General features: G+C 72.0%; 46 protein-coding genes and 3 pseudogenes (2 of these 49 only partly in view). 38 read left to right on the forward strand and 11 right to left on the reverse strand.

All coding sequences use genetic code 11. The annotated features are described in order from the left end of the window. The 28 genes from ACIG3E_RS16140 to ACIG3E_RS16275 form a co-directional block, all read left to right on the forward strand. Positions 1 to 452 carry the 3' end of a hypothetical protein gene (locus ACIG3E_RS16140; RefSeq protein WP_399616122.1) on the forward strand. Its footprint begins 673 nt before the window's first position, so only the last 452 of its 1,125 coding nucleotides appear in the window; the start codon falls outside the window, past its left edge; the stop codon is at positions 450 to 452. 110 nt (positions 453 to 562) lie between these two features. Then, the gene (locus tag ACIG3E_RS16145) at positions 563 to 1,180 is read left to right on the forward strand and encodes a TOPRIM nucleotidyl transferase/hydrolase domain-containing protein (RefSeq protein ID WP_399616124.1); all 618 of its coding nucleotides are present in this window, start codon (positions 563 to 565) and stop codon (positions 1,178 to 1,180) included. Positions 1,181 to 1,378: 198 nt separating this feature from the next. Continuing rightward, positions 1,379 to 2,599: a hypothetical protein gene (locus tag ACIG3E_RS16150; protein ID WP_399616126.1), complete on the forward strand. Its 1,221-nt coding sequence runs from the start codon at positions 1,379 to 1,381 to the stop codon at positions 2,597 to 2,599. 432 nt (positions 2,600 to 3,031) lie between these two features. Further along, complete coding sequence (locus tag ACIG3E_RS16155) at positions 3,032 to 4,363, forward strand: TrpB-like pyridoxal phosphate-dependent enzyme (RefSeq protein WP_399616128.1); 1,332 nt, start codon at positions 3,032 to 3,034, stop codon at positions 4,361 to 4,363. A 75-nt stretch (positions 4,364 to 4,438) separates the two neighbouring features. Continuing rightward, entirely contained in the window at positions 4,439 to 5,476 is a 1,038-nt protein-coding gene (locus ACIG3E_RS16160; protein ID WP_399616130.1) for a BtrH N-terminal domain-containing protein, read from the forward strand. Next, positions 5,473 to 7,593 (forward strand): molybdopterin-dependent oxidoreductase, encoded by a 2,121-nt coding sequence (locus ACIG3E_RS16165; RefSeq protein WP_399616132.1) that lies wholly within the window; start codon positions 5,473 to 5,475, stop codon positions 7,591 to 7,593. Before ACIG3E_RS16160 ends, ACIG3E_RS16165 begins: the two co-directional genes overlap by 4 nt. Continuing rightward, positions 7,586 to 8,272: a class I SAM-dependent methyltransferase gene (locus tag ACIG3E_RS16170; RefSeq protein WP_399616134.1), complete on the forward strand. Its 687-nt coding sequence runs from the start codon at positions 7,586 to 7,588 to the stop codon at positions 8,270 to 8,272. Before ACIG3E_RS16165 ends, ACIG3E_RS16170 begins: the two co-directional genes overlap by 8 nt. Continuing rightward, positions 8,272 to 8,949, forward strand: coding sequence for a hypothetical protein (locus tag ACIG3E_RS16175; RefSeq protein WP_399616136.1), 678 nt, complete (start codon positions 8,272 to 8,274; stop codon positions 8,947 to 8,949). The genes ACIG3E_RS16170 and ACIG3E_RS16175 overlap by 1 nt, the downstream gene beginning before the upstream one ends. Continuing rightward, on the forward strand, positions 8,936 to 9,922 hold the full coding sequence (locus tag ACIG3E_RS16180; protein WP_399616138.1) for a BtrH N-terminal domain-containing protein: 987 nt from the start codon (positions 8,936 to 8,938) through the stop codon (positions 9,920 to 9,922). The genes ACIG3E_RS16175 and ACIG3E_RS16180 overlap by 14 nt, the downstream gene beginning before the upstream one ends. Beyond that, positions 9,919 to 11,286, forward strand: a complete 1,368-nt coding sequence (locus tag ACIG3E_RS16185; protein ID WP_399616140.1) for a phenylacetate--CoA ligase family protein — start codon at positions 9,919 to 9,921, stop codon at positions 11,284 to 11,286. The genes ACIG3E_RS16180 and ACIG3E_RS16185 overlap by 4 nt, the downstream gene beginning before the upstream one ends. 3 nt (positions 11,287 to 11,289) lie before the next feature. Next, on the forward strand, positions 11,290 to 11,538 hold the full coding sequence (locus ACIG3E_RS16190) for a ferredoxin (RefSeq protein ID WP_366789478.1): 249 nt from the start codon (positions 11,290 to 11,292) through the stop codon (positions 11,536 to 11,538). A 7-nt stretch (positions 11,539 to 11,545) separates the two neighbouring features. Beyond that, positions 11,546 to 13,027, forward strand: coding sequence for a hypothetical protein (locus ACIG3E_RS16195; RefSeq protein WP_399616142.1), 1,482 nt, complete (start codon positions 11,546 to 11,548; stop codon positions 13,025 to 13,027). A gap of 11 nt (positions 13,028 to 13,038) precedes the next feature. Further along, complete coding sequence (locus tag ACIG3E_RS16200; protein WP_399616144.1) at positions 13,039 to 14,547, forward strand: 4-hydroxyphenylacetate 3-hydroxylase N-terminal domain-containing protein; 1,509 nt, start codon at positions 13,039 to 13,041, stop codon at positions 14,545 to 14,547. Positions 14,548 to 14,566: 19 nt separating this feature from the next. Continuing rightward, on the forward strand, positions 14,567 to 17,590 hold the full coding sequence (locus tag ACIG3E_RS16205) for a flavin reductase (RefSeq protein ID WP_399616146.1): 3,024 nt from the start codon (positions 14,567 to 14,569) through the stop codon (positions 17,588 to 17,590). 2 nt (positions 17,591 to 17,592) lie between these two features. Beyond that, the gene (locus tag ACIG3E_RS16210; protein ID WP_399616148.1) at positions 17,593 to 18,693 is read left to right on the forward strand and encodes a phenylacetate--CoA ligase family protein; all 1,101 of its coding nucleotides are present in this window, start codon (positions 17,593 to 17,595) and stop codon (positions 18,691 to 18,693) included. Positions 18,694 to 18,763: 70 nt separating this feature from the next. After that, entirely contained in the window at positions 18,764 to 19,726 is a 963-nt protein-coding gene (locus ACIG3E_RS16215; protein WP_399616150.1) for a carbon-nitrogen hydrolase family protein, read from the forward strand. After that, entirely contained in the window at positions 19,723 to 20,544 is an 822-nt protein-coding gene (locus ACIG3E_RS16220) for a carbon-nitrogen hydrolase family protein (RefSeq protein WP_399616152.1), read from the forward strand. Before ACIG3E_RS16215 ends, ACIG3E_RS16220 begins: the two co-directional genes overlap by 4 nt. Position 20,545: 1 nt before the next feature. Then, positions 20,546 to 21,727: a tyrosine decarboxylase MfnA gene (gene mfnA, locus ACIG3E_RS16225; RefSeq protein WP_399616154.1), complete on the forward strand. Its 1,182-nt coding sequence runs from the start codon at positions 20,546 to 20,548 to the stop codon at positions 21,725 to 21,727. A gap of 43 nt (positions 21,728 to 21,770) precedes the next feature. Continuing rightward, positions 21,771 to 22,619 carry a carbon-nitrogen hydrolase family protein gene (locus ACIG3E_RS16230; RefSeq protein WP_399616156.1) on the forward strand — a complete coding sequence of 283 codons (849 nt, stop codon included), beginning with the start codon at positions 21,771 to 21,773 and terminating at the stop codon, positions 22,617 to 22,619. Positions 22,620 to 22,637: 18 nt separating this feature from the next. Further along, positions 22,638 to 23,420, forward strand: coding sequence for an ABC transporter permease (locus ACIG3E_RS16235; protein ID WP_399616158.1), 783 nt, complete (start codon positions 22,638 to 22,640; stop codon positions 23,418 to 23,420). After that, complete coding sequence (locus ACIG3E_RS16240) at positions 23,413 to 24,390, forward strand: ABC transporter ATP-binding protein (protein WP_399616160.1); 978 nt, start codon at positions 23,413 to 23,415, stop codon at positions 24,388 to 24,390. The genes ACIG3E_RS16235 and ACIG3E_RS16240 overlap by 8 nt, the downstream gene beginning before the upstream one ends. Continuing rightward, on the forward strand, positions 24,387 to 25,760 hold the full coding sequence (locus tag ACIG3E_RS16245; protein WP_399616162.1) for a coproporphyrinogen-III oxidase family protein: 1,374 nt from the start codon (positions 24,387 to 24,389) through the stop codon (positions 25,758 to 25,760). Before ACIG3E_RS16240 ends, ACIG3E_RS16245 begins: the two co-directional genes overlap by 4 nt. Beyond that, positions 25,750 to 26,454, forward strand: coding sequence for a class I SAM-dependent methyltransferase (locus ACIG3E_RS16250; protein WP_399616164.1), 705 nt, complete (start codon positions 25,750 to 25,752; stop codon positions 26,452 to 26,454). The genes ACIG3E_RS16245 and ACIG3E_RS16250 overlap by 11 nt, the downstream gene beginning before the upstream one ends. Then, complete coding sequence (locus tag ACIG3E_RS16255; RefSeq protein WP_399616166.1) at positions 26,454 to 27,326, forward strand: carbon-nitrogen hydrolase family protein; 873 nt, start codon at positions 26,454 to 26,456, stop codon at positions 27,324 to 27,326. Before ACIG3E_RS16250 ends, ACIG3E_RS16255 begins: the two co-directional genes overlap by 1 nt. 7 nt (positions 27,327 to 27,333) lie before the next feature. After that, entirely contained in the window at positions 27,334 to 28,833 is a 1,500-nt protein-coding gene (locus tag ACIG3E_RS16260) for a B12-binding domain-containing radical SAM protein (RefSeq protein WP_399616168.1), read from the forward strand. 91 nt (positions 28,834 to 28,924) lie between these two features. Further along, complete coding sequence (locus ACIG3E_RS16265) at positions 28,925 to 29,962, forward strand: DUF4872 domain-containing protein (RefSeq protein ID WP_399616170.1); 1,038 nt, start codon at positions 28,925 to 28,927, stop codon at positions 29,960 to 29,962. A gap of 15 nt (positions 29,963 to 29,977) precedes the next feature. Next, positions 29,978 to 30,373, forward strand: a complete 396-nt coding sequence (locus ACIG3E_RS16270; protein WP_366789494.1) for a pentapeptide repeat-containing protein — start codon at positions 29,978 to 29,980, stop codon at positions 30,371 to 30,373. Between the two features lie 48 nt (positions 30,374 to 30,421). Next, positions 30,422 to 31,315: an arylamine N-acetyltransferase gene (locus ACIG3E_RS16275; RefSeq protein ID WP_399616172.1), complete on the forward strand. Its 894-nt coding sequence runs from the start codon at positions 30,422 to 30,424 to the stop codon at positions 31,313 to 31,315. A gap of 23 nt (positions 31,316 to 31,338) precedes the next feature. Here the strand turns inward: ACIG3E_RS16275 and ACIG3E_RS16280 are convergent, their stop codons facing one another. The 6 genes from ACIG3E_RS16280 to ACIG3E_RS16305 all read right to left on the reverse strand — a co-directional run bounded on the left by ACIG3E_RS16280 (position 31,339) and on the right by ACIG3E_RS16305 (position 39,110). Further along, positions 31,339 to 33,012: an alpha/beta hydrolase gene (locus ACIG3E_RS16280; protein WP_399616174.1), complete on the reverse strand. Its 1,674-nt coding sequence runs from the start codon at positions 33,010 to 33,012 to the stop codon at positions 31,339 to 31,341. 1 nt (position 33,013) lies between these two features. After that, positions 33,014 to 33,628: a phosphatase PAP2 family protein gene (locus tag ACIG3E_RS16285; RefSeq protein WP_399616176.1), complete on the reverse strand. Its 615-nt coding sequence runs from the start codon at positions 33,626 to 33,628 to the stop codon at positions 33,014 to 33,016. Further along, positions 33,621 to 34,964 (reverse strand): diacylglycerol/lipid kinase family protein, encoded by a 1,344-nt coding sequence (locus tag ACIG3E_RS16290; protein ID WP_399616178.1) that lies wholly within the window; start codon positions 34,962 to 34,964, stop codon positions 33,621 to 33,623. Before ACIG3E_RS16290 ends, ACIG3E_RS16285 begins: the two co-directional genes overlap by 8 nt. 164 nt (positions 34,965 to 35,128) lie before the next feature. Then, positions 35,129 to 35,689, reverse strand: coding sequence for a CGNR zinc finger domain-containing protein (locus ACIG3E_RS16295; protein ID WP_399616180.1), 561 nt, complete (start codon positions 35,687 to 35,689; stop codon positions 35,129 to 35,131). 63 nt (positions 35,690 to 35,752) lie between these two features. After that, positions 35,753 to 37,399 (reverse strand): ABC-F family ATP-binding cassette domain-containing protein, encoded by a 1,647-nt coding sequence (locus ACIG3E_RS16300; protein ID WP_399616769.1) that lies wholly within the window; start codon positions 37,397 to 37,399, stop codon positions 35,753 to 35,755. A 76-nt stretch (positions 37,400 to 37,475) separates the two neighbouring features. Then, entirely contained in the window at positions 37,476 to 39,110 is a 1,635-nt protein-coding gene (locus ACIG3E_RS16305) for an ABC-F family ATP-binding cassette domain-containing protein (RefSeq protein WP_399616182.1), read from the reverse strand. Positions 39,111 to 39,698: 588 nt separating this feature from the next. Here ACIG3E_RS16305 and ACIG3E_RS16310 point away from each other — a divergent pair. Both ACIG3E_RS16310 and ACIG3E_RS16315 read left to right on the forward strand, forming a co-directional pair. Continuing rightward, positions 39,699 to 40,076, forward strand: a pseudogene (locus ACIG3E_RS16310) (tannase/feruloyl esterase family alpha/beta hydrolase); the annotation flags it as partial. A gap of 62 nt (positions 40,077 to 40,138) precedes the next feature. Then, complete coding sequence (locus ACIG3E_RS16315) at positions 40,139 to 40,600, forward strand: cupin domain-containing protein (RefSeq protein WP_399616184.1); 462 nt, start codon at positions 40,139 to 40,141, stop codon at positions 40,598 to 40,600. 49 nt (positions 40,601 to 40,649) lie between these two features. Here ACIG3E_RS16315 and ACIG3E_RS16320 read toward each other — a convergent pair. Together ACIG3E_RS16320 and ACIG3E_RS16325 are read right to left on the reverse strand one after the other, a co-directional pair. After that, a pseudogene (locus ACIG3E_RS16320) lies at positions 40,650 to 40,874 on the reverse strand (TetR family transcriptional regulator); the annotation flags it as partial. A gap of 98 nt (positions 40,875 to 40,972) precedes the next feature. Further along, positions 40,973 to 42,049 carry an alpha/beta fold hydrolase gene (locus ACIG3E_RS16325; RefSeq protein ID WP_399616186.1) on the reverse strand — a complete coding sequence of 359 codons (1,077 nt, stop codon included), beginning with the start codon at positions 42,047 to 42,049 and terminating at the stop codon, positions 40,973 to 40,975. A gap of 447 nt (positions 42,050 to 42,496) precedes the next feature. Here ACIG3E_RS16325 and ACIG3E_RS16330 point away from each other — a divergent pair, with 447 nt between their 5' ends. The 3 genes from ACIG3E_RS16330 to ACIG3E_RS16340 all read left to right on the forward strand — a co-directional run bounded on the left by ACIG3E_RS16330 (position 42,497) and on the right by ACIG3E_RS16340 (position 50,130). Continuing rightward, positions 42,497 to 43,564 (forward strand): hypothetical protein, encoded by a 1,068-nt coding sequence (locus tag ACIG3E_RS16330; protein ID WP_399616188.1) that lies wholly within the window; start codon positions 42,497 to 42,499, stop codon positions 43,562 to 43,564. A gap of 283 nt (positions 43,565 to 43,847) precedes the next feature. Further along, positions 43,848 to 46,967 carry an AfsR/SARP family transcriptional regulator gene (locus ACIG3E_RS16335; protein WP_399616189.1) on the forward strand — a complete coding sequence of 1,040 codons (3,120 nt, stop codon included), beginning with the start codon at positions 43,848 to 43,850 and terminating at the stop codon, positions 46,965 to 46,967. A gap of 208 nt (positions 46,968 to 47,175) precedes the next feature. Beyond that, positions 47,176 to 50,130, forward strand: a complete 2,955-nt coding sequence (locus tag ACIG3E_RS16340) for a BTAD domain-containing putative transcriptional regulator (protein ID WP_399616191.1) — start codon at positions 47,176 to 47,178, stop codon at positions 50,128 to 50,130. Between the two features lie 284 nt (positions 50,131 to 50,414). On the opposite strand, the gene ACIG3E_RS16345 is transcribed toward ACIG3E_RS16340, so the two are convergent. Further along, positions 50,415 to 50,984: a hypothetical protein gene (locus tag ACIG3E_RS16345; RefSeq protein WP_399616193.1), complete on the reverse strand. Its 570-nt coding sequence runs from the start codon at positions 50,982 to 50,984 to the stop codon at positions 50,415 to 50,417. A gap of 109 nt (positions 50,985 to 51,093) precedes the next feature. Here ACIG3E_RS16345 and ACIG3E_RS16350 point away from each other — a divergent pair, with 109 nt between their 5' ends. The 4 genes from ACIG3E_RS16350 to ACIG3E_RS16365 all read left to right on the forward strand — a co-directional run bounded on the left by ACIG3E_RS16350 (position 51,094) and on the right by ACIG3E_RS16365 (position 55,629). Continuing rightward, a complete protein-coding gene (locus ACIG3E_RS16350) occupies positions 51,094 to 53,067 on the forward strand; it encodes a trypsin-like serine peptidase (protein WP_399616196.1) in 1,974 nt (657 codons plus the stop codon). A gap of 99 nt (positions 53,068 to 53,166) precedes the next feature. After that, entirely contained in the window at positions 53,167 to 53,505 is a 339-nt protein-coding gene (locus tag ACIG3E_RS16355) for a PadR family transcriptional regulator (RefSeq protein WP_399616198.1), read from the forward strand. Further along, positions 53,502 to 54,377, forward strand: coding sequence for a hypothetical protein (locus ACIG3E_RS16360; RefSeq protein WP_399616200.1), 876 nt, complete (start codon positions 53,502 to 53,504; stop codon positions 54,375 to 54,377). The genes ACIG3E_RS16355 and ACIG3E_RS16360 overlap by 4 nt, the downstream gene beginning before the upstream one ends. A gap of 307 nt (positions 54,378 to 54,684) precedes the next feature. Next, positions 54,685 to 55,629, forward strand: coding sequence for a DUF4184 family protein (locus ACIG3E_RS16365; protein ID WP_399616202.1), 945 nt, complete (start codon positions 54,685 to 54,687; stop codon positions 55,627 to 55,629). Positions 55,630 to 55,675: 46 nt separating this feature from the next. Here the strand turns inward: ACIG3E_RS16365 and ACIG3E_RS16370 are convergent, their stop codons facing one another. Then, positions 55,676 to 55,969, reverse strand: coding sequence for a DUF1330 domain-containing protein (locus tag ACIG3E_RS16370; RefSeq protein ID WP_399616204.1), 294 nt, complete (start codon positions 55,967 to 55,969; stop codon positions 55,676 to 55,678). A 138-nt stretch (positions 55,970 to 56,107) separates the two neighbouring features. On the opposite strand from ACIG3E_RS16370, the pseudogene ACIG3E_RS16375 reads away from it, so the two are divergent. After that, positions 56,108 to 56,271: pseudogene (locus ACIG3E_RS16375) on the forward strand (IS5/IS1182 family transposase); the annotation flags it as partial. A gap of 166 nt (positions 56,272 to 56,437) precedes the next feature. Here the strand turns inward: ACIG3E_RS16375 and ACIG3E_RS16380 are convergent. Further along, positions 56,438 to 57,671: the 3' portion of an aldehyde dehydrogenase family protein gene (locus ACIG3E_RS16380; protein ID WP_399616206.1), read on the reverse strand. Its footprint extends 290 nt past the window's final position; only the last 1,234 of its 1,524 coding nucleotides appear in the window; the start codon falls outside the window, past its right edge; it ends in the stop codon at positions 56,438 to 56,440.

Consider the following 57,671-nt stretch of genomic DNA (forward strand, 5'->3'; position numbering starts at 1 on the left):
GCCACCCGAACTATGTCACCGGTCAGCTCCCGGTCGCGGCGGACGACATCTGGGTGTGCGGCTACAACTGGACCCTCACCGGAGGCCGCCCTCCCGGCGCGCGGCTGCGCCACTACGACGGCTCGGCGTGGCACCACGTCGAGCTGCCCTTCGTCGCCGGGGAACTCGTCGGGATCGTCGGGGACGGCCGGGACCGACCGGACCGCATCGCGGGCTGGGAGTACCCGAACTGGAACCAGGCGCACTACCTCCGCTGGGAGAACGGCGGCTGGGTGAGCGAGCGGGGGCCGCAGTCCACGTCTCCGGTGCTGATGAACGGGATCGCGCGGGTGCCCGGGACGCGCGCGTACTGGGCGGTGGGATCGACCTCCTTCTTCCCGTACCCGCCCGGGCAGGTGCGGATCGAGCGGCTGCGCGTGCCCGGCCCGACCCGGCCGTCCGCGCGAGGCTGAGCGGTGCGGAGCGGTGCCCGAGTGGCGCCGAGCGGTGCCCGAGTGGCGCCGAGCGGTGCGGCGGCGGAAATTCACTGTCCCGGTGGCCGGAAACAGCGGAGACTCGCCTCATGTCTGACATGGGGGCGTTCCGTGAAGCGGTCATCGCGTGGGCGGCGGGAGGCCCCGGCGACCTCGCGCGCGAGCTGGCCGAGCACCTGCCCGTACGGGCGGTCGTCCTGCTCGAAGGGCCGAGCGACGTCGCCGCGGTCGACGCGCTCGCCGCGAGGCGCGGCCGGGACCTGGCGGCGGAAGGCGTCTGCGTCCTGGCCATCGGCGGCGCGATGAGCGTGGGGCGCTTCGCCCGGCTCCTCGGCCCCTCCGGACTCGGCCTCCGGCTCACCGGGCTGTGCGACGAGGCGGAGCGGGGCTACTACGCCCGCGGCTGGGAGCGGGCCAGCGCGGCCCCGCGGGACTTCTTCGTCTGCGCGGCGGACCTGGAGGACGAGCTCATCCGCGCCCTGGGCGTGGGGCGCGTCGAGGAGCTGGTCCGGGCGGAGGGCGACCTGCGCGCCCTGGAGACCTTCCTGCGCCAGCCCGCGCAGCGGGACCGCACCGCACACCAGCAGCTGCGGCGCTTCTTCGGCACGAAGAAGGGCCGCAAGATCCGCTACGGCCGCGTCCTCGTCGAGGGACTCGCGCCCGACCGCGTGCCCGCCCCGCTCGACGGGCTGCTCACCAGCCTCTGACCGGCCGGGGCGGCCGCGCCGGAAGCACCCCGCCGAGCGGCCCGAGGCGGCCGTGCCGGAAACACCCGGCATACCGGAGGTGGCCGAAACCTCGCCCGTCGTGCGGCAGGAGTGTCGAAGTTGTGGACGGGGTAGCGCTTCCTTCGACGGAATCACCGACCATACTGGTCATGCCCTGATCACCCACAGAACGAGTCCATGGCCGAGAACAGCACCTCCGCGACCACCGCCCCCGACACCGCGTGGCTGGGGCGCGGGCGCCATCTCGGGCCCGAACCCGAGCAGGACGTCCGGCGCAACCTGATCGCCCTCAAGGCGGCCGGGGTGCTCGACGACTTCCTGGAACTCGACCCCGCCGACGCCGCCCGCTCCAGCGTCCTGCACCCGCGGGACGAGGCCGCCGACCCCGGCCCTTCGGCCCGCCGCCTCTTCGAGGCCCGCTGGCGCGTGGCCGAGGACGTCACGGTGCGCGCGCAGCTGACGACGTACGACCCCGAAGGCCGCCGCAAGGACGGCGAGGGCGTCGTCTGGGTCCTCGCCGCCGAGGCGGACCGGGTGTGGGACGCGCGCTGGCCCTCGCCCGCCACCATGTTCTGGCCCGACAGCGACCGCGTCGCCTGGGACCACGACACGGTGGGGCAGCTGCGCCTGCGGACCACCAACCACCTGCCGAAGGACGACGACGAGCTGCGCCGCAGGCTGCGGGACAGCATCCGGCAGAGCTGGTTCATCCACGTCGTCGTGCACGAGGCGATGACACCCGACGCGGCGGGGCAGCGGCCCGTCTCGGCGTTCCTGCCGCCGGGCCTGCGGCACCGGGTGGTCGAGCACCGGGGCACGCCGGAGCAGGCACAGATCGCCGACTTCGCGATGAAGCGCGAGCTGAGCGTCCGGATGCCGCGCGGCGGCGCCGTCATCCTGCCCGTGGAGCCGCGGAGCCCGGACTACGACCCGGAGCGCTTCACCGTGCGCAGCGTCTTCCTCGACGGCTCGGAGCCCACGGAACTCCTCGACAAGATCGCGGAGTTCGCCGCGCTGCCGCGGCCGCTGCCCGACGAGGCCGAGCGGGCCCTGACCCGGCTGCGCCAGGGCTGGCACCTGCTCACCCCGGACGAGGAGCTGGCCCACGCCCAGCACATGGTCACCAAGTACGCCGAGGCGCTCGACGCCATGACGAAGTCGCGCGACCTGTACCGGGAGGCGGCCGAGGCGGCTCAGGCCGCGCTGGCCGACGCGTCCGGCGGCGGTGGCGCGCCCCTGCTGCCCGGGTCGGGCCCCGCCAAGGCGGAAGGCTCACCGCTGAGCGCCCTCACGCGGGCGTTCGGCCGCTTCCGCAGGGATCCCGGCAAGGGCCGGGGCAAGGACGGGTCCGAGGAGCGGGGCACGGACCCGGCCCCCGACGAGGACCCCGGCACGTAGCCACGAGCGAACCGGCCGGGGCCCCACACGGGCCCCAGCCGCCGCCAGCCCCCCTTGCGGCAGTCGCCCGCCGACACATGTGCTCAGTTTTGATCGCACCCGATCGCACTCGATCGCGCGGGACCAACAAGCGGGCGGCCCACTAGCCCCGATGGAATGCGATCATTTGGCTAATGGCGATCAATTCGCTATCGGTCGCATCTGAGATCAATAGCAAATTGCGCCCGGACGGTATTTACTGTTGCGCCATCGCCGAACGTCCGAGTAGGCTGGCGCACCATCGCGGGATTTGAACGGCTCTTGGGCGCGACGCCCCAGCAATCGCCAGCCGATTCAAGATCGTCTGAATGATCAACTGGCGTGGGCAAAAGATCGCGTGCAATGAGATTCAGGCGGGGGAATGAATTGACATCGCATCCTGCACATGATGCTGTGCGCATCCCATCGGCATTACCCGAGGACCCGACTCCGAGCGACTGTTCGGGGTCGTCCGTACCCAAGTACTGGTACAACTTCTTGGGCGACTTACCTGCCCCTTTACCTCGAATACGGGACTCCGGTAGCCCCTCGGCGGCAGAAGTGGCCGCACAGGTCCGACCGCGGGCTCTCGTGGCACAGAACAACCCGTCCGACCGCTGGGTGCCCGTACCCGAGCAGGTCGGCGAGCGGCTGCGGCAGTGCGGGCGCCCGACCCCGCTGCACCGCGCCCACCAGCTGGAGAAACACCTCGGCACGGCCGCGCGCATCTATCTGAAGCGCGAGGACGTACTGCCCACGGGCAGCTTCAAGCTGAACACCGCGATAGCGCAGGCGTTCTATGCGGCGAACGAGGGGCGTACCACTCTCGTTACCGAGACGGGCGCCGGGCAATGGGGCATGAGCGTGGCCCTCGCGGCAGAGATGTTCGGCCTCGAAGCCGAGATTTTCATGGTCAGGTGCTCGCTGGAGCAAAAGCCCTACCGGCGCCACTACATGGAGCTTCTCGGGGCCCAAGTGCGCCCATCCCCATCGCCGCACACCGAGCTGGGACGCAGGATCCTGGAACGCACCCCGGATCACCCGGGGAGCCTTGGAACCGCGATCAGCGACGCGATTCAACACGCACTCGACACGCCTTCCGCGGCCTATCTATCCGGAAGCGGAATGACGCACGTCTATCTCCATCAAACGCTCCTCGGACTCGAAGTCGAGGCGCAGCTAAGAGAAATGCACGGAGAGACTCTCGGAGTTACCGGACGCGGTGACCACCTCATCGCGTGTTCCGGCGGCGGCAGCAATCTCTGCGGTCTGATCGGCCCTTATCTGCGCGCCCGCGCCGACGGCGCCGATCTCCGCCTCCTCGCCGCGGAATCCACCGCCGCTCCCCGTCTCACCGCGGGCACCTACACCTACGGCCGCGCCGACCTCGGCGGCTTCACACCGGAGGTCCTCGGCTACTCGATGGGGGAGGACTTCATCCCGCCCCCCGTCCACGTCGGCGGCCTGCGCAACCACCACAGCTCCGCCATCGTCAGCCTGCTGCGCCGCGAAGGCGTCCTGGACGCCGTCGCGTTCGAGCAGAGAACAGCGCTCGAAGCGGGCCGACTGCTGCTGCGGACCGAGGGACTGCTGCTCGCCCCCGAGGCGAGCCACGCGGTCGCCGCCGCCCTCGAAGTCGTCGCCAAAGCCGACGCGCAGCACCTCGAACCGGTCATCGTCGTGCTCGCCAGCGGCTCCGGGCACCTCGATCTGCAGGGCTACCACGAAGTCCTGCGCGACACGTGAACCGACCACCCCCACCGCACGACGTGTGAACCGACCCCCCTAACGCACCCTGACACCTCGCGCCCAGGAGGTTCCATGCGCTTGGAGGCCTTTCAACCGCAGGTCGGCGTGCACTGTGAAACCACGACGCTGCGCAACATGCTCCACCACGCCGGTGCGCGCCTTTCGGAACCCCTCCTCTTCGGACTCGGCCAGGGAATCGACTTCCAGTACTGGGACGCGCCGGATCCCGGGCGCGGCGCGCCGATGCTCACCGGCCGCGTCGGCCCCGGCGAGATAGCGCACCGGGCCTGCGCGGCACTCGGCGTGGAACTGTGCCAGTCGCGGCCGCCCGACCCCGACTCCGCGCGCACGCGCACCGCCGAACTCCTCGCCGCGGGCCACGTGGTGGGCGTGACCGTCGACATCTACCACCTCGACTACTTCTCGTCGCGGAGCCACTTCGCCTCGCACTACATCGCGCTGTACGGCCTCGACGACGACCTCGCGCACGTCGTCGACACCGCACAGCAAGGCGGGGCGCGGACGCTCCCGGTCGAGTCGCTGCGCCGGGCGCGGAACTCCCGCGAGGGATTCCTGCCGTCGCCGAACCTCCAGATGCACATCGGCGGCCTGCCGCAACGACTCACCACCGAAGGCCCGGCCGTACCGCACGAGCAGATCTGGCACGCCGTCCGCGCCACCGCGCGGCGGATGCTGACCGACCGCGGCCCTCGGCGCGGCCTCAACGGGCTGCGGAGGGCCGCGGCGGAGGTCTCCAGGTGGCACGAGACCCTGACGCCCAGCGAGGAACTGGTGCCCGCCACCGGGCGCTTCTGGCGGTACGCGGGCACGGGCGGAGCGAACTTCCGGGCGCTGTACCGCGACTTCCTCCGCGAGGCGCGCCACCGGACCGGCGACCAAGCTCTGGACCGCGCGGCCGACGCTGTCGAGGGCGTGCGGCAGCAGTGGGACGAGGCGATCGACCTCCTGCTCGGCTACGGCGAAGCGACCGACCCCGGCGGGCGGCTCAAAGCCGTCGAGGCCCTCCTGCACGCGATCGCGGACGCCGAACAGTCGGCCTTCGAGCACCTGCACCGCCTCGCCGGGGAACGGGCGGGTGACGCGTCATGACCACGCAGGGGATCGACCGGCTCCGCACGACCCGGGTGAAGACCGTCTGCCGCATGTGCCACGGCGGCTGCGGCGCGATCGTCGACCTGGTCGAGGGCGTTCCGACCGCCATCCACGGCGACCCCGACAACCCCACCAGCGAGGGGTACTTCTGCGTCAAGGGCAAGGCGGCACTCGACCTCGTGCACAGCCCCGACCGCCTCACCACCCCGCTGATGCGCACGGGACCGCGCGGCTCCGGGACGTTCCACCCCGTCAGCTGGGACACCGCCCTGGAGCGCGTCGTCGGCGAACTCACCGCGAACATCGAGCAGTACGGACCCGAATCGATCGTCCTGGGCCAGGGAACCGACCGGAACTACCAGGAGTGGGTGTTCCGGCTCGCGAACGCGATCGGGACGCCCAACGTGGTCGGCCCGGCCCACGTGTGCTTCTACCCCCGCGTCATGGCCTCCGTCCTGACGTACGGCGGATTCACCTTCTGCGACTACGACGGCGACCCCCACGTCATCCTGCTCTGGGGGAGCAACAAGCCGAACACCCACTCCGACGGTGTCATCGGCATCAAGCTCCTGCGCGCCGTCGAGCGCGGCAGCCGCGTCATCACCATCGACCCGCGCCGCACCCGGACGGCGGCCCGGTCGAGCCTCCACCTCGCCGTCCGGCCGGGCACCGACGGCGCCCTCGCGCTCGGCATGATCAAGATCGTCATCGACGAGGGCTGGTACGACCACGACTTCGTGGCCGCGCACACCACCGGCTTCGCCGAACTCGCCGACCACGTCCGCGCCTACGACCTCGACACGGTGGCCCGCGTCACCGGCCTCGCCCCGGAGCGGATCCTGGAGGCGACGCGCGCCTACGCCCTCGCACCACGGGCCTGCGTCGAAGCGGGAACCGGCGTCTCCCAGAACGAGAACTGCTTCGACACCTACCGGTCCATCGCCATCCTCTCCGCGATCTGCGGAAACCTCGACGCCCCCGGCGGCGACCTCATCTGGGACCCGATGCCGATCGAGGGCCGCCGCGCCTTCCCGCGCACCGACCTCCTCGGCGACGACCAGGCGAGGAAACGCATCGGCGGGGACAAGCACAAGGTCCTCTCGATGTCCGGCTGGGTCGCCCCCGGCGACCTGCACGAGGCCGTCCTCAGCGGATCCCCGTACCGGATCAGCTCGCTGGTGCTCTTCGGCAGCAACGTCCTGACCTCGTACGAGAACACCCAGGCGGTCCTGAAGGCCCTGGCGAAGCTCGATCTGATCGTCGTCTGCGACCTGTTCATGACGCCGACGGCCAGGTTCGCCGACGTCGTGCTGCCCGCGTCGAGCTGGCTGGAGCGGGACCAGATCGTCGAGTTCAACTCCTACCTCGCGGCCAGGAGGAAGGTGACGCACGTCGACGGCTGCCGGTCGGACGAGGACATCATCCTGGAACTCGCCGCCCGGCTCGGCCTCGGCCACCACTTCTTCCCCTCCGTGGAAGCGGCCCTCGACGCCAAGCTGGCCGGGATCGGACTGACCTGGGAGCAGTTCAAAGAAGTCGGCTACATCCGGAACGAAAAGCGCTATTTCAAATATCGGACCGACGGCTTCCGCACCCGGTCGAAGCGGGTCGATCTCGTCAACAACGCATTGCGCGCCATGGGTTACCGGGAACTGCCGGGATTCAGAACCCCACCGGCCCCGAGCCCCGGACTTCCCTACCTCATGACGAGCGCCCACCCGCGCCAGTTCTACAACAGCGAATACCACCAGCTGCCGACCACGGCACGCGGCCGGGCCGCGCCGCGGCTGACCGTGCATCCGCTGGCGGCGGAGCGAGAGGGCCTCAAGGACGGCGACGAGGCCGAACTGTTCGCACGGCCCGGCGGGCGCGGGGTGCGCATGGAGGTCAAGGTCTCCGAGGACGTCGAACCGCACGTCGTAGTGGCGGACGCCTGTTGGTGGTATCCCGAAGAATCCTCGGTCGCCGCCTCCCTGACGTCCTCCGTCAATCAGGTGACAAGCAACGATCGGACCGATGAGCATATGGGGAGCGCGACGATGAGAGGCGTACCCGTAGGAATTCGGCGAGCCGGCGCACCGTCCGGCCGGGCGACACGAGCCGACCATGAATAGCGCGCGCGGCAGCGTCGCCGCCCGGATCCCGGAGACCGACGAAGGCCTGCAAGGCGACGACCTTGCGCTCAAGTACGACCAGATGCAGCGCCACATCCGCGATCAGGGCTGGCTGCGGGAGAAGGTCGACGACATCTTGGCGGCGGACATCACCTCCGGCGCCGTCCTGGAGGTCGGCTGCGGACCGGGCTATCTCGGCCTGGAGTGGATCAAGCAGGTCACCGGTCCCGTGAGCCTCACGGGCGTCGACATCTCCGAGGCCATGGTCCGCCGCGCGCGCGGGAACGCGGTCGAGTACGGCGTGGCCGAGCAGTGCGCCTACGCGTGCGGTGACGTCCTGGCGCTGCCGTACGAGGACGGCAGGTTCGCGCACGCGTTCAGCGCCAGCTCCCTGCACGAATGGGCGGACCCGGTGCGGGCCCTCGCCGAGATCCACCGCGTCCTGCGCCCCGGGGGCCGGTACTGCGTCATGGATCTGCGCCGAGACATCGACCGCACGACCTTTCAATTCATGAAGGCGAATATCGCGGCCGACATGCGGCCGGGTTTTCGCTCCTCGATCCGCTCCTCCTACATCAGGAGCGAGGTCGAAGCGGTACTGCGCGACGCGGCGCTCACGACGGCCGCCGTGACGGAAGTCCAGATGGGCATCGTCATCGCCGGAAGGAAGGAAGCGTGATGGGCTCGATCACGGAGGGCTGGCCGACGATTTCCGCCAGCCGCGACGGACGCTTCCCCAAGCGTCAGAACTTCGACACGGCCTGGAAGCAGATCCTCGAAACCTCCGACGCCTGGCGGTACGCGGACTGCGCGGAATACATCCGCGGCTGGTGCGGGCACGCCCCCGACCACATCGTCGACCAGGTCGCGGGCGTCAACCACGTCGGCATCTACATGGGCGACTACGAACGCGACGAGGACATCCTCTCCTGGAACGCCTATCTGCGGGACCTGCAGAAGTCCGCGCACATCGCGACCGTCGAGATGGGACCGTCGTACATCTCCCCCCGGCAGTACGGCACTCCGGGCTGGTGGAACGCGCTCGTCCTCCCGGACGGCCGCGCCATCGAAACGTTCGCCTGCATGGAATTCGGCCCGTGGGCGGAGCGCGCCGTGGACGAACGCCGACGCCTCATGTCCCACGTCGCCATCGACACCCGGACCGAGGACGGCGTCCGCTCCGTCCTGGACGCCCTCGAACGGGACGTCGACAGCCTCGAAGTCATCGCGTTCACCGAAGCGGACGAACTCGGCCACACCTACGGCCACGTGCGGAACAACGCCGACATGTCCGTGCTCGAAATCGTGTACCAGGCGCCGCGGGACGAGAGTGAACAGCCCCATGGGAGTCATTGACATCACGCCGTTCTCCGGCGACCACTGCGAATCCACCGCCCTGGTGAACATGCTGCGCAACCGCGGCATCGACCTCAGCGAACCCATGGTCTTCGGACTGGGGCAGGGCCTGTCCTTCCTCTACTGGCACGCGAAGCAGATGCCCGCCCCGTTCCTCGCCGGGCGCGTCAAGCCGGACCAGCTCATGCGCAACGCGGCCCGGGCCCTCCGCCTCGACCTGCGGGAGCGGCGGACCGCGTCCCGGGCGAAGGCCGAGTCGAGCCTCGTCGAGGCCCTCGACAACGGCGACGTGGTGGGCCTGAAACTGGACCGCTACCACCTCGACTACGCCCAAGAGGACCACCACTTCGCCGCGCACTACGTCGCCTGCGTCGGCTACGAGGACGACCGGTTCGTGGTGGTCGAGACCTCCTCGCTCGGGGTCCGGTCGACGTCCCGGCAGAGCATGGCCGAGGCCCGCGCCGCCAAGGGGCCCATGAGCTCGCGCAACCTCTCGTTCGTGATCGGGTCCGACGGATACGACCCGACGGCGCTGGCAGAGGCCTGCCGGGCCTCGATCCGGGCCACCGCGCGGGACTTCCTGCGCCCGCCCATCGCGAACCTGGGCTTCAAGGGCATCGCGAAGACCAGCGCGGTGATGCGCAAGGGGTGGGACCGCCTGGAAGACCCCGGCCGCGTCCTCGGGCTCGTCGGCACCAGCATGGAGGAGGGCGGCACCGGCGGCGGGCTCTTCCGGACGCTGTGGGCCCGCTTCCTCGAAGAGGCCCACGGCCTCACCGGCATCGCGGCGTACGAGCGCGGCGCGACCGAGTACCACCGCGTCTCCGAGCGGTGGACGGCGGTGGCGAACCTCCTGCGCGAGGCCGACGACTCCACCGCGCACGCGGCCCTCGACGAGGCCGCGGCGATCGTCGCCGAGCTCGCGACCGAGGAGCAGAAGGCGATGGCCGAGCTGGAGGAGGCATCCCGATGACCACGCTCGCCCGGCCCGCGGAGCGCGACGCGCGCGACAGGCTCCGCGACGTGCTGCTCGCCCGCGTCGACGTCGCCCGCCACGTGGCGGAGGTGACCTCCCTCGACCGGCGGGCCCTCGACTCCTGGGTGCGCCAGGCGCTCGCGGCGACGGTGGCGCACGCCTGCGGCAACTCCCCGTTCTACGCCGACTTCGTCCCGGCCCACCTCGCCCGGGCCGCCGCGGACGGCGACCCCGGAGCGTTCCGCGCGCTGCCCTTCACCACGCGTGAGCACCTCTGCGCCGCCTACCCTCTCGGCATGCTGGCCGTCCCGCGCAGGGACGTCATCCGGTTCGACGAGAGCTCGGGCACGGGCAACGGACGGCCCGTCGCGGCGTTCTTCACGAGGGGGGACTGGCTGGAGAACAACCTGACGGTCGCCACCCTGCTCTCCTGCGTGCTGGACGAGCGGGACGTCGCGGCCATCGCCGTCCCCTACGAACTCGCCGGGGTGGGGCAGGACCTCGACCGCGCCATCGAGGTCCTGGGGTGCACCATCGTCCCGCTGGGCGCGGCCTCGCCCTCCTGCACGCCCGAGCGCATGGTCGACGCGCTGCACCGCTCGGGCGCCACCACGCTCGTGTGCTCGGGAACGCGCGCGCTGTACCTCGGCGAGATCGCCCGGCGCCGGGGCCTCGACCCGCGCACCGACCTCAAGGTCTCCAAGATCCTCATGGCCGGTGAAGGGGCGTCCCCGGCCAAGAAGCGGCGCCTGGCCGACCAGTGGGGCGCCACCGCGTACTCGATGTTCGGGATGACCGAGACCAACACGCTCGCCATGTTCTGCGCGCACCGGGAACTGCACCTCGTCGAGACGCGCACGTACTTCGAGGTCGTGGACCCGGCGTCCGGCGAGCCCCTGCCCGACGGCAGCGTCGGCGAGCTCGCCCTGACGACGCTCGCGAGCCGGGCGATGCCCCTGCTGCGCTACCGGACCGGGGACGTCTGCCAGATCGAGGCCGCGCCCTGCGCGTGCGGCTCGCCGCTGCGCAGGCTGCGCCACCGCGGCCGCATCGGCGACCGGATCCGGATCGGCGAGCGGGGGACGTCGCAGCTGGAGATCGAGGACATCGTCCTCGGGGCCATGACCCGGCCGCCGTACTACTTCGCCTTCCACGTCGACGGCGGCGTGCTTGAGGTCGCCCTGCCTCCGGCGAGCGCCGCCGACGACGCGACCAGGACGGCGGTCGCCGACGGCGTCCAAGGCCGCCTCGGGGCGCCGACCCGGCTGCGCCGACTCGACGTCACCCGGTTCGAGACCGCGCTGCGCACCTCGGCCAAGCCGACCATGCGCACCTTCAGCGCGCACCAGGAAGGGGGCTGAGGCGTGCCGACCGAACTGCCGCTTCCCACCCGCCTCCCGCTCGCGGGGCGGTTCGCGATCGACCAGACCTGCATCGACTGCCGCCTCTGCCAGGACCTCGCACCACAGAACTTCGAGTGCGACGTCGACAACGACGTCCACTACGTCTGCAAACAGCCCGAAACGATGGATGAGCTCGAATGTGTCATCGACGCGCTGGACTCCTGCCCGACCGAATCGATCCGGTATCTGGCTGCGTCTACGGAGGAGTGATGGCGGAATGTCAAGCCTAGAACATCCGGGGCGAGCCGAAGCGGGTGCTGAACGCGCCGCCGACGGGCGGCGGACGACCGAACTCGGGCCGGTGGCCGAGAGCTACGACCAACTGCACCGCATCGACCTCCTCGCCCTGGCGCGGGAGTCGCGGGGGGTGCCCCCGGCGTCCTACGACTCGTTGGTGTGCGCCGTCTTCCAGGCCGCGGAAGTGTGTCTGCTCAACCTGGTGCGGATGGCGGCCCGGACGCAGGCGTGCGTCGAGGCGGAGGACATCGCGGGCGCGTCCCGCTCCATCCAGTGGAGCAACGGATTCCATCGGCTGCTGCGCAAGCTCGGCTCGGTGATGTTCGACTTCCGCAGCATCTTCGGAGCCAGCAGCACCGCCGGACCCACGAGCATCAGCATCGCCGACTCCGCCGGATACGCGGCGTACGCCGACGCCCTGCGCGGCCTCGAAGAGACCGTGAAGGAGTCGCTGCTGCTCGGCGCGCCGGAGGTGGCCCGCGCGACGATCGCGTCGAAGAGCATCGACGACGCGCTGTACCGCGTGCTGCACGGCATCAGGATCGGCTGTCACGACGCGACGAAGTGGGAGGGCGACCTCACCGGGATCCCCGTGGAGACCCACCGCAGCGTGGACGAACTCCTCTCCACCGAGATCCTCGCCCGGGCGGTCGCCGCCACCGAGCTGAACGCGTCGACGATGCACGGCGAGTTCGTCGCCCTGCACCAGATCCCGGAGATCCTGTGCGCCGAGGCCAATGACCACCTCGAAGTCGCCATCCGGCACCTCCGCTCGTCGTCCCTGAGCGAGGCGGCACAGCACCTCGCGGCCTGCCGCACGATGCTGGAGCCGATCGTCGAGGCGCAGCGGGTCATGGCCGAACACCTGGCGACCGGCGAGTACCACGCGTTCCGTACGAACCTCGGCCCGGCGAGCGGTACGCACTCGCTGGCGATCAAACAGCACATGTTCAAGGACCTGTTCAAACACCTGTGGAACGACATGGAGGCGTGGTTGGGCTCGCTGGGGGAGCCGTCCCTCGACGACGCCGTGCGGCACATCGACGAGCGCCGCCACCAGGACGCGGCGGCATGGCTGCGGCACAGCGTGGTCGACCAGGCCTTCCAGCTCCACTTCGCCCACCAGGAGTGGCGGCACGAGCATCTGCACATGCCCCGGAACTGCCTGGGCAGCGGCGGGACGAAGTCGATGATCGGCATCCCCGACGGGCCCCAGGCGGTCTACAAGATGCGCGAGGCGGCCAACTGCCAGAGCGCGCTCGCCGCGGTGCACCGGGCCCGGCGCGTGAGCCTCGCGAACTCCGCGCCGGACTCGCCGCTCGCCAAGCTCATCGCGGACCCGGCGTCGGTGGACTCCGAGCTGATGCGCGTGGTGGGCGAGGCGACGCGCGAGTACTTCCCGCAGGTGCAGGAGCAGAGCTACCAGCCGTTCCGCTCGGGTGCGGCCGAGCGAAACCCCTAGGAGTGCTGACGGTGACGACAGCAGAACCGAGGGCCTCCGACACCGCGGGGCCGAGCAACGACATCGAGATCCTGCCGGGCTCCCCCGGAGGCGCGTGGCACGGCCAGGAGTACACGGCCAGCCTCCGCGACAAGCGCGAGGTCTGGTCCGACGGACGCCGGATCGACGTGACCGCCGAACCGAGGTTCCAGCCGATGCTGACCACCCTGGCCGGGCTCTACGACGACCAGCACGCACCGGACCGCGCGGACGAGATGCTCTACCGCTCCGCCACCACGGGCAGGCTCGTCAGCCGCTCCTACCTCGCGCCGTCCAGCAGGGAGGAGCTCAGCCTGAAGTGGCGCAACTCCCGCCGCTGGGCGCAGAGTTCGGGCGGCCAGATCTCCCGGGTGCCCGACTTCATGGCGAACGTCGTCGTGGGCCTCTACGACTACCGCTTCGAGCTGGCGAAGGTGGATCCGGAGTTCGGCCGCAACGCGGAGAACTACTACCACTACTGCCGCGAGAACGACCTCTCCCTCACGCACGGCCTGGGCGACCCCCAGATCGACCGGTCGTCGAGCCCCGTCGAACGCCCCGAACTCGGGCTGCGCGTGGTGCGCCGTGGCGCGGACGGCATCGTCGTACGGGGCGCCAAGCAGATCGCGACCCTGGCCCCCTACGCCCATGAGGTGCTCATCTACCTCTCCCCGGCGAACTACCTCCGCGAGGACCCGAGTTACGTCTGCTGGTTCGGCGTTCCCATCGGCACCCCGGGCCTGCGCGTCCTGTGCCGGAAGTCGTACGTCGACGAGTCCGGCGGCCTGGCCTCACGGTTCGACGAGCAGGACGCCATGCTCGTGTTCGACGACGTGTTCGTGCCGATGTCGCGGGTGTTCCTGCTCGACGACTCCGGCGTGGCCGCCCGGGGATTCCGCGAGCTCAACAAGTGGTCGCTGTACACCGGCCAGCTCCGCTTCTACTACCGGCTGCGGACCATGCTCGGCGTGGCGTCGCTCCTCGCCCAGTCGATCGGCGTCGACAAGTTCCGCGAAGTCGCCGCCCTGCTCGGCGAGTTGACCTCGTACGTCGAGGTCGTGCGCCTCGGGCTCGCCGCGGTGGACACCGAGTGCGCGCCGACCGCCTCCGGACTGCTCGCCCCGGGCTCCACGGCCGCGCTCGACGCCGTCGCCGGGGGCTTCTCGGCCCGGGCGTCGGCGATCATCCGGCAGATCGGCGCCTCGGGCCTGATCATGCAGCCCACGCACGGCGACCTGGGCGCGGCCGAGCTGCGCGAGGTCCTGGACACCTATATGTGCGGGCGGGACGTCGGCGTGGACGAGAAGGCCCGGATCTTCGGCCTCGCCGCGGACCTCGTCGTCGACCGCTTCGGGATGCGCCAGGAGCTCTACGAGTCCTGGAACCGCGGGGACCCGGCCCGGGTCCGCTCGATGCTGTACGCCACGTATCCGGACCTGGAACGGTGCGAGAGCCAGGCCCGCGAGCTGCTCGCAGGACGGAACGGCAGCCATGAGTCGTGACCGCATTGTTCTCGAGGGAGTGGCCACCCACAATTTGAAGTCCGTCGACGTCTCGTTTCCCAAGGGAAAGCTGGTCGTCGCCGTCGGGGTCTCGGGTTCGGGCAAGTCGTCCCTCGTCATCGACACCCTGTTCGAGCATTCGAAGTCGCTGTACTTGGGTGCCCTGTCGAGCAAGTCCCTCGACATGGGGGACGGCGACTACCAATTCGACCGCATCGCGGGCACACAGCCGCCCGTGGCGCTGCGTCAGCGCGACGGCGGCCTGTCGAATCCACGCTCGACCGTCGGCACGCTCACCGGCCTCGACGGGCTCTACCGCCTGCTGTTCGGCGCGGGCTCCCGGCCCGTCTGCCCCGCCTGCCTGGGGCCGACGAAGCCGGATCTGTTCTGCGACGACTGCGGCTGCTTCGCCGAACCGCACACGGCCCGGCACTTCAGTCCGAACCGGAAGGAGGGCAAGTGCCTGCACTGCGACGGCGTCGGTGAGATCGTCGATTTCTCGCTGGAGAAAATCATTCCCGACCCGTCGAAGACGCTGAGGGAAATCTGGGACAACGCCGATCCGGGCACGTTCGCGATTCCCAATGTGCGCAAGGTCTTCGAGGCGATGGCCGCGGACACGGGCATCGACCTCGACACGCCCTTTGAATCGTTGAGTCCGGAACAACGCGAGCGGGTGCTCCACGGCTCGGACACGGTGTACACGATCAAGGTCCGCAAGGTCACCAACGACTTCCGCTTCGAGGGCATCCTGGGATTCCTCCAGCGCTCGTACAAGAACACGTCGTCCGCGTCGCGGCGCAACGCGTTCACGAACTACCTGGGAAAGGAGCCGTGTTCCGCGTGCGCGGGCGGACGGCTCAGGCCCGAGTCGCTGAAGGCGACGGTCGCCGGGCACACCTTCCACGACTTCCAGAGCGACGAGCTGTCGCAGTCGGTCGCCCGGCTGCGGGAGAGCCTGTCGTCGAGCGGACTGCCGCCGCAGGTCCGAGAGCTCGCGACGGCCATCGTCAAGCAGAGTGCAAACATCGTGGAGGTCGGGCTTGGCCATCTGCACCTGCAACGGCCCGTGGCGACGCTGTCCGGCGGCGAGCTCCAGCGGCTGCTCCTCGCCCAGCACCTCGCGAGCGATCTGACCGGGGTCATGTACGTCCTGGACGAGCCCACCGCGGGACTCCACGAGAGCGACACCGGCAAGCTCCTCACCTCGCTGCGCCGGCTCAGGGACCTCGGGAACACCGTCATCGTCATCGAGCACGACGAGACCGTGATCAGGGCCGCCGACTGGATCGTCGAGCTGGGCCCGGGCGCGGGATCGCGCGGCGGCGAGGTCGTCTTCGAGGGCCGCTTCGCGGACCTCCTGCACGCCGTCCGGTCGCCGACGGCGGCCGCCCTGCTGTCCTGTGCGCCGTCCCGCACCAAGGCCGACCTGAGCCGAGGGGAGTGGCTCGCGGTGCGCGACATCACGCGCAACAACGTCGTACGCCAGGCCGCGAGGTTCCCGATCGGCGGGCTCACCTGCGTCTCCGGTGTGTCGGGGGCGGGCAAGAGCTCGCTGGTGGCGGGCGTCCACGACGCCGTGTCGCGGGCCATCTCCCGGCGCGTGGCGGGCCTGGCGGACGACAGCGCCGACGTCGCGGGCGCGGCCGCCCTGGACGAGGTCATCCACGTCGAGCAGCGCGCCATCGGCCGGTCGAGCCGCAGCACGCTCGTCACCTACATCGGCGTCAGCGACCACATCAGGGACGCCTTCGCGGCCTGCGCCGACGCGGCCGAACGCGGCCTCAACCGGGCGCAGTTCAGCCCGAACGTGCCCGGCGGCCGCTGCGAGGCGTGCAAGGGCCTCGGCCTCTCCGAGATCGAGATGACGCTCTTCAAGAGCGAGTTCGTCGTGTGCCCGGAGTGCGAGGGACGCAAGTTCCAGGACCACGTGCTCGACGTGCGCCTGCGCGGCAGCAACATCCACGACGTCCTGTCGATGACCGTCGAGGACGCCCTCGACTGGTTCGAGCCGGACAGCCATCCGAAGGTCGTCCAGGCCCTCACGGTCCTGAACGAGTTCGGCCTGGGATATCTGCAACTGGGGTGCGCGACGACCACCCTCTCCGGCGGGGAGGCACAGCGGCTCAACCTCGCGAGCGAACTCCTCAAACAGCGCCGCAGCCGCACGCTGTTCATCTTCGACGAGCCGACGCGCGGCCTCCACGCCGCCGACATCCGCCATCTCCTGACGCTGTTCGAGCGGCTGCTGTCCGCGGGCAACACCATCATCGTCATCGAGCACCACACGAAGGTCATCTCGATCGCGGACTGGGTGGTCGACCTCGGCCCCGGCGCGGGCGGCGACGGCGGCCGCGTCATCCACTGCGGCACCCCCGAGGACCTCGCCGACAACCCCCAGAGCAGCACGGGACAGTACGTACGCGAGCTCCGGGACGGTGTCGGTCTGTCGGTCCCACAGCCGGAGGAGACCGACGCCTCCGGGGCGGTGGACCACGCGCGGCCGGGCGGGGCGCCCGATCTGCGGGGCCTCGCGGAGCTGCTGCCGCTGGCCATCACGGTGGTCGCCGGGACCAAGCGGCACGCCGAGCAGAACGGGGCGACGCCCTACGGGCTCGTGATCGGCTCGCTCACTGTCGTCTCCGAGGAACTCGCGCTGATCGGCTTCCTGGTGCGCTCGCGCAGCACGAGCTGGTCGGCCATCGCGGGCGAGGGCCGGTTCTGCGTCAACGTCCTCGACGAACAGCAGACGGACGTGGCCGCCGCGCTCTCGCGGGGCAGGCCGGACAGCCGCTTCGAGGACCTGTCCTGGACCCCGTCGGCCAACGGCTGCCCCCGGCTCTCCGGTGCCTTCGGGACCATCGACTGCCGCCTGGAGTCGGCGTACCAGCTCGGCGATCACGAATTCGTCCTGGCGAAGGCCGTGAGCGTCGACGTAAACCCCGAACAGGACCAGCGTCCGCTGCTGCGCACGGGCCCGCCCGACAGCGCCCTGGACGCCTACGGATGGCGCCGCTACGACGACGAGGCGGGGGTGAGGTGACGATGTCCGAGCCCGCAGCGAGGCTCTACGAGCGCTTCCTGGAGCTCCTGACACCGGGGCCGGGACCCGCCGGGCCGCCCCCGCCGCGCGACGGCCGCGCACCGGCCCGCGCGCGCTACGGCGAGCGGCTCGACGGCGCGGGCCGCTCGCACCCCGTCCTCATCACGCGGGACGAGTGGATCCTCGACCAGATCGACCTGGCCCGGTCCTTCGACCAGCTCCTGACGGCGGACGACGTCGTCGTGGTGGCGGCCCCGTACGAACTGTCCTTCACCGGTGCCGGAGTCGACCGCGCCATCGAGCTGATCGGCGCGTCCGTGATCTCCGTGGGCACCAGCAACACCATCTGCCCGATGCCCCGGCTGCTCGCGCTGATCAAGGAGTACGAGGCGACGGCCCTGGTCTGCTCGCCGAGCCTGGCCACCGAACTGGCCGTCCTCGCGCGCGCGTCGCAGCAGCCGCCCGACCACGCGAGCGTCCGGTCCGTGATCTGCGTGGGGGAGGCCTGCTCGCGCGAGCGCCTGGACCGGATCGGCGCCGCGTGGGGGGCGCGGGCCCGCACGCTGTATGGGACCGCGTCGACGCCCACCGTGGCCGTTCCGTGCGCGTACGGTGCGCTGCACGTGTGCGACCACCGGCTGCGGGCGTCCGTCCGGGACGTGCGGAGCGGCCGGACGGCCCCGGACGGGGCCCGGGGCGAGCTGCTGCTCGCCCCCGCGGACACCGGCCCGCCGGGCGGCGGGAGCCGTGCGACCGGGGAGCTCGTCGAGCTGGGGCCCGCGGACGGCAGGTGCGCCTGCGGTGCGAAGAGCACCGTCCTGACCCCGCTCGGCCGCGTGAGCGAGGCGGTCGCCACCCGCTCCGGACCGGTCTGCGCGGTCGACGTGGAGCGCGTCGTCTTCGACCGCGCCGACCTGGCGCCGCACTTCGCCTGCGCCGTCCGGGAGGGCGGATTCGACGTGACGTGCGCGGTCACGGACGGCGTGACGGCCCGCGACGGAGCGGCGCAACGGTCGCTGGAGAAGCGGATCCGCGCGGAGCTGGACGTCGACGTCGAGGTCAGGATCGTCGCCGTGCACGACTGGAACACCGCCGTGTCCTGACCTTCTCCCGGCCGCGGCGAAGCCCTCGCCGAGGTCGAACCACCGGTGGCATCTCGAGGAGACGAGACGTATGAGGGTAGCGGTAGTACAGACCCGCTGGGCCGACGATCACCACGAAGGCCTGCAGAGCGCGTACAAGGCGATCGAGGAAGTCTGCCGCGGCGGCGACATCGACATGGTCTGCTTCCCCGAGTTCCTGCTCGGCCCGCCGTGGTACATGCCGGGCCAGGACGGTCTGCGGGGGCGCACCGACACACCCATCCCCGGGCCCGTCGTCGACGGCTTCCAGTCCCTGGCCCGCAAGGTCGACACGAACATCCTCCTGGGCTCGATCGTGGAGGACCTCCAGGACGGGATGTACCGGAACACCTCGCTCGTCATCGGCCGCCAGGGAGCCATCACCGACCGCGCCGTCAAGGCGCACGCCTTCGGCAACGAGATGGTCGTGTGCCGCCAGGCCGAGTCGCTCGGCGTCATGCGGACCGAGTTCGGCCTGATCGGCGTGGCCGTGTGCTCCGACTTCTGGATCCCGGAAGTCATCCGGCTGCTCGCCCTCGCCGGAGCGCGCACGATCTTCGTGCCGGGCGGGACGCTCCGCCAGAACCAGGCGCTGATGGTGAACGCGCTGCGCACCGCGGCGTACCTCAACGACGTCACCATCGTCTACGCCAGCTCGGTCGGCGTCGTCAGGGGCGTGCGCGGCGACCGCCTCGTCGAGATCCACTTCGCCGGTACGAGCCTGGTCACCACGCCGGGCGGCATCGTCGCCCGGGCGGGCAGCGACGAGCCGGAGGTCCTGGTCGTCGACCTCCCGTCCCCGGCCGACGGTGACGGGCCCGCGGGCGGCGACGGCCGGCGCTGGCAGGAGCTGCGCAGGCCCGGCGCGTACGGGGCGCTCCTGAACGGCTACGTCGGAGCGCGCCGCGACCTCGCCGCCGAACTGCGGTCGAGCATGGCCGAGGCGCACGGCGGCACAGCGGACCGAGGTCGCCCGGTCGGGTCGACCCCAGCCAGTGAGGGGACGGGTTCGTGACCATCTTCGTAGCGCAGCACGCGCGGCGTCCGAGCGCCGAGGCGACGGCCGAGGTCGTCCTGGACGACCTCGACAGCTGGGTGAGCGCCGAGGCCAAGTTCGTCGTCCTGCCGGAGAACGCGTTCGCCGGGAGCGACGGCTCCCTGGTCCTGCCGCTCGACCTGCGGGAGCGGTGTCTGGAGCGCCTGACGAGGCTGGCGCGCAGGCGCGGCACCTACGTCCTCACCGGTTCGTGGGCCGAGGAGCGCTCCGGCGGCGACCCGGTGCAGGTGACCCGCCTGCTCGACCCGAGCGGTGCGGTCCGCGCGCAGGTGGAGCGGCCGCTCATGCCCGACGGGACGACGGGCACCGGGGACGACTTCCCCGTCGTCGAGACCGAGTTCGGCCACGTCGGCGTGTTGCTCGGCCCCGACTTCTGGCTGGTCGAGCCGCCGCGCATCGAGTGCCTCGGCGGCGCGGAACTGCTCCTCGTCGCGGGCTCGCTCGACGGCAGGGAGCAGGCCGCGCAGCGGGCCGCCGTCTGGGGCATCGCGACCCTCAACACCGTCGCGGTGGCCTTCGCGAGCGGTCTCAGCGACCGCTCCGGCGGCGGCAGCGCCGTGGCGATGCCCGAGGGGTTCGCCGCCGAGGGAGCCACGCACGAGACCGTCCTCGAAGCGCCCTGGGACCTCGAACGCGTCCGGTACCTCAGGGAGCCCGACCTCCGCTTCCAACAGACGCTGTGGTTCGGCCTGTGGGCACGCCGACCCGAGCTGTACGCGGCGCTCGTGGACGGTCACGACACGGCCGGGCACCCGAGCCGGGCGCGGGTGAGTTGAGATGCGAAGCGAGGGCATCCCCGCGTCCGTCGTCCGGCGCCGGATCGCGGCCGAGATGGACGACGACGTTCCGTGGAACCGCGTGCTCAACTCCATCTGCACCGAACCGCACCCCCTGGGCGTGGAGATGGCCGCGGCCGCGGCGCACACCAACCTGGGCGACGTCCGCATCTTCCGCGGGTCCAAGCGGATCGAACGCAAGGCCGTCCAGCTGCTCCTGGCCCTGCTCGGCAACCCCGAAGGCTCCGGGAACCTGGTGTCCGGCGGGACCGAGGCCAACCTCATCGCGATGCTGGTGGCCCGCGAGTCGGCGCGCGCCCGCGGGCGGCTCACGCACCGGCCCGAGGTCGTCGTCAGCAGCACCGTGCACTTCTCGTTCACCAAGGTCTTCGGGCTCCTGGGCCTGACCCCGGTCGTCGTCCCCGTCGACGCGGCGCTGCGCCTGCCCGCCGACGACGTGGCCCGGCGGATCAACGAGCACACCATCGCGGTCGTCGCCACCGCGGGCAGCAGTGAGTTCGGCGTGGTCGACGCGGTCGACGCGATCGCCCACGCCGTGTCCGCGCACGAGGTCCATCTGCACGTCGACGCGGCCACGGGCGGCTTCATCATCCCCTTCGCCCGCGAACTCGGCCACGACCTGCCGCAGTTCGACTTCTCGGTCGACGGCGTCGACTCGATCACCATCGACCCGCACAAATACGGACTCGTCAGCGTCCCCGCCGGCGCGATTCTCTTCCGGGGCGCCGAGGACGCCGGAACCTTCGCCTTCGACTCGTTCTTCATCGACACACCGACCCACCACACATTCCTCGGCACGCGCCCCGGGGGCGCCGCCGTCGCGACCTACGCCGTCCTCGAACACCTGGGACATGCGGGATTCCTCTCGATCACGCGCACCAACTACGAGGTGACCGCTCATCTCGTGGCCGGGCTGCGCGCGGCCGGTTGCACCTTGTTCATCGAGCCGGAGCTGAACATCGTCGTCGTCAGAATGCCGAACGCCGCGAAGATTTCGGAACGGCTCGAATCGTGGGGCTGGATCGTCTCGACGTCCAAGCGGTTCGTCGAGACCCTGCGCCTCGTCGTCGCCCGGCACGTCACACGGGACATGGTCGACGAATTCATTCCGGTGCTCGACCGGGCCCGCAAGGAAATAGAGGCCGAGGTGGCGGCGGAGTGATGTCAGCGAGCCAGGCGGCAGCCGAGCGGACGGGAGCCGCGCGATGAGTCTTTTCCGCGGCCCCGCCACGCGCATCGCCGCGATCCAGATGTGGATCGAGCCCGGAATGCGGGAGGAGAACCAGGCGCGGGCGGCCAAGATGCTCTCGGTCGCGGCCGAGCGGAAGGCGGATCTGGTCTGCCTGCCGGGCGCGTTCGCGACCGGGGTCAATTTCCCCACCTTGCGCGCGGACGCGACCGCGAGCGACGGCCCCGTGGTGGAATTCCTCGCGGACCAGGCCCGCGGTCTCGGAATCCACATCGCCGCGGGCGTCCTCGTGGCCGAGGGCCGTGACATCTACGACGCGGCCGTGCTCGTGGGGCCCGGTGGCGACGCGCTCGGCTGGTACCACCGCGCGTGCGTCTGGGCGGGGGAGGCGGAGTACGTGTCCACCGGGGTGCCGGGCACCGCCATCGACACGCCCGTCGGGCGGATCGGGCTCCTCGTCGGCTACGACATCCGCTTCCCGGAGGCCAGCAGGCAGTACCTGCTCCAGGGCGCCGACGTCGTCGTCTGCGTAGCGAACCTGTTCGCGCCCTACTCGCACCCGGTGCGGTCGATCTGCCGCGCCCGGGCCGCGGACAACGAATGCGCACTCGTCCTGGCCAGCGCCGTCGGGGAGAACCGGTTCGCGATGATGCCCTACCTCGGCCGCAGCCTGATCGTCGACGGACTCGTGCAGGACGCCCGCGAGGACCCGGAGGCGGATGTCCTCGCCGAGGCGGGCGCGGGCACGCGCGACACCGTGATCGACGCGGCCGTGCATCTGCGGCAGCGGCGCAAGCTGCGCGCGGGGCTGCCCTTCCACGACGACGCCCGCTCGACCTGGGCCACCGCCCACCGGGGGGCGTGAGCGATGAGGACAGGCCGTATGCGACCGGACCACGCCCGGTCGGAGCGCTCCGGCTGGCTCGCGGACGTGAGCGGGCTCGTCGCCATGGACCTCCGGCAGTTCCTGGACAACCGCCTGTTCGCGGTGTCGACCCTCCTGACGTCCGTGTCGATGGTGCTCGCGTTCGGCGCGGCGACCGACCAGATGGTGAGCCCCTCGGACTCGGCCACCAACTACTTCGGATTCGTCTTCCCGGGCATCGTCGCCTCGGGCATCATGTTCAGCTGCACCTACACCGTCGGCTACACGATGATCATCGATCGGAATCGAAGAACGATCGAGGATCTCATCCTGTCCCCCCTTTCGTACTCGGGATTCCTGCTCGCCAGGCTCATCGGCGTCGTGTTGAAGTGCCTCTTCCAGTTCGTCCTCGTCCTCATTCTCGGAGTCTGGGTCTTCGACGCCCGGATCGAGTCGATGCCGCTCTTCGTGCTCGGCTTCCTGGCGACCTGTATGGCCTTCGCGGGACTCGGAATCCTGGTCGCGACGTACACGAACGAGATCTCGTTTCCGGGGGTCGTGAACATCATCGTGATCCCCCTCATGTATTTCGCGGGCATCTTCTTTCCCCTGCGGAACCTCGGAACTCTGGGGTCCGTCTTCGAAAGACTGCCGCTCGCGGTGCACGTCGAGATCTTCCGGGCGGCCACCGGGGAAGGGCCTTCGGTATCGGCCTTGTCGCTGCTTCTCGCCGTCGCCTATGCTCTGCTGGCGGTCGGTATCGCCTCGTTCGCATTCCGCTGGAGGATCGGCCATGGCTGATACGGCAAGGGGCGCCGCGCCGCCCGTGCTTTCAGTAGCGAAGCTCGAATACCGGGTGAGTCCGAACTTCGCGCTCCGCCACATAGAATTCTCCGTGACCGCCGGTGAAGGCGTCGCCGTCATCGGCACGAACGGTTCCGGGAAAACCACGCTGATCCGGCTCATCGCGGGCCTGCTGCGCCCGGGCGACGGCACGGTGGAGATCTGCGGAACGCCGCCGCGCCGCTGGGGCCAGGTCAGCCGCCACATCGGCTACGTCCAGCAGACGAAGGAACTGCCCGACGGCGTCTCGGTCGAGACGTACGTCAAGCACCAACTCAAGCTCCGGCGGGCCGACGCGGGCCGCTACGAGGAACTCATCGCCCTGGCCGACCTCGAACGCCACCACGACCAATACGTCCGCACCCTCTCCGGGGGAAGCCAGCGCAAGCTGCACGTCATCTGCGCGGTCGCGCACCGCCCCGACCTCCTCATCCTCGACGAGCCGACGACAGGGCTCGACCCGACAGCGCGCGAGACCCTCCTCGAACTGCTGCGGAGCCTGAAGCGGGACGGCGTCGGCATCGTCTTCGCCAGCCATCACCGGGACGAACTCCTCGCGCTCGCCGACTCCGTGGTGGTGCTGCACGAGGGGCGTCAGCTCAAGGACGCCTCGCTGGCGGCCGTCACCAGGTCGGGCGAGCGGTCGAGCCTGGTCCTTGAGGCGTTCTCCGACCCGCAGTGCGCGCAGCTGCGGTCCTGGGCGGCGCGCCAGGTGATGCCGAGCGGTCTGATCCGCTCCGCCCACGACGTCGAGAACGGCGTGAGGGTCGCACTGGGCGCGGGCGACCACCGGAACTCACTGGCGGAGGTGGTGGCCAGGGCGCACGCCGAGGGCATCGCGCTCCGCTCCGTTTCCTACTTCGAGCCCACTCTGGCGGACGTCGTCCGAGCCATCGTCGAGCAAGCCGAATTGGAGCAACTGGTATGAGCATCACCACGACCAGCATGCCGTTCTGGAAAGAGTATCCCGAGCGCGACAACGAGTGGGTGCGGCAGTACCCGACGAAGCACGTGCCGGTCGCCGAGGAAGAGGTCTTCGCCCGCAAGCCCATGGGCGCGTACGTCCACATCCCGTTCTGCAACCGCCTGTGCTTCAGCTGCCCCTACATCAAGCACCAGACCGACCGCGACCTGACCCGCACCTACCTGGACGCCCTGAAGGCGGAGATCACCAACTACGCCGAACGCCCCTACGTCCAGGACCACGAGATCACCCTGGGCTACATCGGCGGGGGGACCCCGACCGCGCTCACCGCACCCCAGCTCGACGACCTGCTCGGACATCTCTTCGGCAGCCTGCACATGGCCGAGGACGCGGACTTCTCCATCGAGACCACGCCCGTCGACATCACCGAGCGCAAGGCCCGGGTCCTGCTCGACCGGGGCGTACGACGCGTCAGCCTCGGCGTCCAGACCTTCGTGGCGGAGGAGCTGAAGAACCTGGGCAGGCCGAACGACCCGGAGATGCTGAAGAACAGCATCCGCCTGCTCCGCGAGTGTGGCTTCGAGAACATCAACATCGACCTGATGCACGGCATCAACGGACAGACGATGGAGAGCTGGGAGCACAGCCTCGACGTCGCCATCGAGCTCGGTGTGACCTGCGTGTCCTTCTACACCTACATGGAGTTCGCGCAGGTCTCCACCAAGCGGCGCAAGCTCCCGCCCGTGCCCGACCGGGCGGTCGTCGACGACATGTTCCTCTTCGCCGCCGACAAGCTCACCCGGCACGGCTTCCTGGGCTACTACGGCGACTGCTTCGCCAAGCCCGGGTACCAGCCGAAGTACGGCGAGACGTCGTGGAGCGAGGACGTGCCGATCATCCCGCTCGGCCCGACCGCGACCGGTCACCTGCGGGACTACTGGTACTTCAACGAGCCCGACATCGGCCGCTACATCGAGACCGTGCGGGACGGCCGCCTGCCCATCGCCATGGGCAAGCACATCACCAAGTCCGAGGCGATCCGGCGCTCCATGGTCCTCGGGGTGAAGGCCGGACGCGTCGACCGGGAGACCTTCCGCAGGCTGCACGGCGTCGACTTCGTCGAGATGTTCCGCGCCGAGATCGACGACCTCGTCGACAAGGGCCTGGTCACCGTCGACGACAAGGGCATCGAGGTCACAGGACCCAAGGGCTGGTACTACCTCGACAACATCTCGAAGGCGTTCTACTCGCCGGAGTACCGGCGCTACCCCCAGCACCTGGGCGCCGACATCTCCCCCTTCATCTCGTCGCGTTCGCTGCCGCTGGAGATCGTCACCAGGCCGTCGGCCGAGGAGGCCTGCCATGAGCACTGACACACGGCTCCTCGACCTGGACGCCCGGGTGCCGCAGACGGCCCCCTACGCCGACATCGAGGGCGTGCGCGCCTACGACCTCGGCATGCGCCGCTCCGCGCTGATGGCGTACAAGCGGCCGACCGACCGCATCATGGCGAACGTCCGGGACGGGATGACCGACCTCGTCGAAGTGGGCTTCAACACCGGCCTGTTGTCCCTGCACGTCGCCGGGAAGCTGCCGCACCTGGCGGTGTCCGGGGTGGAGGAGAACCAGAACCTCGTCGACGTCGCCGAGGACAACCTGACGCTCGCCGTGTGGGCGAACACCGAGGGCGACGTCGAGTTCGAACTCGCCAAGCTGAGCCGTCTGCCGTTCCCCGACGACTCGGCGGACATCGTGTTCTCGTTCTCCTCCCTGCACCGCTGGCGCAGGCCCGTCGAGACGCTGAAGGAGTGCGCCCGGATCTGCAAGCCCGACGGCCTCGTGATCATCGAGGACATCAACCGGCACGCGGAGGAGGGGCACATCACCTTCATCCTCCAGTTCGTGAAGGAGGGCGGCGACGAGTTCATGAGGTCGCTGCAGTCGGCGTACTGCCGCGAGGAAGTGGTCGAACTGCTCGACCAGGCCGGTCTGAAGGACTGGCACGTGGCCGAGGAGGACCTCGGCCTCGTCATCTCCTCGCGCCCCATCGAGCCCGTGAGCATGTGATGTCGGCCGTCACGATCGCAGTCGTCCAGATGGAGTCGAAGCTCGGACGGCACACGGCGAACATGCGGCGCGCCGAGCGGTACGTCGCGGAGGCGGTCGGGCGCGGAGCGACCCTCGTCTGCCTGCCCGAGGCCTTTCTGACGTCGGGCAACATCCTTGAGGTCGCGGACGTGGCGGTCCCGATCCCGGGCCCGGAGACCGACCGCCTGGGCAAGCTCGCCCAGGAGGCGAACATCCACCTCGTGGCCGGTCTCCTGGAGCGCGGCGACGACGGCGCGTACTACAGCACCTCGGTCCTGTTCGGCCCGGACGGGACCCTCATCGGCCGCTACCGGCGCGTGCACTGCCACGAACTGGAGAGCCGGTACCTGTCCAGCGGATCCAACTACCCCGTCTTCGACGTCGAGTTCGGCCGCGTCGGCCTCCTCCAGGGCTACGACATCAACTTCCCCGAGGCCGCGCGGGAGTACTACCGCCGCGGAGTCGACCTGCTGGTGTGCTCGGCCCTGGTCCCCGAGATGTTCGGGTACGTGGCCAACCTCCGGCTCCTCGCGCGGGCCGTGGACACCGAGTGCGTCATCGCGTTCGCGTCCGGCATCGGTACGAACCTGTACGCGGGCTTCGGCTACATGGGGTGCAGCCAGGTCGTGGCGGACCCCCTGTTCCTGGAGGCGGAGCAGTTCGACTTCGTCGACGGCGACGAACGCATGGTCTTCCTGGAGAGCGGTGAAGGCGTGGGCGTCGTCGAGGTCGACATGGAGCGCATGCGCCGCTACCGGAAGTCGGCCACCTTGCGCGCGGATCTCCAGCCTGCGACGTACTGGCGGTCCCTTGAGGTCGCGGGCGCTCCTCACGTGGGCGAACGGAAGTGATGGCCCGATGCGAGTTCTCCTCATCTCCACCAACAAGATTCGGGTGCCGCGGCCCGCGCTGCCGATCGGCATGGCCTACATCAGCGCCGCGGCGAAGCGGGCCGGACACGAGGTCGACGTCCTGGACCTGCTGTGGGAGTCCAGGGAGCTAAAGGCGGTCAGGGAGCGCCTCACCGCCAAGACGTACGACGTCGTCGGCATCGCGGTGCGCAACCTGGACAACCTGACGTTCATCGACCCCATCTTCTTCGGCCCGATGACCGAGAAGATCGTCCGGTGCGTGCGCAAGTACACCTCCGCCAAGGTCGTGCTCGGCGGGTCCGGCTTCTCCGTCGAGCCGCTGTCGTTCTTCGAGTACGCGCAGCCGGACTTCGGGATCGCGGGCGAGGGCGAGGCGGGAATCGTCCAGCTCCTGCGGTACCTGGAGGTCGGCGGGTCCCTGGCCGACATCTCGGGCCTGTGCTACCTCGACGACCAGGGCCGGTTCTGCCAGAACCCGTCGAACGCGGCCTTCGACCTGGGCGCCCTGGTGCCCGACAGGTCCGTCTACGACCCGCGGTACTTCGAGGAGGGCGTCTCGGCGGCCTCCGACCTCACCCGCGACACCCAGCCCGCGATCGAGACGCTGCAGACGAAGCGCGGCTGCAAGCTGTACTGCTCGTACTGCATCATCCGCAAGACCGAGGGCAAGGGGAACCGGTTCAAGGAACCGGTCGAGGTCGTCGCGGAGATCCAGCGGGCCATGCGGGAGAACCCCGCCGTCCGGGAGTTCGAGATCGTGGACGCGACCTTCAACTACCCGCTGGAATACGCGGTCGAAGTGTGCGAGGAGATGGTCCGCGCCAAGCTGGACGTGCCCTGGTACTGCCAGCTCACCCCGAACGCGGTCACGCCCGAGTTCGTGGAACTGCTGACCGCGGCCGGCTGCATCCGGGTCGACCTGGGCACCGACGCGCTCACCGACGAGGCGCTCCAGGACCTCATGAAGGGCTTCGACATGGCCCGGGTCCTGGAGATCGACCGCCTCTTCACGGCCAGCCCGATCGAGCACACGCACTGCGTCTTCCTGGGCGGGCCGGGGGAGACGCCCGCGGCCCTGAAGGAGTCGATCCGGTTCACCGAGCGGTTCCTGAACCCGGCCCAGATCTACGCGAACCTCGGCATCCGCGTCCTGAGCGCCACCAAACTGGAGAAGCAGGCCGTCAAGGCCGGGATCATGACGGAAGGGCAAGGGACGTTCGTCCCGGCGTTCTACGTCGAGCCGGACATCCTCGCCAGCCGGGAGACCCTCGACTTCGTCCGCGACTCCTATCTGAGCCACAAGAACTGGTACCTGTGGTGGGGCCTCGGCGGCCAGAACCTCACGGACCGGGCGTCCGACGCGATGCGGGCCGTGGCCGAGATGCGGCGGGAGTACGCGTACGTGATGCGGGACAAGCCGCGGCTGGAGCGGGCCCCGAAGCCGACCGGCCCCCAGCCGGTCTCCCTCACCCTCGGATCGGCGTAGGGGACGGCGCGACACGTGCCGGTACGCCGTCGAGAGGCTGGACCAACAGACCCGAACGTCCTTGATGGCCCCGTGCCAGGGAGGGAGACCGGTGAACTCGGCAGGCCGCTACGTCCATCGGCGAGGCATCCACTGCGAGTCGGCCTGCCAGCGCGGCATCCTCGCCGCGGGCGGCTTCGACGTGGACGAGGAGGTGGTGTTCGGCCTGGACGGGGGCTTCGGCTTCTCGTTCTTCCCCGCGAACGGGAACGCGCCGGACATCGTGGTCGGCAAGCAGGAGATCATGCCGCTGCGCGCCGCCCGGCTGATGGGCGTCGAGGTGGGCCTGCACACACCCCGGTCCAGCGCGGCCCTGGCGAAGCTGCTCGCGTCGGCACCCGCCGTCATGACCCGGGTGGACCTCGGGCTCCTGCCACACTGGGGGCTCGGGGGCCGCTCGTCCTTCGGCGGGTACTTCGTCAATGTGACGCGTGGCGTCGGCGGCGAGGCGTTCGAGGTGTCGGACCCGGCGTTCGACGCGCCCGTCGTCGTCGGCGCGGCGGACCTGGACGCGGCCCGCGCCAGCCGGGGCTCGCCGCCGGTGAACCCGGACCGCAAGGTGTACGTCTTCGGGCCGCGGCGCACCGCCCCGCGGCTGCGCCTGGTGGGCCCCGTGGCCGTCCGCACCCTCTGCCGCGACGTGCTCAGGCCGGGCAGCAGGAGCCTCGGCATCCCCGGCATGAAGCGCCTGATCACGGCGGCCGCGTCGTGGCCGCGGTCGAAGCGGGGCGAGGTCGAGGACGTGGACCTGGAGGGCCGGGTGATCCGCACCGACGCGCTGGCCCGGCAACTGCTGCACGTCGGCAGGCAGATCGAGTCGTTCGGCACGGGCGGCGGGCTCTTCCGCCCGCTGCTGGGCCGCTTCCTGACGCAGGTGGCGGCCGCCACCGACGACCCCCGCTACGCCGAGTCGGCCGAGCTGTTCTTCGAGAGCGGCCGCCTCTGGCAGAGCCTGGGAGCCACGCTCCTGGCGAGAGGCACCACGGACTCGCGGGAGGACCTCACGTCGCTCGTGGACGGCGTGACGGACACGGTCCGGTCCGCGATGGACGTCGAGAAGCGTGCGCTCGGCGCGCTGACCGCTCTGTAGGCGCGAGGGGGAGACATGCCGACGGTGGACGAATCCGTACTGATGCAGGGCCCCGACCGATGGAACGAACACGCGCGTCGCCGCAGGGCCGAGGGCCCGTTCCGCCCCGACCTCAGGGCCGCCCGACTGCACGGCGCCGACCTGCGCGGGGTCGACCTCGTGGACGCGGACCTCACGGGGGCCGTGCTGAGCGAGTCGTACCTCATGACGGCCGACCTGCGCGGCGCGATCCTCGACGGCGCGGACCTGTGCGAGGCGTATCTGATCCAGGCGGACCTGATGAACTGCCGCCTCGTGGGAGCGAATCTGGAAGGCGCGGACCTCAGCGGCGCGGACCTCACCGGCGCCGTCCTCGATCCGGACTTCCGGCGGTCGGCGGTGATCTCGGACTACCTCACGATCTGGGCATAGAGGAGCAGGTCCCACAGGGCCTGGCGGGTTCGTCGGAAGGAGGCCCCGGTGACGACCACTGCGCTTGCTGACGAATGGGGCGTGAAACAGCTCGACCTCGACACCTACTTGAAGCGGATCGGCAGGCCCGGTCTGAGCCGCGCGCGACCGTGCGGGCAGACGCTGCGACTGCTGCACCGCGCCCACGTGGAGACCATCCCGTTCGAGAACATCGACATCGTTCTGGAGCGCGGCGTCTCCACGTCGATCGCGGACATCCAGCAGAAGCTCGTGGCGTCGGGGCGCGGCGGCTACTGCCACGAGCACAGCCTGCTGTTCGGCGTGGTCCTCGACCAGCTCGGCTACCGGGTGGACCGGCTGCTCGCCCGCCCCAGGGAGCGTCCCGGACGGCCCTGGCCCCGTACGCATCTGACCCTGCGCGTCCGCGGAACGGACGGCGAGTGGCTGGCCGACGCCGGGTTCGGCTCCGGTCTGCTGGAGCCCCTGCCGCTCGCCGAGGGCGCGTGGCGCGCCCAAGGGGGCTGGTCGTTCCGCCTCGCGCGGCACGACGAGGGGTGGCAGCTCCTGGAGCGGGCCGGGACGGGGGAGAACCCCATGTACGCGTTCGGCGGCCACGGCCAGCGCGCCGCCGACGTCGACGCGGCGAACTACTACACGTCCACCCATCCCGAATCGCCCTTCACCGGACAGCTGGTGGTGATGCAGCGGCTCGGCGGTGAACTGCGGCGCCTGCTCAACCGGGAGTTCTCCCGCGTGCTGCCCGACGGAACCTGCGAGAAGACGTCACACCTCGACGACACGGCCCTGGCGAAGATCCTCACGGAGGAGTTCCGGCTGACCCTGAACGCGCACGAGACGCGCGAACTGCTGGCGCGCGTCGCCGACGTCCGGTCGAGCCTCGCGCCGCCGCCCGTCCCCACGCCCGCGGCCGGGGGCGGATGACGCGCCCGCCGCCGCGCCGTCCGTCATGTGTGACCGGTCACGATGTCCCGCAGGCGGGCGAGGTCCCGTGCGCCGACGCCGGTCGGCCGCAGGACGGCGTTCCATCCGTCGACGTACGCGGCCCGGTACCGGTGGCCGTGGCCGTCGGGCACGCCGGTGGCGAACGGCAGGTCGGCGGTGACCTGCCAGAACGTCACGAACGGTACCCAGAACATGCTCGGGAGCACATCGTCCCCGGGGGCCTCGCTGATCCAGTCCGGCTGGTCGAGCATCAGATGGGGCCCCCACCAGACGATCGGGTCGGAGGCGTGCAGGAGGTAGAGCACACGGGTGCCCTCCCACGGCGCGCCCGACGGCGGGATGTCCGCCGCGGCGTCGTCGGCGAAGCGCACGGTGCGCCCGCCCTTGTAGACGGGCTGGACCTCCGGGCTGCCCGCGTCGCGGCCGTCGGTGAACCGCCGGAACAGCGTGCTGAAGTTCGGCGGGCCCGCGAACAGCGTGCCCGCCGTGCGGTTGCGGAGGTCGTACTCGCCGCTGAACGCGGTCTCGCCGCCGAACGCCCCCAGGCTCTCGCCCGCGACGTACAGGCGGGGCCGGTCGTCGGCGGGGAGCTTCGACCAGACGTCGTAGACCGCGTCGAAGAGCTCGCGGCCCGCCTCACGGGCCTTGGACTGGTCGACGAGGTACGACATCCACGACGGCAGGTACGAGTACTGCAGGGCCACGCTCGCGCTGTCGCCGCCGGTGAGGTACTCGAAGCTGTCCACCGCGGCGGGGTCGACCCAGCCGCTGCCGGTGGTCGTCACGACGAGGAGGCTCCGGCGCCGGAAGCCCCCGGCGCGCTCCAGGTCGGCCACCGCGCGGGCGGCCCGCGACTCGGTGTCGTCGGCTGTGTCGAGCCCCGCGTACGCGCGGACGGGCGTCGGCGCCCGGCGGCCGGTGAACCGCGCGATGGCGTCGGCCGAGGGGCCGCCGGACACGAAGGTGCGGCCGTTCCTGCCCAGCGAGTCCCAGGGGATGGTGGACCCCGGGCCGCCTGAGCGCAGGGCGGTGGCGGGGCGCCGCACTCCTTCGTCGGTCCGCGTGTCGCGCAGCGAGAAGGCCTGGTTCGCCGCGGCGACCAGGCCGTCGACCAGCACACCGCTGAGGAGCAGGACGGCCGCGGTGGCCACGAGGATCCCGCCGACCGCCTGCGCCGCCCGCGCGCCGATCCAGCGCCGCAGCAGCCCGGCCACCCGGCGGTAGGCCCCGCGGACCCCGCGGGCCGCCAGCAGGAGGAGACAGCAGAGCAGGAACGCGAGCGGCAGCGAGACGATCGTCTGGAGGAGGCTGTACTCCGGCACGTCCAGGAGCTGGCGGATCTGGTGCTGCCCGTACTGGCCGAGCCCGAACGCGGTGCCGAGCAGGGCGGTCCCGGCCACGAGGAAGGCCCGCCAGGACGCCCGCCGCGCGGGACGCGGCCCGCGATCGGCGAAGGCCCGCCAGATCCACGCGGCGGCCACCCCGAGCCCGTACCCGATCGCGGCGAGGATCCCGGAGATCACCCCTTGGAGGACGCCGCCGCGGGGGAGGAGCGAGGGGGTGAAGGAGAGACAGACGAGCAGCAGCGCTCCCCAGGCGCCGGGGAGCGTGGCGTACCGGGCGGGGGACGTGTCCGGCGCCGCCGGTACTGCCGTCCAGGGAGGGGAGGAGCGCATCTCAGCCGCCGCGGCGGTCCGGCGGGACGCGCACGACCGCGAGGGACACCGCCGCGGCGGCGAGGCCGAGGACCGCGCCGGCCGCGACGTCGCCGGGGTAGTGCACGCCCGTGTGGACGCGGGAGTAGCCGACGGCGACCGCGAGCGCCCCGAGCGGCACCGCCGCCGCGGGCAGGACGACGCCCACGGCGGTGGCGAAGGCGGCCGCCGACGCCGTGTGGCCGGAGGGGAAGGACGCCGACCGCGGCATCGGCACGTGCCGGTCCACGACGACCCGGGCCTGTTCCCGGTCGGGCCGCCTCCGGCGGACCATGCGCTTGCCGAACAGGTTCGCCGCCACCGAGGCGAGGGCCACCGCTCCGGTCCCGGCCAGCGCCGCGCGCCGGGGACGCCCCGGCACGAGGGCCAGGCACGCCGCGACGGCGAACGAGATCTTCGAGTGGTCGGCCGCGTGCGACAGGCGCCGCAGCGCTCGGTCGAGCGTGGGCGTGGGGGTGGCGGCCACGGCGGCGTACAGCGCCCCGTCGATCGCGCGCAGGTCCCCGAGCACGGCCGCCGCCGTCGACCGGGGCCGGTCCGTGACGGTGTCCTCGTCAGCCATGTCCTCGTCAGCCATGGGTCTCCTGTCCGGAGGTCCGCCGCGGCCTGCCGAAGGCGAGGTCGAGGAGCCGCCGCCAGTTCACCGGCGGCGCGGGCACCACGACGCCGGGGCGGTCGCGCGGCACCAGGACCCGCAGCGCGCCGGGGCGCAGCGTGCACACCACCGGCGTGGGCATGCGCAGCGCCTCGCCGTCCACCGCCACGGGGATCTCGGCGGCGTCGGAGGTCACCACGACCCGCCGCGCGGTCATGACCGTAAGGCCCGTGGACTGGGACCCGCGCACGGCCAGGTCCGCGGCCTGGGCCGCGCCCTCGACGCGCACGGCGAGGACACCCAGCTCGCCGCTGTCGAGCCGTGGCCGTCGGCCGCTGGCACCGAGGTCGTCGGGCGAGCCGTACGGGTTGTTGCTGACGAGCAGCGCCTGCTGGGTCGCGAGCGCGACGGTGTCCGCCCGGGCGTCGAGCCGTCGCACCCCCTCGCCGACCAGCAGGTCCGGCATGAGGCTCAGGGCCGTGCCCGCCTTGTCGTCGCGGTACTCCGGCCGCTGTACGACGTCCGCGTACACGCCGAAGGAGACCGTGTTGACGAAGGCGCGGCCCGCGACGTCACCGAGGTCGACCCGGACTTCCTCGCCGTCGGTCAGCGCGTCGAGGCACCGCGTCGGGTCGGCCCGGTCCAGGCCGAGGTCCATGGCGAAGTGGTTGCGGGTGCCGGCGCAGACCACGAGGAACGGCAGGCCGTGCTCGGCGGCGACCGCCGCGACCAGCGCCTGGGTGCCGTCGCCGCCCGCGACGCCGAGCAGGTCCGCGCCGTCGGCCACCGCCCGGCGGGCCAGTTCGGCGACGTCGGCCGGGGCGGACGGGTCGAGCAGGAGCACGCGCGCACCGAGCTCCTCGGCCCGCTCCACGAGGCCGAAGCGGTCGACCTTTCCGCCGCCGGACTTGGGGTTCATGATGAGCACCGGCCTCCGGGGCCTGGGTGCGGCGCGCGCCCGCCGCGGCCGCGCCGTGACCGCCGCGCGCAGCGCCGCCCGGGCGCAGAGCAGCGTCGCGCCCCAGCACAGGATCAGCACCAGCGCGGCCAGCCACAGGCCGTCGTACGCGAAGTAGACGAGGACCGCGACGGGCGCGGCGACCGCGACGAGCGCCCCGGACAGGCGCACCACACCGCGGTGCGCGAGGAACCACCACAGCCCGGCGGCGCAGATGACGAGACCCAGCAGCCCGGCCCCGAGGATCAGCAGGCCGCCTTCCCGCAACGCGAGGACGAGGACCGCCAAGGTGCCGAGCGCGGCGAGCACGGCCAGGCGGGCGAGGAGCCGCGCGGCGCCGCCGCTGCCGGAGCCCGTCATCCGCGCCCTGCCCGTGGTGTCCGTCGCATGCTGGGTTCCGCCCTCCGCCGCCTGGTCCGGGGCACCATCCTGCGGACTTCGCGGGCGGGGAGCACCCCGGCCGGGCCGTGCGGGTGAGGCGGGTTCAGACGCCGCCCGCTGCCGCGGGGGCGTAGCGGGCCGACTCAGGCGGTCGCGGCGGGCGCGGTCTTCTTCCGCGCGCGGTAGGCCGCGGCCTTGATCTTGTTGCCGCAGGACTCCATGCCGCACCACTGGCGCCGCATGCCGCGCGAGCGGTCGACGTAGACGCGGGTGCACTCCGGGTTGCCGCACTCCTTCAGGAGCGGGACGTCGGGGCCGCTGAGCAGTTCGACGGCGTGGCGGGCGACGGTGGCCAGGGCCTGGGCGGGGGTCGCCTCGTTGTGCCGTCCGGTCAGGGAGAGCTGGGGCGTGACCGGGGTGGCGCGGGCCGCGCCGTTGAGCACCGCGAGGGCCTCGCGGTCGAACTCCTCGCCGAGGCGGCGGTTGGTGATGAGCCGGTAGACCGCCTCGCGGAGGGCGAGCGCCGCCTGGACGTCCTCCTCGTGGCCGGGTGTGATCGTGTCCACGAGCCCGGACTCCAGATACCAGGCGTTGAGGCGCTCCGGCGTCACGAACATCTCGAACCGCGCCGAACGCCGTGCACGGAGCGTGGCCGCGAAGTCGAGGGCCGGATGTCCGCAGACGAAGACGTGGTCCAGATTCACATCACCATCCTGGCAGGTGACTGTCGAGGGCCGCAAGAATCGCCACCGCGCCGGGCCGCCCGCTCACCGCCCGCGGTCGCGCTCCAGGTGGATCGTCCGCCCCGGCCACCGGCGGCGCAGCCAGCGGTCGTGGCTCGCGAGGACGACGGCGCCCGGGCCGCTGCCCAGGGCCTCCTCCAGTTCGTCGCACAGGCGCGGGGAGAGGTGGTTGGTGGGCTCGTCCAGGAGCAGCAGCTCGGGCGGGCGGGCCACCAGCAGGGCGAGCGCGAGCCGCCGCCGCTGCCCCACGGACAGCTGCCCCACGGGTCTGTCCAGGTCGCCCGCGTGCAGCAGGCCGAGCGAGCCGAGGGGCACCCGCTCGGCCCGCGCCGGGCCCAGTGACAGCGCGTAGGTGGCGCGGGCCGTGCGCTCGGGCCGGTGGAACACGGTGTCCTGGTCGAGCAGGCCCACCGACACCTGACGCCGTGCGCGGACGACGCCCTCGGCGGTGAGGCGTCCGGCGAGCACGGCGAGGAGCGTCGACTTGCCCGCTCCGTTGTCGCCCGTGACCAGCAGTCGGTCGGTCGGTGACACCTCCAGAGCGGTCGGCGCGAGCCGGCCCGGCACCCGCGCGTTCCGCAGGGCGACCAGGGGCCGCTGCTCGTCCTCGGCCACCGCGGCAAGCGCTCCGGGCGCGAACCGCAGGGGGGCGGGCGGCTCGACGACCCGGGCGCGCTCCAACTCCGCGAGGCGCCATGCGGCGTTGCGTACGCGGCGGGAGACCTGGTGCTGCACGCGCCCGGCCCGGTGGCCGTAGCCCATCTTCTCGTTGTCGCGCGGCCCCCGGTCCGGCGCGACGCGGTGCGCGGTCACCCGCGCCGAGCGCCGCAGCTCCGTCAACTCCTCCTGTTCTTCGGCGTACCGCCGCTCCCAGCGCCGCCGCTCGGCGCGCTTCTCGCTCACGTACGCGGTGTAGGTGCCGCCGTAGCGCACGGGCCCTGCCACCGCCGGGTCGAGGTCGACGAGGTCGGTGCAGACGGCATCGAGGAACGCCCGGTCGTGGCTGGCGAACACCACGGCTCCGGGCAGCGCGCGCAGCTGCTCCTCCAGGAAGGCGGTGGCGCCGTCGTCGAGGTGGTTGGTCGGCTCGTCGAGGAGCAGCGCCGACGGCCGCCGGACGAGCAGCGCGGCCAGGGCGAGCCTGCCGCGCTGCCCGCCGGACAGTGACCCGAGCGTGCGGTCGTGTCCGAGCGCGCCCAGGCCGAGGCCGTCGAGGACCAGGGCCGCGCGGCGGTCGGCGTCCCAGGACTCGCGGTCCTGGGCCTGTTCGAGGCGTCTGCCGTAGGCGCCGAGGAGCTCCTGGTGGTCGGGGGCGTCCTCGGGGACGCGGGCGAGTTCGTCGCCGAGCCGGGCGAGCTCGGCGAGGTCGGCGCGGGCCTCGCGGAGCGCGTCGGCGAGGACCGCGGCGACGGTCGCGTCCGGGGCGAAGGGCATCTCCTGGTGCAGGAAGCCCAGGTCTTCGGGGCGCGAGACGGTTCCGGCGTCGGGTCGCTCGGTGCCCGCGAGGAGCCGCAACAGGGTGGACTTGCCGACGCCGTTCTCCCCGATGAGGCCGATGCGGTGGCCGGGCGACGCGGTGAGACCGACGCCGTCCAGGACGCGTCGGCCGTCGAGGACGCGGACGAGGTCATGGGCGAGCAGGGTGTGCTGGGTGTGCTGGGACACAGGGATCCGCTCCACGTGGTCGGTGGCGGTGGTCGGTCCGCGGGGCGCACGGCCTCGGCGCGGACCACTGCACGCGCCGGGCTCACATCTCGGGCGCCCCGGTCTCCTTGAGGCGTCCGTCGGCGAGCCGCAGCCAGCGGTCCACGCCGATCCCGGTGAGGAACCGCTCGTCGTGGCTGATCACCATGAAGGCGCCCTGGTAGGAGTTGAGTGCGCTCTCCAGCTGGCCCGCGCTGACGAGGTCGAGGTTGTTGGTGGGCTCGTCGAGCAGGAGGAGCTGGGGGGCGGGGTCGGCGCACAGGACGCAGGCCAGCGTGGCGCGCAGCCGCTCGCCGCCGGAGAGGACCCCGACGGGCAGATGGGCCCGCGGCCCGCGGAAGAGGAAGCGGGCGAGCAGGTTCATCCGCTCCGCCTCGGGGCGTTCGGGGGCGAACGCGGCGAAGTTCTCCGCCACGGTGCAGTCCGCGTCCAACAGGTCGAGGCGCTGCGAGAGATACGCGATCCGCCCCTCGCTCCGCTTGATCTCGCCGCTGTCCGGGGCGAGTTCGCCGGTGATCAGCCGCAGGAGGGTGGTCTTGCCCGCGCCGTTGGGCCCGGTCAGCGCGATGCGCTCGGGGCCGCGGACGGTGAGGTCGACGCCGCCGTCAGCGAACACGGCCGCGCCGCCGTGGTGGACCCGCATCCCCTCGCCCAGGAAGAGGTTGCGCCCTGCGGGCACATGGGTGTCGGGCAGTTCGAGGGTGATGCGCTGCTCGTCGCGCAGCGCGCGTCCGGCCTCGTCGAGCCGGGACTTGGCCTCGCTGACCCGGGCGGCGTGCAGCTGCCCGGCGCGGCCCGCGGACTCCTGGGCGCCGCGCTTCATGGTGCCCGCGAAGATGCGGGGCAGGCCCGCGTTCTTGAGGTTGCGGGCGGCGTTGCTCTGGCGGCGTTCGGCGCGTTCGCGGGCCTGTTGCAGTTCGCGCTTCTCGCGCTTGAGCTCCTGCTCCGCGTTGCGGACGTTCTTCTCGGCGACCTCCCGCTCGGCCCGTACGGCCTCCTTGTACGCGGTGAAGTTGCCGCCGTGGAAGCGCAGTTCGTCACTGCCGAGCTCCGCGACGCGTTCCATGCGGTCGAGCAGCGCGCGGTCGTGGCTGACCAGGAGCAGACAGCCGGTGAAGTCCGACAGGACGTCGTAGAGCTTGTGCCGGGCTTCCAGGTCGAGGTTGTTGGTCGGTTCGTCGAGCAGCAGGACGTCGGGGCGCCTGAGCAGCTGGGCGGCGAGGCCGAGGGAGACGACCTGGCCGCCGCTGAGCGTGCTCAAGGTGCGGTCCAGGGCGAGCGAGGCCAGGCCGAGACGGTCGAGCTGGGCGCGGGTGCGCTCCTCGATGTCCCAGTCGTCGCCGATGGTGGTGAAGTGCTCCTCGCGCACGTCACCGGACTCGACGGCGTCGAGGGCGCGGATCACCGCGGCGACGCCGAGCACCTCGGCGACCGTGAGGTCACCGGTCAGGGGGAGGCTCTGCGGGAGGTAGCCGAGCGTGCCGCCGACCGACAACGAGCCGGTGGCGGGCGCCAGTTCACCGGCGATCAGCTTGAGCAGGGTGCTCTTGCCGGAGCCGTTGGGGGCGACCAGGCCGGTGCGGCCGGTGGCCACGGTGAAGGACAGGTCGTGGAAGACGGGGGTGTCGTCGGGCCAGGCGAAGGAGACGTTCGAGCAGACGACAGCGGCGTCGGGCATGGAAGTGACCTCGGAGGATCGAGGGCGGACAGACGTCTGCCCTGGGCAGGTGTGGGAAAAGGGGTACGACGAAGGGGCCTCGGTCCGGGCGCTCGTACAGCGCCGTCCGACGGCCGGTCACATCCGGGTCTCACCCGGAGATGTCGTCGTCACCTGCCACGACTGCCACTCCTCGATCGATGGGTCCACGCCTCGCCCACGGTAGCAGGCGTGTTCGCCGACGTGTGGGGAGCGGTGGCCGCATCCCTAGCGCTAGCGCTAGCGCTAGCGCTCGTGCTCGCGCTCGCCGTGTCGACGTCGGCCGGACCGCCGGGCCGCCGGATCGCCGGACTGGAGTGACGGGGGCCCGCCCTCTTGCCGTCACTGGTCTAGCCGGTGATACCGTCAACGGCGTCCGGACCCCATCCCGGCGCACTCGCGCACACCCCTTTCCTTGGACGGGACGATCCATGAGACGACTTCTGACGGTCTTGGCCGCCGGTGCCCCGCTGGCCGCGTCCGAGTACCTGCCGACCGCGAGGTGACGGTCACCCTCACCCACCCGGGCGCCGACGACCACGCCACGGTGCGGACATGGCTGCCCGAGGGCGCGAGTCCGGCGGGAAGTGGCTGAGTTGGCACGGCCAGGCCGACGAGTACATCCCCACGCGGGGCGCGGTCGAGTTCCGCCGACAGGTCGAGCGGACGAGGGGCGGCGCCCGGCGCGTCGACGACTTCTACCGGCTCTTCCTCGCCCCGGGCGGGGTGCACTGCGGCCTCAACAGGGGCGAGGGCACCACCGGCGACCTCGGCGCGCTGCGGGCCTGGGTCGAGCGCGGCAAGGCCCCCGCGGTCCTGCCCGCCACTCTCGTCGACGCCCAGGGGCGCGGCGTCACCCGCGACCTGTTCGGCTACCCGCGCGTCTCCCGCTACCGGGGCCACGCCGACCCGGCCGACGCCGCCAGCTTCCGTTGCGAGCGACGCTGACCGCCTTCCCTCCGCCATGACATCCACGGCATGGCACGACACGACACGAATGGAGAGCCACGATGATCGATCGACGCCGTCTCTTACGGACGGGCGGTGCCGCCGCGGTCGGTGCCCTCGGCGCCGCCGCTTCCTCGGTCACCGCCTCGGCCGCGGAGCCCGCCCGAGGCCCGTCCCCGCGTCCCGGTGGGGACCCCGATCCGACCGGGGGCGTCACTCGTACGCTCCTCCAGAAGCACCCCTCGCCCGCGAAGGGGTGGGAGACCGTACAGACACTCGTACAGATCCCGCGGCGCAAGGAGTCGGGGCGGCACAGTCACCCCGGTGTCGAGGTCGGCTACATCATCCGCGGTGACGTGCTGATGGAGTTCGACGACAGGCCGCCGCTCCGACTGCGCACGGGTGACCCGTTCTTCATCCCGGAAGGGGCCGTCCACAACGCCCGCAACGTGGGCAAGGTGACGACGATGATGCTCTCCACATACGTCGTCGACGAGACGAAGCCCCTGGTGACCACCTACTAGAACCCGGCCGGGCGCATCCGGGCACCGGATGCGCCCGGTGGTGTCCCCGTCAGGGCGTGCCGATGCCGTGGAGCTGGGTGTCGACGACGACGTCCGCCGCCTGACCGGCGCTCAGGTCGGGCAGGTGCCGTGACACCAGGTGCATGAGCTGGGGCAGGAGGACACCCACCCAGCCCTCGGGCCTGTCGCGGCGCTGGAGGCCCTCGTCGGTGGCGCGCTGGAGGAAGGCGTCGACCTCGCGCACGGACGCGTCCCCGCGCCGGCGCACGGTGTCTAGCCGTGAAGTGGGGCGCCTGAGCCGCCTAGCGCCACAGTGGCGTGCAGCTTGGTGACAGAGCCGCCACAGCGGTGGAGCCGTCCCGTTGGCAGGGGTCAGAGGCGGTCGGCGTCAACGACCGCCTGGGCGAAGGCGGTGGGTGCTTCCTGCGGCAGGTTGTGCCCGACGTCCGCGATCGTGCGGTGCTCGTACGGCCCGGTGAAGTGATGGCGGTAGGCCGAACCGTCGCCGGACGGGGTGAAGGGGTCGAGGGCCGCGTCGAGGGTGACGGTGGGCACGTGGAGCGAGGGCTGGGCGGCGAGCAGCTTCTCGTAGCGGTCGTAGCGGGACTCGCCCTCGATGAGGCCGATGCGCCACCGGTAGTTGTACAGGACGACGGCGGCGTAGTCCGGGTTGCGGAAGGCGTGGGCCGTGCGTGCGAAAGTGGCGTCGTCGAAGCGCCAGTTGGGGGAGACGAGGGTCCACACGTAACGGCAGAGGGCGATGCGGTCGTCCACGTTCTCCATCGTCGTCTTGCCGCGTTCGGTGGCGAAGTACCACTGGTACCACCAGGTGTGCTCCACGGCCGGGGCGGCGGGCTCCCGCTGCGCCTTGACGTCGGTGATGAGGTAACCGCCCGTGGAGACGAGGGCCTTGACGCGTTCGGGCCACAGGGCGGCGATGATGTCGGCGGTGCGCGAGCCCCAGTCGAAACCGGCGAGGACCGCTCGGGGAATCTTGAGCGCGTCCATCAGGGCGACGACGTCGAGGGCGACGGCGGACTGCTCGGCGGTGCGGGGCGTGCGCCGGGAGAGGAAGCGGGTGCTGCCGTGCCCGCGAAGGTAGGGAACGATCACGCGGTAGCCCATCCCGGCGAGCAGCGGGGCCACGTCGACGAAGCTGTGGATGTCGTAGGGCCACCCGTGCAGGCACAGGACGACCGGCCCGTGAGCCGGTCCCGCCTCGGCGTAACCGACGTCGAGGACACCCGCCTTGACGTGCTTCAGCGTGGCGAACGCGGAGTGGGTGCCGGGGGCGATCACCGGCACGGCGGGCGCGGGGCCGCCGTGCGGCCGAGGCGCGGCGGACTCGGCGGGCGCCGCGGTGGCCTGGGCGCCCGGGCCGGACAGCGAGACGGCCGCGGCGCCGGTGCCCAGGGCCGCGGCCTTGCTGAAGGTGCGCCTGTTGATCATCTGAAGCCCTTCCTCATGTGTGGGTGACGGGGTGACACTTGCAGACGGCGCGTCACCGGTCAAGATGGTGACGCGTGGCCGTCGTCGAGGTGGCGCCCGGCGCGGACCTCATCGCCCTCATGGACGCCCTGGGCGTTCCCCGGGCCCTGTTCGCGGGGTAAGACTGGGGCGATCGGGCCGCCGACGTCACCGCGGCACTGTGGCCCGAGCGCTGCGAGGAGTTCGCGGAGGCGGCGGAGATTCCCCGACTACGTCGACGTCGTGATCCACAGCTACCGCCACCGCCTGGCGGCCGCACCCGGAGACCGCCGCTACGCCGCGCTGGAACCGACGCCGTCCTGGAAGCCGTCACTCTGACCTGACGGGGGGCTCGGTGCCACCCGCCACCGTGAGGTGTGTGAGGGTGAGTCCCTTGAGCTGACTGTTCGGGTGAGGTACGGGGGAGCTGTGAGCGAGGTGCTCTATGGCGAGCGTTCGTGGAATCCGCTGGCGCGGACGGTGGAACTGTCCGAGGACGGGCTCCGGCGAGGGGGCAGGACCACACCGCTGAGCGAGCTGAACCTCGGGGCGATGGCCGAGGCGTTCCTGCGGGGGGCCTGGCTCGGCGGCGGCGGGGTGGAACGGCCGCTGGAGCGCTTGGCGGAGGGGCCCGGAGTCGTCCCGGTGACCCGCGTGACCGGCACGGCCACGCCGCTGAAGGTGCGGCAGGCCTTCGCGTTCGCCTGCAAGCTGGGGGAGTTGGCCGTGGGCCGGTGCGGCGGCCCCGAGCAGGTGGCCGCCCTCGCGGCCCGGGCGCGCGCCGAGGACGTACCGCTGTGGATGGCGCGGCGGTCCGCGCCGGGGCCCCTCGGGCCGATCACCGTGGCCGTGGACCGGCGCCTGGTACGCGTGGACGTGTGGGGGCCGCAGGCTCCCGCCGCACGGATCCGGGCCCCGCACGGCTTCTTCCGCGACGCCCCCGAACCGTCCCAGGGCCTGCGGCTGGCGGTCGGCGACGTGACCGCCGAACTCACCCTGAAGAAGAAGCTGCGCAGGTCCAAGAGCTGGGTGGAGGCGCGGCTGCCCGGCCAGGCGTGGACGCTGCGGCGGGAGAACGCGACGAGTTCGTGGCTGCTGCGCGACGAGCGCCGGGTCGCCCTGCTGGCACGGCCCCCGCGCCGACCGGCCCTGGAGCCGGGCACGGTGCTGCTGCCGCTGGCTCCCGTGCGGTACGAGAGCGCCGATCCGCTGGACGCCGTCATGGCGCACGCCTTCGCCACGGCGTTCGGGCTCGGCGACACGACGGGCTCGGCACGGTTCCGGGCGGAGCGACGCCCGTCGGACGGGGGCGAACCGCTCGCCCTCGACGAGGACTGGGACCGCCCCTGGTTCAGCAACCTGGGCCGGGGCAGCGACGACAACGAGTCCGGCGGCGGCGACGGCTGGGGCTCGGACGGCGGCGACGGCGGGGACAGTGGCGGCAGTGACGGCGGAGGAGACGGCGGTGGCGGTGGCGACGGAGGCGGAGGTGACTAGCCTCCGCTTCCCTGACCGCCTCCGGCAGAGGCGCGCCGATGTCTGGCCGAAATGTGCGCGGCGCCGAGGCGCACGGCGGTGAGGCCCCGAGGGTGGTCCGGCGACGGCTTGACGGGCGTCATACAGGTACGATTCAGGCCAGCGCACGCCGTGGGGACGACGACCGGGATGACCCCTGGGGGCGACGACGGGGACGGCGACGTGCCGAGCGCCCGACGGGAAGACGGGGGCGGCCCGTCGCGCGGCATGCGCGCCTGAAGGCGTCAATGGGGTGGGGCGGAAGATGGTCACGGGGGAGACCGGGCTGCGCTTCGTGCTGCTCGGCCAGTTGCGGGCGTGGCACGGCGACAGGGAGCTGGAGCTCGGCTCCCCGCAACAGCAGGCGTTCCTCGCGGTGCTGCTGCTGCGTCAGGAGCGGGCCGCCTCGGTGGGCGACGTGGTGGAGGCCCTGTGGGGCGAAAATCCGCCACCCCGGGCCGTGGGAGCCCTGCGCACGTACGCCTCGCGACTGCGCAAACTCTTGGAGCCGGAGCGGGCCGCGGGCGAGTCTCCCCGGGTGCTTGTGTCCGTCCCTGACGGCTACGCGCTGCACGTGCCGCGCGAGGCCGTGGACCTCGCCCGGTTCGAGGACCACGTCACCGCGGCGGGCCGGGCCCGCGCTGCCGGGCAGCTCGCGGAGGCCCGCGCCCGGCTGCGCCTCGCGCTGGAGCCCTGGCGGGGCGACCCCCTGGCAGGCGTCCCCGGCGCGGCCATGGACGCGCACCGCGCCCGGCTCGCCGACCAGCGCCTGACGGCCCTCGAAGCCCGCCTGGAACTCGACCTGGAACTGGACGGCCCGCAGCCGGTTCTCGCGGAACTCGCCCACCTGGCCGCGCGCCACCCCTTCCGGGAACGGCTGCGCGCCCTCCAGATGCAGGCCCTGCACCGCGACGGCCGGTCCGCCGAAGCGCTCGCCGTCTACGACGAGACCCGTCTGCTGCTGAGCGAGGAACTCGGCCTCGAACCCGGCCACGACCTCGCCCAGGCACGCGATCTGCTCACGACACCGGAGGCCACCGGCAGCACCGGAGCACCGGAGCAGGCCGCACCGCCGCTGCCCGCCCAGCTCCCGGGCGACCTCGCCGACTTCACCGGGCGCGCCACGCTCGTGGCGGACCTGTGCGCGTTGCTGGCGTCCGACCGGCCCGGGACCGCCCCCATGGTGGCCGTCTCCGGAGCGGGCGGGGTGGGCAAGAGCGCCCTCGCCGTGCACGTCGCGCACCTGGTACGGAAGTCCTTCCCGCACGGACAGCTCTACATGGACCTTCAAGGCGTCGGCGGCCACCCGGCCGACCCGGCCGCCGTCCTTGGCTCGTTCCTGCGGGCCCTTGGCGTGGACGACGCCGCGATCCCCCACGGCCTCGCGGAACGCTCCGCGCTGTTCCGCGCCCGCCTCGACGGCCGCCGCGTCCTCATCCTCCTCGACAACGCCCACGGCCCCGAGCAGGTGCGGCCCTTCCTGCCCGTGCTGCCCCGGTGCGCCGTCCTGGTCACCAGCCGCGCCAAGCTCGCGGGGCCCGCGTCCGCGCGCCTGGTCGACCTCGACGTCATGACCCCGGACGAGGCGCTCGACCTCCTTGCCAAGGCCCTGGGCCCGGCCCGCGTCGCCGCCGAGGCGGACGACGCCGCCCGGCTGGTGTCGGCCTGCGGCCATCTGCCGCTGGCGGTACGGATCGTGGCGGCCCGCCTCGCCACACGCCCCGCGTGGCCGCTCGGCGCGCTGCACGCCCGGCTCGCCGACGAGCGGCACCGCCTGGCCGAACTGCGCGTCGCCGACCTGACCGTCGAGGCCGCCTTCGCCCTCGGCCACGCCCAGCTCCGGCCGGACCAGCGGCGTGCCTTCCGGCTGCTGGCCCTGCCCGAAGGACCGCACATCTCGTCCGCCGCCGCGGCCGCCGTCCTCGGCCTGCCGGAGCCGGAGGCCGAGGCGCTGTGCGAGTCCCTGGTCGACGTCAGCCTGCTGGAGTCGCCCACGCCCGGCCGCTACCGCTACCACGACCTGCTCCGCCTCTACGCGCGTGGACGCGCCGACGCGGAGGAGCCGCCGGAGGAACAGGCCGCCGGGCTGCGCCGCCTCCTTGACTTCCTGGTGTCCACCGTGCGGGCCTCGCACCCCGACGCCCTGCGCAGGGCCGAACGCCTGGGGGTGAGCGCGACGGTCCCCGGCCTGTCGTTCGCCACGGCCAGGGCCGCCGGTGCCTGGCTCGCCGAGGAGGCGCCGTGCCTGTTCGCGGCCGTGCGCCAAGCCGCCGAAGGCCCCGCCCGCGCCGTCGCCCCGGCGGCCGACCTGCTGCTCATGATGGAGGAGCTCCTCGAACGCGGGGGCCCCGGGCCGGAGTTCGAGCAGGCCGCCCACGCGGTGATCTCCGCGGCGCTCCGCCTGGGCGACCGGCGCAGCGCGGGACGCGCCTACCTGGCCCTCGGCCACGGCTACTACTACGCGGCCCGCCTTCCCGAACTGGTCGAGGTCTGCCGCCGAGCGGTGGCGGCGAGCCGCGCGGCCGACGACGCGCTCGTCATGGCCGACGCCATGGTGCTCCTCGCCCGCTGCTCGTACCACCTGCGCCGCTACGACGAGACCCGCGCCCTCCTCACCGAGGCGTCGGAGGTCTTCCGGGCGCACGCCGACCGGTTCGGGGAGGCGAACGTCCTCGGCGTGCGCTGCCGGGTGCGCCAGTCGGCGGGCGAGACGGACCGGGCGGTCGCGGACGCCGAGCAGGCCCTGGCGGTCCATCAGGGCCTGAGCGACGGCCACCGGGTGGGGTTCGCCCTGTACGAACTGGGCGTCGTCCTCGACGCCGCCGGGCGGACCGCCGAGGCCGCCGCGCGCCTCACCGAGGCGCTGGCCCTCTTCGGCGACCGCCGCAACCGGATGTGGGAGGGGCTCGCCCTCTTCCGCTTCGCGGAGAACCGGCTCGCCACCGGCCGTGCCGAGGAGGCCGCGCGCCTTGCCCGGACCGCGGCCACGACGCTGGAGGAGGTCCGCAACGACTGGGGCCGCGCCCACGCGCTGGCCGTGCTCGGCTCCGCCCTCGTCCGGCTCGGGGACCACGACGGCGCCCGGGCACACCGGCGCGCCGCGTACGAGATCTGCGCCCGCCTGAGCATGCCGGAGGCCGACGACCTGCTTGCCCTGCTCGGCGACGGGCCCGGGAGCCGGGACGGGTGCGCACCGGGACCGGTCTCCCTGACGGGAGAACCGGTCGGGTGCGCACCGGGGCCGGTCTCCCTGACGGGAGAACCGGTCGGGTGCGCACCGGGGCCGGTCTCCCTGACGGGAGAACCGGCACGTCTCTCCCTGACGGGACCGGCCGACTCACCTGGCGTGCCGAACCCGCCACGGCGGGACCGGCGGCACGGGTGATCCCCCTGCGGTGACCTCGCGCTCCTCGAAGCCGTGACCTCACGCCCCTCAAGCCGTGACCTCACGCCCTTCAGCTGTGACCTCACGCCCTTCCGGCTGTGACCTCACGCGCCCTGAGCCCCTCTTGTCACATGGCCCCTCACGTCACAGGCCGTCACACCACATGGCCCTCGTGCCTCCTGGTCCTGACGTCATTTGGAGACATCCCATGCCCCCCACCGCCCCGCCAGGCCGCTCCTCCGACGGCGCGTCCGGTCGAGCCGCCTACCGCTTCACCGTCCTCGGCCCCCTTCGCGTCCATGACGGTTCGGCCGAGGTGCCCGTCGGCGCGCCCCAACTGCAGGCGGTGCTCGCGGTACTGCTGCTCCGGGCGGGTACCCGCGTACCCGCCGGGGAACTCATCGCCGGGGCCTGGGGCGACGAGGCTCCGCCCGGCGTGCTGGCGTCGTTGCGCACGCACGTCTTCACCCTGCGCCGACTCCTCGAGCCCGACCGGGCACCCCGCGCCGCCGCGCGCACGCTGCGGACGACGGGCGACGGCTACACCCTGCACATCGCCCCGGAGGACGTCGACCTGACGGTCTTCGAGCTCCGTACGGCCGAGGCGCGGCGGGCCCGGGCCGCTGGCCGCCTTGAACAGGCGCGGTCCCTGTTCGTCTCCGCCCTCGACCTGTGGCAGGGCAGACCGCTCGCCGGTGTGCCCGGCCCCTTCGCCGAGGCCCAGCGCACCCGCCTAGAGGAGCTGCGCCTGACGGCGGTCGAGGCCCGCTGGGAGGCCGAGATCGCGTGCGGCGGGAGCGACCACGCGATCGGCCCGCTGCGCGCGCTGGCCGCCGAACACCCCTGGCGCGAGCGCGTCCACGAACTGCTGATGACGGCGTTGCACCACGCCGGACGGCAGGCCGACGCACTCGCCGTCCACACGCAGATCCGCCGCGCGCTCGCCGAGGAGCTGGGCATCCGCCCGGGCCCCGGCCTGGACCGCCTCCAGCAGCAGATCCTCACCGAAGGACCCGGTGAGCAGGCGGCCGCCGCGGCCGCGCCCCGGGGCCCCGTACGCTCTCACGGAGCGGCTCAACTGCCCCAGGACGTAGCCGACTTCACGGGCCGTAGCGACGAGGCCGACCGGCTGTGCGCCGCGCTGGAGAAGGACGGGATCGTCTCCCTCAGCTCCATCAGCGGCATGGGCGGCATCGGCAAGACCGCCCTGGCCGTGCACGTGGCCCGGCGGATGCGCCACCGCTTCCCGGACGGGCAGCTCTACGCGGACCTGCGGGGAACCGACCCCCGGCCCGCGGAGCCCATGGAGGTCCTCGGCCGCTTCCTGTGCGTACTCGGCGTCCGCGCGGGTCACCTCCCGATGCTGCCCGGGGAGCGAGCCGCCCTCTACCGCTCCATGCTCGCCACCCGGCAGGTGCTCGTCGTCCTTGACAACGCCCGCGACCCGGCCCAGGTCCGCGACCTGCTGCCCGGCACGCCCGGCAGCGCGGTCCTGCTCACCAGCCGCTCCCGGCTCGTCGGCCTGACCGGGGCCACCCTGGTGGACCTGCGGCCCATGGACCGGGCGGAGGCACTGGAGCTGCTGGCCCGGATCGTCGGCGAGCAGAGCGTGTCCGCCGAGCCGGAGGCCGCCGCCGAGGTGCTCGACGCCTGCGGCCATCTGCCGCTCGCCATCCGCATCGTGGCCTCCCGCCTGGTCGCCCGGCCTGACCACACGCTCGCGGAGACCGCCGCGCTCCTCGCGGACGAGCGGCGCCGCCTCGGCGCGCTGCGGGCGGAGGACACCGCCGTGGAGACGACCTTCCGGCTCGGCATGGAACTCCTCGACGCCGAACACCTCCGCGCCTTCCGGCTCCTCGCCCTGCCCGAGGTGCCCGAACTGGGCGTGCCCGCCGCCGCGGCGCTGCTCGCCCGGCCGGAGCGGGAGGCGGAGGAGCTGTGCGAGGCGCTGGTCGACCTGAGCCTCCTTGAGTCGGTCGCCCCCGGCCGCTACCGCTACCACGACCTGCTCCGGCTCTTCGCCCGCCAGACCGCGTACGCCGAAGTACCGGACCACGAGCGGACCGCCGCGCTCGCCCGCCTCCTCGAGTTCTGCCTGGCCACCGCCCTCGGCGCCCACCGGGCCTCGCTGCCCGACGACGTGTTCCCCGGGCACGCGGCCGCGCTGCGCTACGAGGGCCCGGCCTTCGGCAGCCCGCAGGAGGCCGCCGCCTGGCTGCTCGACGAGCAGACGTCGCTCCTGGGGCTCATCGAGCAGGCCGCGGGCGACGCCTCCCTGTCGCTGACCGTCTGCGCGGACCTGCTGCTCGCCGCGGACCCGCTCGGCCGCCTCGGCGCACAGCCCTACGGCATCGAACGCGCCGCCCGGACCCTGGCCGAGGCCGCGCGGGCCGCCGGTCACCGCACCGCGGAAGCGCGCGCCCTGTACATGCTCGGCAGCTCCGTGCAGCACCGCTTCGCCATGCGGCTCGGCGCCCCCACCCTCGACCGGGCCATCGAGCTGTGCCGCCAGGCCGGGGACCGGACGCTGCTCGCCCACGTCCTGATCACCCGGGGCGGAGGCGCGCTCGCCCTGCGCGACTTCACCACCGCGCACGCGTTGCTGACCGAGGCGCTGGCCCAGGGCAGGGCCGTGGCCAGCCGGGGCATCGAGGCGTACGCGCTCGGCTTCCTCGGCCTGGCCCTGCTGGCTACCGGCCGGGCCGAAGAGGGCCTGGCGCACTGCCGCGAGGCCGTCGCCATCACCTCGGCGACCGGGGACGTCGCGGGCCGCGCCAACGCGCTGCACAACCTCGCCCAGGTCTGCCTGCGCACCGGGCGCACGGCCGAGGCCTTCGACAGCCTGCACGAGAGCCTGCGCCTGTGGCGCGAGACGGGCTCCCGCTTCCGCGAAGGCCTCCTGCTCGGCGCGATCGCCCAGGCCCACAACCTCTCGGGGCGGCCCGCGGAAGCCGCCGAACACGCCGCGCGGGCCCGGGACATCGCCGAGGCGCGCGGCGACGCGGGCATTGTCGCCCGCGCCCTCGCCCAACTCGGCCACGCCCACCGGGCTCAGGGCGACACCGAACGCGCCGAGGAGAACTACCGCCGCGCGCACACCGTCTTCCGCGAACTCGGCCTGCCCGACGCGGTCGACATCGAGCGGCTCCTCGGGGAGCTGTGAGCCGCCGGGGCCGGGCCGGGGCAGGCCGAACGGCCCCGGCCCCGACGGGGCCTTGACCTCGTCGTCGAGCCCGGCGCGCGCCGGGTCCCGCGACGCCCTGACCGGCCGTCCGGAGCGGGTGCCGCCGCGCGTCGGCGTGGTCGTCTCCGGCGCGGACGCCGTGCGTCGGCGTGGTCGTCTCCGGCGCGGACGCCGGGCGTCGGTGTGGTCGTCTCCGGTGGCGGCGGGGACGCCCGGCGACGCGCCGAGCCCTGCGGCGACTGGCGGCACCCGCCGCCCGGAGGTCAGGCCCGGCGCCTGCGTCGCCACGCCACGGCGGCGCCCCACAGCCCCCCGGCGACGACGGCCGACCCGGCGCCGACCGCGACACCTCGGCCGAACCCCGCACCGTCGTCCCCGTCCCGGTCACCCTCGGACGCGGCGACCGTCACCTTCTTGCGCAGGACGATCGCCGGGTAGTCGCACGTGTAGTCCTCCTCGCCCTCGCCGACGCAGTCGGCGTCCTTGTGCCGGAGGGTGAACGTCACCGCGTACGTCCCCGGCCGTACGCCCTTCTTGACCCGGCCCGCGCCGACCCAGGCCGCACCCGTGTCCCCCATGGCCGTGCCGTCGTCCAGGGCGGGACTGGAGACCTCCACCGCCGTCGGCCGGGGGTTGCCGGGGCGCTCCTTGACCGTGAGGTCCACAAGACCGCCGGGCGCGACCGGGCCGCCGACCGAGGCGTAGCCCCGCCCGGGGAACGGGAGCCGCTCGGCGTGGGCCGGGCCCGACACCCCGATGACCAGGGCGAACGCGGCGGACGCGGCCAGCGTGGCGGCTGCCGCTCGCCTGGGCGGCCCGGTGAAGTTGCTCATAGAGGCTTTGCCTTCCCTTGGTGCGCGGTCGCCATACGATCTTGGCCGACCTTGACGCAGTCACGCCATACCGGGTGATGGGCGTCTCTTTCCTGTGGGGGGAACAACCATGCACGTGCGCAGAGCGCTGGGTGCCGCGGCGGGAGCCGTGGCTCTGATCCTGCTGCCGGGGCTCCCGGCGCAGGCGGACCCCGGCGACCCGTCGCCCACGGCACGGACCACCGACGCGGCGTCGGTGACCGAGCCCACGCCGGAGGGTAGGCCTCCGGCGCCGACCCGCGTGCCGCAGCGCAAGGGGGCGGTCCTGAAGGGCGCGCCGAAGCGCACGAGCCCGGCCCCGACGACCACGCCGAAGGCCCCGGCGACCACGCCGAAGACCCCGACCGCGCCCCTGACCCCCGTACCGGCGGGCGGTGACAACGATGCCCGCGCGTTCACCCCGGCCGACGCCGACGACTACTGGACGCCCGCCCGCATGCGCGCCGCCGAGCCGGTCGAGGAGGACACGACGCGCAAGCCCGGGTCCACGGCCCAGCGGCGCATGGTGCGCTCGACCAGCAAGCCCTTCGAGGGCTTGCCGGTCGTCGGCACCTTCTTCTGGAACGACGGCACCAACACCGGCCGCTTCTGCGGCGGCACGGTCATCAAGAGCCCCGGCAAGAACATCGTGATGAGCGCCGGGCACTGCTTCGACGACCAGGACGCGCGCAAGAACCTGACGTTCGTCCCGCAGTACGACGACGGCAAGAAGCCGCACGGCGCCTTCACCGTCAAGCCCGGCCGCATCTACGTCGACAAGCGGTACCTGGCCAAGGGCCCGGACGCCGCGGCCGACCTGGACTTCAACTTCCTGGTGCTCGAGCCGCGCGGCGGCAAGAACGTCGAGGACGTCGTCGGCGGCGCCGAGCTGATGATCAACGCCGGGTACGACCACAACCCGGTCCGCCTCATCGGCTACCCCGCGAACCAGAAGCGCCCGCTCGACTGCACGGACAAGACGGTCCGCTACAACAGCACCGACCCGAAGATCCCGGGCAGCTTCCTGCGCATCGCCTGCGACAAGTACTCCGGCGGTGCCTCGGGCGGCCCCTTCCTGATCAAGCGCGGCACCGGCTTCGGCATCATCGGCGTCATCGGCGGCTGGAAGACCGGCGGCGACGTGGACGACATCTCGTACAGCTCCTACCTGGACGGTGACGCCAAGGCGCTGTACGACGACGCGGTGAACAACAAGCCCCCGGCGGGCCGCGGCGTCCTCGGCAAGGCCGAGACCTGGCAGCACGCCGAGGCCATGGCAGGTGGCTACTTCACCGACGGCAACCCCGGCACGTGGGACTACTCCGACCTGATCGTGCGCTGGTCCGACGGCGAGGTCACGCTGTACCGCGGCGCCGGTGAGGACAATGACAATTTCGACAAGGAGATCCGCCTCACCGGCCCCAACGGCACCTGGAAGCACGCCGTCACCATGGCCGCGGGCGACTTCTCCGGGGCCGATACGGACGACCTGATCGTGCGCTGGTCCGACGGCGAGCTGACGCTGTACCCGGACGTCGACGCGGCGGGCTTCCACGGCGAGGTGCAGCTCCAGAAGCCCAACGACCTGTGGAAGCACGCCACCTCCCTCACCGGCGGCCGCTACACCACCGACAACAAGTGGACCGACGACCTCGTGGTCCGCTGGAGCGACGGTGAGGTCACCCTCTACACCAACCTCAACAACGACGGCTTCCGCGGCGAGAAGAAGCTCGCCGCGCCCAACGGCACGTGGACGCACGCCTCGACGATCACCTCGGGCGACTTCACCGGCAACGACCAGCACGACCTCATGGTGCGCTGGACGGACGGCGAGCTGACGCTCTACAAGGACGTCGACCAGAACGGCTTCCACGGCGAGGCCCAGGTCAAGAAGCCCAACCGGCTCTGGACGCACGCCACGGTCCTGGGCGCGGGCGACTACACCGAGAACAAGCACCCGGACGACTTCCTGGTGCGCTGGTCCGACGGCGAGGTCTCGATGTACCCGGACGCCGACGAGGGCGGTCTGAACCTGGAGATCACGCTGGTGTACCCACCCGCGTAAACGGCCACAGGCCACAGGCCACAGGCCACCGGGCGGCGCCAGCTGTGTCCCTGCCGCCCGGACCGGCGCATGCTCCGCGGGGCGGAATACTCTGGTCTCATGAGTGAGCGAGGGATGCAGGAACTGGCACTGCTGCTGTTGACCGCGCTGGCGAACGCGCCCCGGCACGGTTACGCCATCGCCCAGGAGGTCAAGGCCATCACCGACGGCCGGGTGGTGCCGCGCACCGGGGCGCTCTACGGGGCCCTGGACAGGCTGCTGAACGAGGGACTGATCGAGGTGGCGCGCGAAGAGGTGGTGGGCGGCCGGGCCCGGCGCACGTTCGCCCTCACGGACAGCGGCAGGGAGAGGCTCGCGGCCGAGGCGGAACGGCTGGCCGCGACCGCCCAGGAGGTCAAGCGGCGGCTGGCGGCCGGTGGCGGGGCGGTGCCCGCGTGATCGACCGCGTGCTCCGCCTGTATCCGGCCGACTACCGTTCCGCGTACGGGGAGGAGATCGTCGATGTCCACCGGGAGATGACCGCGGACATGCCGCGCGCGGCCCGGATGCGCGCGGATGCCGATCTGGCCGCCCACGCCCTGCGGGTACGCCTCCGGCTCGACTCGGCGTCGCGCGGCGGGCGCTTCCTCGCCTTGGTCGCCCCGTTCGCCCTGGCGGCCGCCGCGGTGGACAACGGCCTTGTCCTCACCCGCTGGTACGCCGGGCTCGTCATCTCTCCCGCCCCGGCGTGGCTGCAGCTCTCGCACACGGATCCTGCTGACGTACTGCACCTGCTGTTCTCGCTGGCGGTGTGTGTGGGCGCGATCGTCGCCCTGGCCGGACGGTGGGCGCTCGGGGTGGCGGCGGCCGTGTGCGGCCTGCTGGGCACGGCGGCGCAGGGGATTGTCGACGCGCCACTGGTCCAAGGAGGGTGGATGACGTCCGCGACGGCCCTGTTGACGGTTGCCGGGGTGCTCGCCTGCCCTGTGGACCGGCGGCCCGGCAAGGGTCTTTCGGCGGCGGCCGCGGCGGTGGCGGGCGTGGGATGGTTCCCGGTCGTCGTCGCGGACACCGGGGCTTTCGGCGTGACCACGGATTACGGCGTCTGGCCGGTGCTGGTCCTGGCCGTCGCGGGAGCCGCTCTCGCGCTGCGGCGGCAGGCCTCGGGCACACGGGAGATCGGTGCGGTGGCCGTGGCGTCGGCGCCGTTGGCCGTCGCCGCCCTCATCGGGGCCGGGCCCGACCTCTGGCTTCTGGTCGGCATGCTCCTCGTGCTGCCGCTCGCAGCCGCGCTCGGCACATGCGCGGTAGCGGTACGCCGCAGGCGCTGACCGCCCCTTGCTCCTCGGCCGCCCTCTCGTCGACTGACGGGAGGGCGGTTCGATGTGTACCGGCTGCTGGCCCGCGTGTACTGGCCGCTGGCCCGCGCCCATGCCCACAGCGCGGACCCCCGGCGAGCTCCCGCCGACGAGCCGCGTGGGGGCACCTTTGCCATAGTCCGTTCAAGTGAATACTCTTTCTGGCGTACTACTGCCGACGGGCCGTCTGGCCGTGACGGCCGCGCGCCCTCGCTCCGCGACAGCCCCAGCGCCACGCGGACGGGACTGCGTCCCTCCCGCAGAGCAAAGAGAGCTCACCTTGCCGTTCACCTTGTCCCACCCCGCCGCCGTCCTTCCCCTGCTGCGCCACCCGTTCGTCCCGTCAGCCCTGCTCGCGGGCGCAATGGCCCCCGACGCCCCCTACCTCCTGGGCGCCCTCGGTCTGACCGCGACCCGCTCCACGGACTGGCACGAGCCCCTCCTCAACGCCACGACCACGCACTCGCCCGGCTGGGGCCTGGGCGTCGACCTGTTCTTCACGCTCTGCCTGCTTGCCGCCTACGCGCTGCTGCGCCGACCGATCACCGCCCTGCTCCCCGCCGACCGCGCCCTGCCCGACCCCGGACTGGCGGATGGCGTGCGGGGCAGGCCGCGCCACGCACTGTGGCTCCTGCTGTCGGCGCTCATCGGCATCGCCTCGCACCAGGTGTGGGACTCCTTCACCCACGCCGACGGGTACTGGGTCACGCATGTGGCACTGCTGCGCGAGCCCGCCCTGGGAGGCCTGTCGCTCGCCCGGCTGCTTCAGTACGCGAGTACCGTCGTCGGCCTGGTGGCCGTCGGCGCGTACCTCTGGCGCCACCGCAGCCGGGCGCGCGCCTCGCGGGCGGACACCACCGCCCGCCTGCGTCCCGCCCTGCGCTGGAGCGTGGTCGCCGCGCTGACGACAGCCGCCGCGCTGGGCGGCGCCGCACAGGCCCGCGACGACTTCGAGACCCACCGCTACGAGACCGTGTACGACTACAGCCGCCCGATCACGCGCGACCTCGGCGACGGCGCGACCGAGACCTCCTATCCCAGCAGGACGGTCGAGACCCCGTGGGGCACGCTCGCCGAGGAGGTCCTGACACCCGCGGCCAAGACAGCGGGCGCCTCCTTCGCCGTCGCCCTGCTGCTGTACGGCGCCGCCTGGCACACCCGGCGACGTGCGACCCCGGCCCACAGCCCCAGGTCGGAGGGGCGGTCAGGCGTCCCGCGATGCTGATGAAGGCCAAGAGGGTGGACCTCAGCGAGATCCGACTGGACCTCGGTCAGTCAATGCCTTCGACGATGCGGAAGTCGCGCTCGACGCCGTCGGACAGGGCGACCAGCGCCTCCTGGTAGGCCGCACTCTCGTACGCCGCAACGGCCTGCTCGAAGCTGTCGAACTCGACCAGGACGGTGCGCTCGGCGATTCCGGCGTCACGCGCCACGACCCGGCCGCCGACCACGAGGGTCCGACCGCCCCCGGCCTGAACGGCCGGAGGAGCCAGCTTGTTGTAGGCGGCCAGCTTCTCAGGGTCTGAAATGGTGCGGTAGACGCTGACCCAGTAGCCCTTGGGCATGGAACCTCCAGTGTGGGGATGAGTGCATCTGTCTTACGGGTTGGTCTCGGCCGAGCGTCGGCAGGCGGACAGCTCCCTTCAGCGGGCTGAGTCCGCGCCAGTTCGGCAAGGTGGTGACCTTGGTGCGACATCAGGGAGCTCATCGTAGATGGAACCCTGGTACCCACCCGCGACCACAAGGCGGCTGAACAGCCGAGGAGTTACCGGTACTCCACCTCTTGATGCCCCACCGGCGCCGCGCAGACGAAGAACTTCCCGACTGGAAGCAGGCGCACAACAAGCCCCACAAGCAGGTGCGCGCCGCCGCGCCCCCGCCCGTGCGCAGCCGCGTACCCACATCAAACGATTCGGCCCGACGTCGACCGGTTGACTGTGGCATGAATTGGCCTCTGCGCTGACCGGGCGGAGAAGAAGGCGCCTGACCGGCAAAAGACCAGCTCAGACGCCTTCTCTCAGGCTCTCAGGACTCTAGAAGAAGCCGAGCTTCTTCGGCGAGTACGACACCAGGAGGTTCTTGGTCTGCTGGTAGTGCTCCAGCATCATCTTGTGCGTCTCGCGGCCGATGCCGGACTGCTTGTAACCGCCGAAGGCGGCGTGCGCCGGGTAGGCGTGGTAGCAGTTCGTCCAGACGCGCCCCGCCTGGATCGAACGTCCAGCGCGGTACGCGGTGTTGATGTCCCGCGTCCACACGCCCGCGCCGAGGCCGTACAGGGTGTCGTTGGCGATCTTGATGGCGTCGTCGAAGTCGTTGAACGACGCGACCGAGACGACCGGGCCGAAGATCTCCTCCTGGAAGATCCGCATCCGGTTGTCGCCCTCGAAGATCGTCGGCTGTACGTACCAGCCGCCCGCCAACTCGCCGTCGTACTCGATGCGCTGGCCACCGGTGAGGATCTTCGCGCCCTCCTGCTGGCCGATGTCCAGATAGGAGAGGATCTTCTCCAGCTGGTCGTTGGAGGCCTGGGCGCCGATCATCGTGTCCGTGTCCAGCGGGTGGCCCGGCTTGATCAGCTCGGTGCGGGCGACCGCCGCCTCCAGGAACTCGCTGTAGTTCCCGCGCTGGACGAGCGCCCGCGAGGGACAGGTGCAGACCTCGCCCTGGTTGAGCGCGAACATCGTGAAGCCTTCGAGGGCCTTGTCGCGGAAGTCGTCGTCGGCCGCCCAGACGTCGTCGAAGAAGATGTTCGGGCTCTTCCCGCCGAGCTCCAGCGTGACCGGCTTGATGTTCTCCGAGGCGTACTGCATGATCAACCGCCCCGTCGTGGTCTCGCCGGTGAACGCGACCTTCGCCACCCGCGGGCTGGACGCCAGCGGCTTGCCCGCCTCGACGCCGAAGCCGTTGACCACGTTCACCACACCCGGCGGCAGCAGGTCGCTCACCAGGCTCAGCCACACATGGATCGACGCCGGGGTCTGCTCGGCGGGCTTGAGCACCACGGCGTTGCCTGCCGCGAGCGCGGGCGCCAGCTTCCACGTCGCCATGAGGATCGGGAAGTTCCACGGAATGATCTGCGCCACCACACCGAGCGGCTCGTGGAAGTGGTACGCCACCGTGTCGTCGTCGACCTCGCTGAGCGTCCCCTCCTGCGCGCGGATCACCCCCGCGAAGTACCGGAAGTGGTCGATGGCGAGCGGAATGTCCGCCGCCAGCGTCTCCCGCACCGGCTTGCCGTTCTCCCAGCTCTCCGCCACCGCCAACTGC

The organism is Streptomyces sp. NPDC053474, assembly GCF_044544845.1.
GTDB lineage: Bacteria > Actinomycetota > Actinomycetes > Streptomycetales > Streptomycetaceae > Streptomyces.

Bases quoted from the DNA above. Each gene is read 5' to 3' on its own strand.
- ACIG3E_RS16355 (WP_399616198.1), top strand. From the start codon at position 53,167: ATGAGTGAGCGAGGGATGCAGGAACTGGCACTGCTGCTGTTGACCGCG.
- ACIG3E_RS16145 (WP_399616124.1), top strand. From the start codon at position 563: ATGTCTGACATGGGGGCGTTCCGTGAAGCGGTCATCGCGTGGGCGGCG.
- ACIG3E_RS16270 (WP_366789494.1), top strand. From the start codon at position 29,978: ATGCCGACGGTGGACGAATCCGTACTGATGCAGGGCCCCGACCGATGG.
- ACIG3E_RS16180 (WP_399616138.1), top strand. From the start codon at position 8,936: ATGGGAGTCATTGACATCACGCCGTTCTCCGGCGACCACTGCGAATCC.
- ACIG3E_RS16210 (WP_399616148.1), top strand. From the start codon at position 17,593: ATGTCCGAGCCCGCAGCGAGGCTCTACGAGCGCTTCCTGGAGCTCCTG.
- ACIG3E_RS16290 (WP_399616178.1), bottom strand. From the start codon at position 34,964: ATGACGGGCTCCGGCAGCGGCGGCGCCGCGCGGCTCCTCGCCCGCCTG.
- ACIG3E_RS16370 (WP_399616204.1), bottom strand. From the start codon at position 55,969: ATGCCCAAGGGCTACTGGGTCAGCGTCTACCGCACCATTTCAGACCCT.
- ACIG3E_RS16185 (WP_399616140.1), top strand. From the start codon at position 9,919: ATGACCACGCTCGCCCGGCCCGCGGAGCGCGACGCGCGCGACAGGCTC.
- ACIG3E_RS16335 (WP_399616189.1), top strand. From the start codon at position 43,848: ATGGTCACGGGGGAGACCGGGCTGCGCTTCGTGCTGCTCGGCCAGTTG.
- ACIG3E_RS16195 (WP_399616142.1), top strand. From the start codon at position 11,546: ATGTCAAGCCTAGAACATCCGGGGCGAGCCGAAGCGGGTGCTGAACGC.
- ACIG3E_RS16315 (WP_399616184.1), top strand. From the start codon at position 40,139: ATGATCGATCGACGCCGTCTCTTACGGACGGGCGGTGCCGCCGCGGTC.
- ACIG3E_RS16150 (WP_399616126.1), top strand. From the start codon at position 1,379: ATGGCCGAGAACAGCACCTCCGCGACCACCGCCCCCGACACCGCGTGG.
- ACIG3E_RS16245 (WP_399616162.1), top strand. From the start codon at position 24,387: ATGAGCATCACCACGACCAGCATGCCGTTCTGGAAAGAGTATCCCGAG.
- ACIG3E_RS16340 (WP_399616191.1), top strand. From the start codon at position 47,176: ATGCCCCCCACCGCCCCGCCAGGCCGCTCCTCCGACGGCGCGTCCGGT.
- ACIG3E_RS16285 (WP_399616176.1), bottom strand. From the start codon at position 33,628: ATGGCTGACGAGGACATGGCTGACGAGGACACCGTCACGGACCGGCCC.
- ACIG3E_RS16280 (WP_399616174.1), bottom strand. From the start codon at position 33,012: ATGCGCTCCTCCCCTCCCTGGACGGCAGTACCGGCGGCGCCGGACACG.
- mfnA (WP_399616154.1), top strand. From the start codon at position 20,546: ATGCGAAGCGAGGGCATCCCCGCGTCCGTCGTCCGGCGCCGGATCGCG.
- ACIG3E_RS16350 (WP_399616196.1), top strand. From the start codon at position 51,094: ATGCACGTGCGCAGAGCGCTGGGTGCCGCGGCGGGAGCCGTGGCTCTG.
- ACIG3E_RS16160 (WP_399616130.1), top strand. From the start codon at position 4,439: ATGCGCTTGGAGGCCTTTCAACCGCAGGTCGGCGTGCACTGTGAAACC.
- ACIG3E_RS16240 (WP_399616160.1), top strand. From the start codon at position 23,413: ATGGCTGATACGGCAAGGGGCGCCGCGCCGCCCGTGCTTTCAGTAGCG.
- ACIG3E_RS16165 (WP_399616132.1), top strand. From the start codon at position 5,473: ATGACCACGCAGGGGATCGACCGGCTCCGCACGACCCGGGTGAAGACC.
- ACIG3E_RS16345 (WP_399616193.1), bottom strand. From the start codon at position 50,984: ATGAGCAACTTCACCGGGCCGCCCAGGCGAGCGGCAGCCGCCACGCTG.
- ACIG3E_RS16235 (WP_399616158.1), top strand. From the start codon at position 22,638: ATGCGACCGGACCACGCCCGGTCGGAGCGCTCCGGCTGGCTCGCGGAC.
- ACIG3E_RS16170 (WP_399616134.1), top strand. From the start codon at position 7,586: ATGAATAGCGCGCGCGGCAGCGTCGCCGCCCGGATCCCGGAGACCGAC.
- ACIG3E_RS16255 (WP_399616166.1), top strand. From the start codon at position 26,454: ATGTCGGCCGTCACGATCGCAGTCGTCCAGATGGAGTCGAAGCTCGGA.
- ACIG3E_RS16215 (WP_399616150.1), top strand. From the start codon at position 18,764: ATGAGGGTAGCGGTAGTACAGACCCGCTGGGCCGACGATCACCACGAA.
- ACIG3E_RS16260 (WP_399616168.1), top strand. From the start codon at position 27,334: ATGCGAGTTCTCCTCATCTCCACCAACAAGATTCGGGTGCCGCGGCCC.
- ACIG3E_RS16305 (WP_399616182.1), bottom strand. From the start codon at position 39,110: ATGCCCGACGCCGCTGTCGTCTGCTCGAACGTCTCCTTCGCCTGGCCC.
- ACIG3E_RS16250 (WP_399616164.1), top strand. From the start codon at position 25,750: ATGAGCACTGACACACGGCTCCTCGACCTGGACGCCCGGGTGCCGCAG.
- ACIG3E_RS16230 (WP_399616156.1), top strand. From the start codon at position 21,771: ATGAGTCTTTTCCGCGGCCCCGCCACGCGCATCGCCGCGATCCAGATG.
- ACIG3E_RS16325 (WP_399616186.1), bottom strand. From the start codon at position 42,049: ATGATCAACAGGCGCACCTTCAGCAAGGCCGCGGCCCTGGGCACCGGC.
- ACIG3E_RS16175 (WP_399616136.1), top strand. From the start codon at position 8,272: ATGGGCTCGATCACGGAGGGCTGGCCGACGATTTCCGCCAGCCGCGAC.